The 57,671-nt window shown below is 36.7% G+C and carries 56 protein-coding genes (2 of these 56 cut by a window edge); 33 read left to right on the plus strand and 23 right to left on the minus strand.

Annotated elements, in window-relative coordinates; translation table 11 throughout:
* From RNZ47_RS14900 to RNZ47_RS14975, 16 genes are all read left to right on the plus strand, one after another.
* A protein-coding gene (locus RNZ47_RS14900) for an MliC family protein (protein WP_311942090.1) crosses the window boundary here: on the plus strand, positions 1-253 show its 3' end. 326 nt of this gene lie to the left of the window's left edge; 253 of the gene's 579 nt are visible here — the last part of the coding sequence; the start codon falls outside the window, past its left edge; its stop codon occupies positions 251-253.
* Positions 254-413: 160 nt separating this feature from the next.
* A complete protein-coding gene (locus tag RNZ47_RS14905; RefSeq protein ID WP_311942093.1) occupies positions 414-1,271 on the plus strand; it encodes a fumarylacetoacetate hydrolase family protein in 858 nt (285 codons plus the stop codon).
* A gap of 19 nt (positions 1,272-1,290) precedes the next feature.
* Positions 1,291-2,112 carry a glycoside hydrolase family 16 protein gene (locus tag RNZ47_RS14910; RefSeq protein WP_311942096.1) on the plus strand — a complete coding sequence of 274 codons (822 nt, stop codon included), beginning with the start codon at positions 1,291-1,293 and terminating at the stop codon, positions 2,110-2,112.
* A 105-nt stretch (positions 2,113-2,217) separates the two neighbouring features.
* Complete coding sequence (locus tag RNZ47_RS14915) at positions 2,218-5,148, plus strand: hypothetical protein (RefSeq protein WP_311942098.1); 2,931 nt, start codon at positions 2,218-2,220, stop codon at positions 5,146-5,148.
* Between the two features lie 25 nt (positions 5,149-5,173).
* A complete protein-coding gene (locus RNZ47_RS14920; RefSeq protein ID WP_311942100.1) occupies positions 5,174-6,631 on the plus strand; it encodes a sulfatase family protein in 1,458 nt (485 codons plus the stop codon).
* On the plus strand, positions 6,631-7,455 hold the full coding sequence (locus RNZ47_RS14925) for an amidohydrolase family protein (RefSeq protein WP_311942101.1): 825 nt from the start codon (positions 6,631-6,633) through the stop codon (positions 7,453-7,455). The genes RNZ47_RS14920 and RNZ47_RS14925 overlap by 1 nt, the downstream gene beginning before the upstream one ends.
* A 25-nt stretch (positions 7,456-7,480) precedes the next feature.
* Positions 7,481-9,844 (plus strand): glycoside hydrolase family 95 protein, encoded by a 2,364-nt coding sequence (locus RNZ47_RS14930; protein WP_311942104.1) that lies wholly within the window; start codon positions 7,481-7,483, stop codon positions 9,842-9,844.
* Between the two features lie 4 nt (positions 9,845-9,848).
* Positions 9,849-10,763: an alkaline phosphatase family protein gene (locus tag RNZ47_RS14935; protein WP_311942107.1), complete on the plus strand. Its 915-nt coding sequence runs from the start codon at positions 9,849-9,851 to the stop codon at positions 10,761-10,763.
* Between the two features lie 193 nt (positions 10,764-10,956).
* Positions 10,957-11,736 (plus strand): SDR family oxidoreductase, encoded by a 780-nt coding sequence (locus tag RNZ47_RS14940; RefSeq protein ID WP_311942110.1) that lies wholly within the window; start codon positions 10,957-10,959, stop codon positions 11,734-11,736.
* Between the two features lie 80 nt (positions 11,737-11,816).
* Entirely contained in the window at positions 11,817-13,145 is a 1,329-nt protein-coding gene (fucP, locus tag RNZ47_RS14945; RefSeq protein ID WP_311942112.1) for an L-fucose:H+ symporter permease, read from the plus strand.
* Between the two features lie 6 nt (positions 13,146-13,151).
* Complete coding sequence (locus RNZ47_RS14950; protein ID WP_311942117.1) at positions 13,152-13,490, plus strand: L-rhamnose mutarotase; 339 nt, start codon at positions 13,152-13,154, stop codon at positions 13,488-13,490.
* 21 nt (positions 13,491-13,511) lie between these two features.
* On the plus strand, positions 13,512-15,197 hold the full coding sequence (locus RNZ47_RS14955; protein ID WP_311942120.1) for a beta-N-acetylhexosaminidase: 1,686 nt from the start codon (positions 13,512-13,514) through the stop codon (positions 15,195-15,197).
* Between the two features lie 21 nt (positions 15,198-15,218).
* Positions 15,219-16,358, plus strand: coding sequence for an alpha-hydroxy acid oxidase (locus tag RNZ47_RS14960; protein ID WP_311942124.1), 1,140 nt, complete (start codon positions 15,219-15,221; stop codon positions 16,356-16,358).
* Positions 16,359-16,549: 191 nt separating this feature from the next.
* Positions 16,550-17,422 (plus strand): AraC family transcriptional regulator, encoded by an 873-nt coding sequence (locus RNZ47_RS14965; RefSeq protein ID WP_311942128.1) that lies wholly within the window; start codon positions 16,550-16,552, stop codon positions 17,420-17,422.
* 207 nt (positions 17,423-17,629) lie between these two features.
* Entirely contained in the window at positions 17,630-18,490 is an 861-nt protein-coding gene (gene purU, locus RNZ47_RS14970) for a formyltetrahydrofolate deformylase (RefSeq protein WP_311942131.1), read from the plus strand.
* 46 nt (positions 18,491-18,536) lie between these two features.
* Positions 18,537-19,178 carry a sugar-binding protein gene (locus RNZ47_RS14975; protein ID WP_311942133.1) on the plus strand — a complete coding sequence of 214 codons (642 nt, stop codon included), beginning with the start codon at positions 18,537-18,539 and terminating at the stop codon, positions 19,176-19,178.
* A 1-nt stretch (position 19,179) separates the two neighbouring features.
* Here RNZ47_RS14975 and RNZ47_RS14980 read toward each other — a convergent pair whose 3' ends face one another.
* Positions 19,180-20,223, minus strand: coding sequence for a LacI family DNA-binding transcriptional regulator (locus RNZ47_RS14980; protein WP_311942136.1), 1,044 nt, complete (start codon positions 20,221-20,223; stop codon positions 19,180-19,182).
* Between the two features lie 211 nt (positions 20,224-20,434).
* Between RNZ47_RS14980 and RNZ47_RS14985 the strand changes: the two genes are divergently transcribed.
* The 6 genes from RNZ47_RS14985 to acs all read left to right on the plus strand — a co-directional run bounded on the left by RNZ47_RS14985 (position 20,435) and on the right by acs (position 28,822).
* A complete protein-coding gene (locus RNZ47_RS14985) occupies positions 20,435-21,337 on the plus strand; it encodes a nucleotidyltransferase family protein (protein WP_311942140.1) in 903 nt (300 codons plus the stop codon).
* Entirely contained in the window at positions 21,338-22,405 is a 1,068-nt protein-coding gene (locus tag RNZ47_RS14990) for a phosphotransferase enzyme family protein (protein ID WP_311942143.1), read from the plus strand. It begins immediately after the preceding gene.
* Between the two features lie 21 nt (positions 22,406-22,426).
* The gene (locus RNZ47_RS14995) at positions 22,427-23,746 is read left to right on the plus strand and encodes a sugar MFS transporter (protein WP_311942146.1); all 1,320 of its coding nucleotides are present in this window, start codon (positions 22,427-22,429) and stop codon (positions 23,744-23,746) included.
* A gap of 28 nt (positions 23,747-23,774) precedes the next feature.
* A complete protein-coding gene (locus RNZ47_RS15000; RefSeq protein ID WP_311942149.1) occupies positions 23,775-24,752 on the plus strand; it encodes a Gfo/Idh/MocA family protein in 978 nt (325 codons plus the stop codon).
* 17 nt (positions 24,753-24,769) lie between these two features.
* A complete protein-coding gene (nagB, locus tag RNZ47_RS15005) occupies positions 24,770-26,698 on the plus strand; it encodes a glucosamine-6-phosphate deaminase (protein ID WP_311942152.1) in 1,929 nt (642 codons plus the stop codon).
* Positions 26,699-26,914: 216 nt separating this feature from the next.
* Complete coding sequence (gene acs, locus RNZ47_RS15010; RefSeq protein WP_311942156.1) at positions 26,915-28,822, plus strand: acetate--CoA ligase; 1,908 nt, start codon at positions 26,915-26,917, stop codon at positions 28,820-28,822.
* A 211-nt stretch (positions 28,823-29,033) separates the two neighbouring features.
* On the opposite strand, the gene RNZ47_RS15015 is transcribed toward acs, so the two are convergent.
* The 7 genes from RNZ47_RS15015 to RNZ47_RS15045 are packed head-to-tail and all read right to left on the minus strand — an operon-like array spanning position 29,034 to position 33,995.
* On the minus strand, positions 29,034-29,399 hold the full coding sequence (locus RNZ47_RS15015; protein WP_311942159.1) for a DUF2200 domain-containing protein: 366 nt from the start codon (positions 29,397-29,399) through the stop codon (positions 29,034-29,036).
* A 41-nt stretch (positions 29,400-29,440) separates the two neighbouring features.
* On the minus strand, positions 29,441-29,788 hold the full coding sequence (locus RNZ47_RS15020) for a VOC family protein (protein WP_311942162.1): 348 nt from the start codon (positions 29,786-29,788) through the stop codon (positions 29,441-29,443).
* A gap of 51 nt (positions 29,789-29,839) precedes the next feature.
* Positions 29,840-30,325 carry a DUF192 domain-containing protein gene (locus RNZ47_RS15025; protein ID WP_311942164.1) on the minus strand — a complete coding sequence of 162 codons (486 nt, stop codon included), beginning with the start codon at positions 30,323-30,325 and terminating at the stop codon, positions 29,840-29,842.
* A 1-nt stretch (position 30,326) separates the two neighbouring features.
* Positions 30,327-31,256 (minus strand): prolipoprotein diacylglyceryl transferase, encoded by a 930-nt coding sequence (lgt, locus tag RNZ47_RS15030; RefSeq protein ID WP_311942166.1) that lies wholly within the window; start codon positions 31,254-31,256, stop codon positions 30,327-30,329.
* A gap of 59 nt (positions 31,257-31,315) precedes the next feature.
* Positions 31,316-32,431, minus strand: coding sequence for a peptidylprolyl isomerase (locus tag RNZ47_RS15035; protein ID WP_311942171.1), 1,116 nt, complete (start codon positions 32,429-32,431; stop codon positions 31,316-31,318).
* A 3-nt stretch (positions 32,432-32,434) separates the two neighbouring features.
* Positions 32,435-32,983, minus strand: a complete 549-nt coding sequence (gene gldI / locus RNZ47_RS15040; protein ID WP_311942175.1) for a gliding motility-associated peptidyl-prolyl isomerase GldI — start codon at positions 32,981-32,983, stop codon at positions 32,435-32,437.
* A complete protein-coding gene (locus tag RNZ47_RS15045) occupies positions 32,976-33,995 on the minus strand; it encodes a DHH family phosphoesterase (protein WP_311942178.1) in 1,020 nt (339 codons plus the stop codon). Before RNZ47_RS15045 ends, gldI begins: the two co-directional genes overlap by 8 nt.
* 88 nt (positions 33,996-34,083) lie before the next feature.
* On the opposite strand from RNZ47_RS15045, the gene RNZ47_RS15050 reads away from it, so the two are divergent.
* Positions 34,084-34,503: a nucleoside-diphosphate kinase gene (locus RNZ47_RS15050; RefSeq protein WP_311942182.1), complete on the plus strand. Its 420-nt coding sequence runs from the start codon at positions 34,084-34,086 to the stop codon at positions 34,501-34,503.
* 300 nt (positions 34,504-34,803) lie between these two features.
* Here the strand turns inward: RNZ47_RS15050 and RNZ47_RS15055 are convergent, their stop codons facing one another.
* From RNZ47_RS15055 to recF, 6 genes are all read right to left on the minus strand, one after another.
* Entirely contained in the window at positions 34,804-34,995 is a 192-nt protein-coding gene (locus RNZ47_RS15055; RefSeq protein ID WP_311942186.1) for a cold-shock protein, read from the minus strand.
* 109 nt (positions 34,996-35,104) lie between these two features.
* A complete protein-coding gene (locus RNZ47_RS15060; protein ID WP_034044451.1) occupies positions 35,105-35,296 on the minus strand; it encodes a cold-shock protein in 192 nt (63 codons plus the stop codon).
* 97 nt (positions 35,297-35,393) lie between these two features.
* Complete coding sequence (locus RNZ47_RS15065) at positions 35,394-35,690, minus strand: DciA family protein (RefSeq protein WP_311942197.1); 297 nt, start codon at positions 35,688-35,690, stop codon at positions 35,394-35,396.
* Between the two features lie 397 nt (positions 35,691-36,087).
* On the minus strand, positions 36,088-36,459 hold the full coding sequence (locus RNZ47_RS15070) for a nuclear transport factor 2 family protein (protein ID WP_133759103.1): 372 nt from the start codon (positions 36,457-36,459) through the stop codon (positions 36,088-36,090).
* A gap of 186 nt (positions 36,460-36,645) precedes the next feature.
* Positions 36,646-37,017, minus strand: a complete 372-nt coding sequence (locus RNZ47_RS15075) for a nuclear transport factor 2 family protein (protein ID WP_133759103.1) — start codon at positions 37,015-37,017, stop codon at positions 36,646-36,648.
* A gap of 236 nt (positions 37,018-37,253) precedes the next feature.
* Positions 37,254-38,333 (minus strand): DNA replication/repair protein RecF, encoded by a 1,080-nt coding sequence (gene recF / locus RNZ47_RS15080; protein ID WP_311942203.1) that lies wholly within the window; start codon positions 38,331-38,333, stop codon positions 37,254-37,256.
* Between the two features lie 139 nt (positions 38,334-38,472).
* Between recF and RNZ47_RS15085 the strand changes: the two genes are divergently transcribed.
* The 9 genes from RNZ47_RS15085 to RNZ47_RS15125 all read left to right on the plus strand — a co-directional run bounded on the left by RNZ47_RS15085 (position 38,473) and on the right by RNZ47_RS15125 (position 45,691).
* Complete coding sequence (locus RNZ47_RS15085; protein ID WP_311942206.1) at positions 38,473-39,240, plus strand: tetratricopeptide repeat protein; 768 nt, start codon at positions 38,473-38,475, stop codon at positions 39,238-39,240.
* Positions 39,241-39,250: 10 nt separating this feature from the next.
* Positions 39,251-39,736, plus strand: a complete 486-nt coding sequence (gene ribH, locus RNZ47_RS15090) for a 6,7-dimethyl-8-ribityllumazine synthase (protein WP_311942209.1) — start codon at positions 39,251-39,253, stop codon at positions 39,734-39,736.
* A gap of 245 nt (positions 39,737-39,981) precedes the next feature.
* Positions 39,982-40,212 (plus strand): hypothetical protein, encoded by a 231-nt coding sequence (locus RNZ47_RS15095; protein WP_311942212.1) that lies wholly within the window; start codon positions 39,982-39,984, stop codon positions 40,210-40,212.
* Between the two features lie 19 nt (positions 40,213-40,231).
* Positions 40,232-40,513, plus strand: a complete 282-nt coding sequence (locus tag RNZ47_RS15100) for a riboflavin synthase subunit beta (RefSeq protein ID WP_311942215.1) — start codon at positions 40,232-40,234, stop codon at positions 40,511-40,513.
* A 7-nt stretch (positions 40,514-40,520) separates the two neighbouring features.
* Positions 40,521-42,371, plus strand: a complete 1,851-nt coding sequence (mutL, locus tag RNZ47_RS15105; protein ID WP_311942219.1) for a DNA mismatch repair endonuclease MutL — start codon at positions 40,521-40,523, stop codon at positions 42,369-42,371.
* A 107-nt stretch (positions 42,372-42,478) separates the two neighbouring features.
* Positions 42,479-43,321, plus strand: coding sequence for a rhomboid family intramembrane serine protease (locus RNZ47_RS15110; RefSeq protein WP_311942222.1), 843 nt, complete (start codon positions 42,479-42,481; stop codon positions 43,319-43,321).
* A gap of 1 nt (position 43,322) precedes the next feature.
* Positions 43,323-44,195 (plus strand): rhomboid family intramembrane serine protease, encoded by an 873-nt coding sequence (locus tag RNZ47_RS15115; RefSeq protein ID WP_311942224.1) that lies wholly within the window; start codon positions 43,323-43,325, stop codon positions 44,193-44,195.
* Between the two features lie 73 nt (positions 44,196-44,268).
* A complete protein-coding gene (locus RNZ47_RS15120) occupies positions 44,269-44,625 on the plus strand; it encodes a four helix bundle protein (RefSeq protein WP_311942226.1) in 357 nt (118 codons plus the stop codon).
* 43 nt (positions 44,626-44,668) lie between these two features.
* Entirely contained in the window at positions 44,669-45,691 is a 1,023-nt protein-coding gene (locus RNZ47_RS15125; RefSeq protein ID WP_311942229.1) for an endonuclease/exonuclease/phosphatase family protein, read from the plus strand.
* Between the two features lie 53 nt (positions 45,692-45,744).
* Here the strand turns inward: RNZ47_RS15125 and RNZ47_RS15130 are convergent, their stop codons facing one another.
* The 7 genes from RNZ47_RS15130 to RNZ47_RS15160 all read right to left on the minus strand — a co-directional run bounded on the left by RNZ47_RS15130 (position 45,745) and on the right by RNZ47_RS15160 (position 51,442).
* Entirely contained in the window at positions 45,745-46,053 is a 309-nt protein-coding gene (locus tag RNZ47_RS15130; RefSeq protein ID WP_311942232.1) for a DUF6122 family protein, read from the minus strand.
* A complete protein-coding gene (locus RNZ47_RS15135; protein ID WP_311942235.1) occupies positions 46,053-46,676 on the minus strand; it encodes a WbqC family protein in 624 nt (207 codons plus the stop codon). The genes RNZ47_RS15130 and RNZ47_RS15135 overlap by 1 nt, the downstream gene beginning before the upstream one ends.
* 54 nt (positions 46,677-46,730) lie before the next feature.
* Positions 46,731-48,308, minus strand: a complete 1,578-nt coding sequence (gene lepB / locus RNZ47_RS15140; protein WP_311942238.1) for a signal peptidase I — start codon at positions 48,306-48,308, stop codon at positions 46,731-46,733.
* Positions 48,309-48,411: 103 nt separating this feature from the next.
* Complete coding sequence (gene dapB / locus RNZ47_RS15145; protein WP_311942241.1) at positions 48,412-49,116, minus strand: 4-hydroxy-tetrahydrodipicolinate reductase; 705 nt, start codon at positions 49,114-49,116, stop codon at positions 48,412-48,414.
* A 36-nt stretch (positions 49,117-49,152) separates the two neighbouring features.
* Positions 49,153-49,773, minus strand: coding sequence for a DUF5683 domain-containing protein (locus RNZ47_RS15150; protein ID WP_311942244.1), 621 nt, complete (start codon positions 49,771-49,773; stop codon positions 49,153-49,155).
* Entirely contained in the window at positions 49,763-50,674 is a 912-nt protein-coding gene (locus RNZ47_RS15155; RefSeq protein WP_311942247.1) for a ParB/RepB/Spo0J family partition protein, read from the minus strand. Before RNZ47_RS15155 ends, RNZ47_RS15150 begins: the two co-directional genes overlap by 11 nt.
* Positions 50,675-50,677: 3 nt before the next feature.
* Positions 50,678-51,442, minus strand: a complete 765-nt coding sequence (locus RNZ47_RS15160; RefSeq protein WP_311942249.1) for a ParA family protein — start codon at positions 51,440-51,442, stop codon at positions 50,678-50,680.
* 179 nt (positions 51,443-51,621) lie between these two features.
* Here RNZ47_RS15160 and RNZ47_RS15165 point away from each other — a divergent pair, with 179 nt between their 5' ends.
* On the plus strand, positions 51,622-54,390 hold the full coding sequence (locus RNZ47_RS15165; RefSeq protein ID WP_311942254.1) for a M16 family metallopeptidase: 2,769 nt from the start codon (positions 51,622-51,624) through the stop codon (positions 54,388-54,390).
* A 158-nt stretch (positions 54,391-54,548) separates the two neighbouring features.
* On the opposite strand, the gene RNZ47_RS15170 is transcribed toward RNZ47_RS15165, so the two are convergent.
* Both RNZ47_RS15170 and scpA read right to left on the minus strand, forming a co-directional pair.
* Positions 54,549-55,748, minus strand: a complete 1,200-nt coding sequence (locus RNZ47_RS15170; protein WP_311942259.1) for a histidinol-phosphatase — start codon at positions 55,746-55,748, stop codon at positions 54,549-54,551.
* A 144-nt stretch (positions 55,749-55,892) separates the two neighbouring features.
* Positions 55,893-57,671, minus strand: partial view of a methylmalonyl-CoA mutase gene (scpA, locus tag RNZ47_RS15175; RefSeq protein WP_311942263.1) — the 3' portion only. 414 nt of this gene lie beyond the right edge of the window; only the last 1,779 of its 2,193 coding nucleotides appear in the window; its start codon lies off the right edge, out of view; it ends in the stop codon at positions 55,893-55,895.

Raw genomic sequence — 57,671 nt, forward strand, 5'->3', positions numbered from 1 at the left:
GAAAGTAATTTATAAATATGCCGATGATATAGTGGATTTAGAGGTAAAAAACGAAAAAGGCGATGTGCTGAACATGACCTTCAACAACTCAAAGGGTACCGTTGAAGCTTATTTAAATGGCGGTGAGCAAATAGAATTGCTTGCTGAAAAAGCAGCGTCTGGAATTTGGTTTAAAAACGATAACTACGAATTAAGGGGAAAAAGCAACAAGTACAACTTAACTAAAGACGGAAAAACAATTTTTAAAAATTAAAACAATCAGCAATTAAATCTTAAAAAACATTGACGGTTTGGGTGAAAACTCAAGCCGTTTTTGCTTTAAATTAAGTATATTGCTACTTGAAAAGCAGTCGCTTTATTTTTGCGCTAAACTCTTAGAATATTTACCTTAAAATAATCATAAAGACAACAAAATGAAATTAATACGATTTGGAACAGAAGGACATGAAAAACCAGGTGTGCAATTAGCAGATGGTACCAGAATAGACGTATCTGGTTTTGGACAAGATTACAACGAAGATTTTTTTGGAGGCGATGGCTTAAAACGTTTGGGAAATTGGTTAAAAACAAACCAAGCAAGTTGCCCTAAAGTAAGTAACGCTGAGCGTTTGGGAGTGCCATTAACTCGACCGTCAAAATTAGTTTGCGTTGGTTTAAATTATGCAAAACACGCCGCCGAAGCTGGAATGAAAGTCCCAAAAGAACCGGTCTTGTTTTTTAAATCCACTACCGCACTTTGTGGGCCAAATGATGATGTTATCATTCCTAAAAATTCCGAAAAAACCGATTGGGAAGTCGAGCTAGCCATTGTTATTGGCAAAAAGGCGTCGTATATTGAGGAGGCCGATGCGTTTGACCATATTGCTGGCTATGTATTGCATAACGATGTCTCGGAAAGGGCTTTTCAAATTGAAAAAGAAGGCCAATGGTGTAAAGGAAAAGGCTGCGATACTTTTGCTCCGCTCGGGCCCTTTATAGCCACAAAAGATGAAATTCCAAATCCTAATAATTTAAACTTATGGTTGATTGTAAATGGCGAACGTTTGCAGGACTCCTCAACCTCAGATTTTATTTTTAATGTACAAGAAGTCGTGTCGTACATCAGTCAATACATGACCTTGCTGCCCGGAGATATAATTTCAACCGGCACACCTTTTGGCGTTGGCTTAGGCTTTGATCCGCCAAGATATTTAAAACCGGGTGATGTTATGGAATTGGGTATTGACGGTTTGGGAACTTCAAGACAAGTGGCAAAAGCGTATCAAGGTTAATTTATTTGAAATAAAAAACATGTCAAAATACACGTTCATCTTTTGCGCCATTATCTTTGTGAGCTGCAAAAGTGCTTCATTTAAAATTGCCGATGGTTATAAGTATATCCAAAAAGATGCGATTGATGCGAAAGACTGGAAATTGGTTTGGAAAGATGATTTTGAGGCACCAACCTTAGACACTACAAAATGGACTAAAATTCCGAAAAACAACGCCGATTGGGGAAACTACATGACCAGCGATCCCCGATGTTTCGATTTTTCCGAAGGGAAAATATACTTAAAAGGCATTGTTAACACCGATACCGTTTCCGATCCGCGACCGTATTTAACCGGTGGCATTTACACCAAAGGCAAGTTTGCCTTTCAGTATGGAAAAATTGAAATCCACGCTAAACTTGAAAGTGCTCAAGGCGCGTGGCCAGCAATTTGGATGTTGGCCGAAGAAAATAAATACGGTAAATATCCCAGAAATGGCGAGATCGATATTATGGAGCATCTTAATTTTGAAGATATAATTTATCAAACCACGCACTCGTATTACACTTTAGAGTTGAAGCAGAGCAGTAATCCGCCTCATTCAAAAACCACAGAATTCGACAAAGAAGCGTTTAATACTTTTGGTTTGGAATGGTTTCCCGATAAATTGGTTTTTACGTTAAACGGCAAAAAAACATTTACCTACCCAAGAATAACAGGCGTCGATAAATCGCAATGGCCGTACGATCAGCCGTTTTATTTGTTAATCGATCAGCAATTGGAAGGGTCATGGGTAGGTAAAGCAAATCCCGATGATTTACCGGTACAAATGATTATAGATTGGGTAAAAGTGTATCAATAGAATATTGCAGATGACGTATGGGAGTTTGCTAACAAAAATAATTGTTGATTATTGAGCAATTATGTTGCACATAGGTGTTTTTTCTCCAGTTTTTAAAATGAAAATATGAATATTAAAAATTCAATCAAGATAAACTGTAAAAACCTTGGTATTATTGTGTTTGTTTCCATAGTATGCCTCTCAAACTTAGGTGCTCAAAACATGAGTGATTTACAAGTCTATGATGAATCTGTTTTTTCAAATGAAGATTGGCTAATCAACAATCAAAATTTCATTGCCAATATATGGAAATCTGAAGATGAAAAATCTATCGTGATGTCTAACGGAATTATTTCGAGAACCTTCAGAATCACTCCAAATGCAGGCACAACTAGCTTGAAAGTTTTAAGTAAACAAGAAGAGCATATTAGAGCAGTTAAACCTGAAGCCATTTTGTCAATAAATGGATTTACGGTAAACGTTGGCGGCCTAACGGGGCAGCCTAATTTAGCTTTTCTGTACCCAGATTGGTTAAGCGATTTAAAGGCAGACCCACTGTCGTTTAAATACACAGGTTTTAAAATGGGAACACCTGAAAAACGATTTGATTGGAAGCAAGTACGCCATACAGCGCCAAATGTTTCATGGCCGCCCAAAGGTGTTAAACTGGAAATGAATTATCAGCTAACTGATGTGCTACCGGAAGACTTAATTGCATTGGCCCAAGAAAGCAATATAGGGCGTAAAGCGATTTATCATGACGATTTTTCAACCATGGAAAGTGATTGGAGTATTCGTACGAGCAAAAATCACGAAAGAAGTTCGTTTTTCAATGAAGGAAAACCAGGTGAAATCTATACACCAAATAATACGGCTGTTTTCGCAGAATATAAACTTCCAAAAGGAACGGGATTGGTAGAAACATCCATAGATGCCGGAACCGATGTGAGTGGTTTTTGGGGGCCTGGAATTGCATTGGTTTGGAACGATAAAACCATCAAGTTTAACATGCGTCCGGGAAATGAATCTGGCTCGAAGAATACCGACGCTTGGAGATTTACGGTTTTTGATGGAAAGAAGGAAAACACAAGAGCAGGAGGTAAAGATAATGTAGATTTTGATGGCACATGGTTTTTGCGTTTACGAATAGAAGGCACAAAAGTTTATTGTGAGGCTAAGCCCAAAGCGGGAAAATGGAAAACCTATCAGATTATAGATTTTGAAAAAGAAGTTCCCGAACCTTTAGCGGTCAGGATAGGGAAATTGGGCAAAAACGCTTCAGGTGAAGATCATGATGTTCCGGGAGAATTGGTTCGTTTAACCATAAATGAGTTTTCAGCTTATGGAAAAATTGATGAAAATGAAGTTCAAAAAATAAAGTCTAAATTAAGTGATTTGCAAAACCTTGTGGTTTCTGTTAACTACGAGTTGTACGATGGTATTCCCGCATTGTCAAAATGGATTTCAATAAAAAATAACTCAAATCAACCCGTTAAAGTAGATCAAATTATCTCAGAATATTTAGGGATAGCAGACCACAATCCTTATGGTGGTTACCGTGGTCGTGAAGATTTAAAAGTGAAACCCAATATTCATTTTGAAACAGATTATGCATTTTCGGCCATGGCAGCAAACGTGGCAAACCATCAAACCGTTCATTGGGGAACAGATCAGGATTACGTTACCCAAATATCATGGATTCAGGATGTGCCTAATACCATGCGAATTTATCCAGATAATGGCTACCATGTAAATGTGGCTGCGGGAGAATCGTTCGAGTCTATTCGGTCTTTTATGATTCCATACGATTCGTATGACAAAGAGCGCAATGGATTGGCACAGCGAAAAATGTATCGCACAGTTGCGCCGTGGATTACAGAGAATCCTATGATGTTTCACATCACCCGTTCAAAATGGGAAGATTATACCAATGGAATTGATCAAGCTGCCGAAGTAGGTTACGAAATGGTAAACTTTTCATTTGGTAGCGGATTTAAACCCGAAGATGAAAGTGAAGAGAACTACACAAAAATGAAGAAGTATGCCGATTATGCCCACGGGAAAGGTATTAAAATTGGGACTTATTCGTTATTGGCATCTCGTAGTATTAGCGCAATGGATGATGTTGTGAATCCAAAAACAGGCAAACCGGGTGGTTTTGCAACCTTTGGAAATTCTCCTTGTTTAGAAAGTGAATGGGGGCAAGATTATTTCCGTAAAATGTATCGCATGTTTTCAGAAACCGGTTTTATGACTTTTACCCACGATGGTAATTATCCCGGAGATGTTTGTGCTTCTACCGAGCATCCCGGACATGACAATTTGGGTGATTCGCAGTACAAACAGTGGAAACGATTAACAGATTTTTACAAATGGTGTAAATCTCAAGGAATCTATTTACGCGTGCCAGACTACTATTATTTATCAGGATCTAATCAAAATGGGGTTGGTTATCGAGAAAATAATTGGTCGTTACCGCGTAGACATCAATTAATTCATACACGCCAGAATATTTTTGATGGAACTTGGGAAAGCACTCCGTCCATGCGTTGGAGCTTTATTCCTTTAGCGCAATATCATGGTGGAGGTGCGGCCGCTACCATAGAACCTTTAAATGAGCACTTAGATCATTATGAAATGATGTTGGTTAGTAACATTGGTATGGGAATCCAATCGGCATTGCGAGGCCCTCGTTTATATGATACGGAAACCACTAAAGCCATGGTGAAACGTGTGGTTGGGTGGTACAAAAAATATAGGGATATACTAGAAAGTGATATTATTCATCTGCGTCGTGCTGACGGAAGAGATATAGATTATATGATGCACGTAAACCCAAATTTGAAAGAAAAGGGGTTTTTAATGGTGTTCAATCCAACCGATCATGTGATTCGTAAAAAAATTAAGGTTCCGCTGTATTACACTGGATTATCAAATGAAGCAGTAGTGAGGGAACAGGAAGGAACACAAAAATCTTTCGAATTAGACAGGGAATACGAAATTGAAATAGAGGTTGAAGTAAAACCTAATTGGTACAATTGGTATGTTATTGAATAAATGGGATCATATAAAATCTAAAAAGATGATTAGGCAAGTGGCGCTTTTAAAAATATTGGTTTTACTGGTTTTCTTTGGCTGCAAGGAGAAGCAAGAACGGATAGGGCTTAGTTCAACTAAAAAACCCAACATCGTTTTCTTGTTTTCAGACGACCAGAGTTTTAAAGCCGTTCGCGCATTGGGAAACCAAGAAATTATAACACCCGCTATGGATGGGTTGGTAACTTCCGGCACCACATTTACGCATGCCTATAATATGGGAGGTTGGAATGGCGCAATTTGTGTGGCTTCCAGAGCTATGATTATTAGTGGGCGTTCTGTTTGGAGAGCGCAACAGGTTTCAGATAATTATTCTAAAAATCAAGATTTAGATAAAACTTGGCCCAGATTAATGCAAACGCAAGGTTATGAAACTTATATGACAGGAAAATGGCATGTTAACGCCAAACCAGATTCTATTTTTAACCATGTTGGGCATGTGCTTAGAGGTATGCCATTTGATACTCCCGAAGGTTACAACCGCCCGCAAAGTACAACCGATACTTTATGGAAACCCTGGAAAGAAGAGTTTGGAGGCTATTGGAAAGACGGAAAACACTGGAGCGAATTAGTAAAAGACGATGCCGTAGCTTTTATAGATGAAGCCGCTAAAAAAGAGCATCCGTTTTTTATGTACATTGCTTTTAATGCACCACACGACCCACGGCAATCACCAAAAAAGTACGTAGATATGTATCCGTTAGTTGGTATTTCTACGCCGCAAAGTTATATGCCTACATACCCTCATAAAGAAACTATAGGAGCTGGAAAAGACTTAAGAGACGAAAAACTGGCGCCGTTTCCAAGAACCGAATACGCCGTAAAAGTAAACAGACAAGAGTATTATGCCATCACCACACATTTAGACGACCAAATAAAAGATATTATGGAAACTCTTAAAAAGAAAGGACTAAAAGAAAACACATATATATTTTTTACTTCCGATCACGGTCTAGCTGTTGGGGAGCATGGTCTTATGGGAAAACAGAGTATGTACGACCATAGCATAAGGGTGCCTTTAATGGTAGTCGGCCCCAATATTCCTAAAGGAAAAAAGATAGATACCGATATTTATTTGCAGGATGTTATGGCAACGGCCTTAGATATTGCAGGAATTAAAAAACCAGAATATATTGAGTTTAATAGTTTTTTAGATTTGGCTAAAGGCGAGCAAACCCAAGGTAAATATAATGGTATTTATGGGGTTTACGAAAAAGGTTCACAGCGCATGATTAGAAAAAATAACTACAAATTAATTTTATATCCTAAATCACAACAAGTGTTGCTGTATAATCTTGAAAACGACCCTCTGGAATTAGAGAATATCGCATCAAAACCAGAGAATACAACTAAAATAAAATCGCTTTTTAAAGATTTAATTCAAATGCAAAAAGAAAAAGGAGATGAACTGGATTTAGAATCAATTTATAAAAATGTAATTTAATGAAAATAGACGCACATCAACACTTTTGGAAATTCGACCCTGTTCGGGATGCTTGGATTGACGATTCGATGCAAATCATTCGCAGAGATTTTCTGCCACAGGATTTAAAACCTATTTTAAACGAAAACAACATTGATGGTTGTATTGCGGTTCAAGCCGATCAAAGCGAAACCGAAACAGATTTTTTGTTAGATTGTGCTACTCAAAATACATTCGTTAAAGGCGTTGTGGGTTGGTTGGATTTAAGAACCGAAAATGTGGAGGAACGATTGGCGCATTATTCAAAAAACACGTTGTTTAAAGGTGTGCGCCATATTGTTCAAGCCGAAGCAAATGATTTTATGTTGGGTAAAGATTTTCAAAATGGCATTGGCAAATTGGCGCCATTCAATTTAACTTATGATATTTTAATATTTCCGCCCCAAATAGAAGATGCTATAGCTTTAGTGAATAAGTTTCCCAATCAAAAATTTGTTGTAGACCACATAGCGAAGCCTTATATTAAATCAGGTGAAATCGAGGAATGGAAAACTAAAATGACCGAATTGGCAAAAGCACAAAATGTGTTTTGTAAAGTTTCAGGAATGGTTACCGAAGCCGATTTAAAACACTGGAAAATTTCAGATTTCAACCCTTATTTAGATGTGGTGTTTAATGCCTTTGGGATAGATAGGATTTTGTATGGTTCCGATTGGCCGGTGTGCTTACTTGCTGCACAATATCAAGAACAATTGCATATCGTTCAAAATTATGTAAAAGACTTTTCTAAAGAAGAGCAATCCAAAGTATTTGGATTAAATGCTGTTAAATTCTATAATTTATAATGAAATAATTCTACCTAAAAAACACATGAGCTTTTTAAAACATTTCAAATTCGCGTTAATTTTATTATTAGTAGTAGCCTGTCAAAAAAAAGAGCAGAACCATAAAGATATGTTGTGGTACGAACAACCCGCAACCAAATGGATGGAAGCTTTACCTGTTGGAAATGGCCGTTTAGGCGCCATGGTTTTTGGTAATACAAACCAAGAGCGCATCCAACTCAATGAAGATTCCATGTGGCCCGGGGCTGCCGATTGGGAAGATTTTAAGGGAAACCCCAAAGATTTAGAGGAAATAAGGCGATTAATAAAAAATGGAAATATTCAAGAAGCCGATAAGTTAATCGTTGAAAAATTCTCTTTGAAATCCATTGTGCGCTCCCATCAAACCATGGGCGATTTGTTTATCGACTTTCATCAAAAAAAAGAGGTTGAAAATTATAGACGCGCTTTAAATTTAGATGATGCCCTGGCAACGGTAAGTTATACTTCTGAAGGCGATACTTATTCGCAAAAAGTATTTGCTTCTGCCGTTGATGATGCGCTGGTGATTGAACTCAGCACAACCGCAAGTGAGGGATTGAATTTAAACCTAAAGCTTAATAGACCAAAAGATAACGGGCATGAAACAGTAGCAATCTCAAACCCATCGAACCGTGAAATTAGTATGCTTGGAATGGTTACCCAATTTGCTGGGATGAAAAACTCTAAACCTTTTCCCATCGATTATGGCGTGCAATTTGAAACCAGACTTAAAGTTAAAAACGATTCGGGTTCTATTGCAGTTGAGAATGGTGAGCTGGTTTTAAAAAACGTTAATAAGGCAATACTTTATTTGGTTTGCAACACCTCATTTTATCACGAAAATTATAAAGAGAAAACCCTTGAAAATTTGGCATCAATAGAAAACAAATCGTTTGATGTATTGTTTAAAAGACATCAAAAAGACTATCAAAAACTATACAATCGTGTGGCATTTAATTTAGGCGGAACAGCATTGGATTCCATACCAACCGATAAACGATTAAAACGAATTAAAGCAGGGGAAGACGATCCGGATTTGGCCGCTAAACTATTTAAATTCGGCCGGTATTTGTTAATTGCGTCATCAAGGGAAAACACCAATCCTGCCAACTTGCAAGGCATTTGGAACGAGCATATTAAAGCACCTTGGAACGCCGATTATCATTTAAATATCAATCTGCAAATGAATTATTGGCCTGCTGAGGTTACTAATTTAAGTGAGCTGCATCAGCCCTTTTTTAATTTTTTAGATAAAGTTGTTGAACGCGGTAAAGTAACCGCCAAAAAGCAATATGGGATTCAACGTGGCGCTGTGGTGCATCATACAACCGATTTGTGGGCACCGGCTTTTATGCGGGCAGAACAGCCTTATTGGGGGTCTTGGATACATGGTGGCGGTTGGTCGTCACAACATTATTGGGAGCATTATTTGTACACACAGGATGCAGATTTTTTAGAGCAAAGAGCCTATCCTGTTTTAAAATCGATTTCGGAGTTTTATTTGGATTGGTTGGTGAAAGACCCAAAAACGAATTATTGGGTTTCAAGCCCAGAAACATCACCTGAAAACTCTTATTTTTTCGATAAAGAAAATTCGGGTGCCGTATCGTTTGGAAGCGCTATGGGGCATCAAATTATAGCCGAATCTTTTGATAATGTTTTAGAAGCTTCTAAAATATTAAATATTGAAAATGCTTTTGTTGAAGAAGTTCGATTAAAACGGGCAAGGTTATTTCCTGGCATTGTGATAGGCGACCATGGTAGAATTTTAGAATGGAACGAACCCTATGATGAACCCGAAAAAGGGCATAGGCACATGTCGCATTTATATGCTTTGCATCCGGGAAACAAAATTGTGGAGAGCAACGCTAAAGCCTTTGAAGCCGCCCAAAAAACAATAGATTACCGTTTGCAACATGGTGGTGCTGGCACGGGCTGGAGTCGAGCTTGGATGATTAACTTAAACGCAAGATTGCTGGATGCAAAATCCGCACAGGAAAATATTAAAAAATTCATGCAAATATCTGTCGCCGATAATTTATTTGATGAGCATCCGCCGTTTCAAATTGATGGAAACTTCGGGTTTACGGCGGGTGTTGCGGAACTGTTGATGCAATCGCACGAACCTTTTTTAAGAATTCTTCCCGCATTACCGGAAAATTGGAAAACAGGAAAAATTTCAGGTTTAAAAGCTCGAGGTAATATTGAAGTTGATATCGAGTGGAAAGACGGAAAACTTGTAAAAGTTGGATTGTTATCAAAAGAAAACCAAATAAAAAACATTACATATAATGGTGTTTCGGTCGACATTGAATTACCAAAAAGTGAAAAAATTTGGTTAAATGAAAAATTATCTACTTTAAAATAAAACCATGAAATCAATCTTAAAAATTCAAGCAACATTAATAGGGCTCATATTTATATTAGCATCTTGTCAATCTAAACCACAAGAAGAAAAACCCAAACCTCTTGTAAAACATGTCATATTAATTGGTTCGGATGGTTTTGGTGCTTATGCCTTTAAAAAAGCTAAGGTGCCTAACCTAAGAAAACTCATGGAAGCAGGGTCGTACTCATTAAACGCGAGAGCAGTGTTGCCATCGTCTAGTGCGGTAAATTGGGCATCTATGATTATGGGTTCGGGCCCAGAATTACACGGTTATACCGAATGGGGCAGTAAAACACCGGAATTGCCATCAAGAATTATAGGCAAAGGACAAATTTATCCCACCATTTTTAGTTTAATTGATGAGCAAATGCCCGAGGCTAAAAAAGGCGTGTCCTATACCTGGGGAGGCATTGGCTATCTTTTTGAAAAAAGTATGGTGGATTTGGATTTTAATGGAAAATCTGATGAAGAAACCAAAGACAGCGCTTTAGAGTTTATTGTAAACGAAAAACCGGCATTGACTTTTATTCATTTTACACACCCTGATAATGAAGGCCATGAGATTGGTCATGATACCCCAGAATATTACGAAGCCGTAGAAAAAATAGATGATTTAATTGGCGAGATTGTTAAGACTTTAGATGAACATAATCTATTAAACGACACCGCCATTATATTCACTTCGGACCATGGAGGTATTGGTATGGGGCATGGTGGGAAAACGCTTTTAGAGGTCGAAATCCCTTGGATTGTTTACGGTAAAGGTTTATCGGCAAAAGGCAAGCTTAATTCCAGTATTGTTACCTACGATACAGCTGCAACTATTGCTCATCTTTTAGGTTTTAAAGCCCCTGATTTTTGGAGAGGACAACCCATAATGGAAGTTTTTAATGAGTGAAATAATATGTAAAGTAAATCATAATAAATCAATAAAATTAGTGTTTATTTTGCCGGTTATTTTGATGATTAGGCAATAAAAGTATCAAATTAGGTTGTTTAAAGATTGGCTTTTTGGTCAATCAAAAATTAGATTTGTTACCTTGCGGAAACATAATTGTTAAAAACCGGATTACATCAATATAAATTCTAAAATGGATTTAAACTTAAAAAACAAAGTTGTTATTGTTACGGGCGGCTCAAAAGGCATTGGTTTGGGAATTACGGAAGCCTTAATTGCCGAAGGTGCTATTCCTGTAATAATTAGTAGAAATAAATCAAGTGTTGAGGCGGTTATAAAAAAAATTCATGCAGAGGGAAAGGAAGCCCATTATGCCATAGCAGAATTGAGCGATCCCGAACAATGTAAAAATGCTGTTGATGTTGCTGTGAAGAAATACGGACGTATTGATGCTGTTGTAAATAATGCCGGCGTAAACGATGGTGTAAGTCTTGAAAACGGTAGTTATGAAGATTTTATGAAATCGTTAAAATGTAATTTGGTACATTATTATCTTATTGCACACCATGCTTTACCAGAGTTGAAAAAAAGCAAGGGAAGTATAGTGAATATAGGCTCTAAAACCTCGTTTACCGGACAAGGCGGAACATCGGGTTATGCCGCAGCCAATGGTGGACGTAATGCTTTAACCCGAGAATGGGCAGTAGAGTTGTTGCCGTACAGCATTAGGGTTAACGCCATTATTGTAGCCGAATGTTACACACCTTTATATGATAAATGGATTAAAACATTTGATAATCCAGAGGAAAAATTAGAGAGTATTACCAAACATATTCCTTTGGAAAATAGAATGACAACAGCCGAAGAAATAGCAAATACAACGGTTTTTTTACTTTCGGATAAATCGAGTCATACCACCGGACAATTAATTTTTGTTGATGGCGGATATACACATTTAGATAGGGCATTATAAGTTGTTTAGCGAAAAAAATATAAAAGATTAAAATTGTTCAGTAATTTTTACCCGTTACAAACACAAATAAAAAATAAAAAATGAGCCAATCAAAACCTGTTGTAGTGTCTAAAAAGATGCTAATTCCTTTTATTTTAGTAACCTCTTTATTTGCCCTTTGGGGTTTTGCGAATGCCGTAACCGACCCTATGGTACAAGCGTTTAAAAAGGTATTGGAACTTTCAAATTCGCAAGCGGCCTGGGTGCAAATGGCATTTTATGGCGGTTATTTTTGTATGGCATTACCAGCAGCCATGTTTATGCGAAAGTATTCTTATAAAGTAGGGATTTTAATTGGTTTGGCCTTATACGCCACCGGGGCATTACTGTTTTATCCAGCGGCACAATCAGAGAGTTTCATGTTTTTCTGTTTAGGATTGTATATTTTAACTTTTGGATTAGCTTTTTTAGAAACCGCGGCAAACCCATACATATTGGCAATGGGCGCAAAAGAAACCGCAACACAGCGTTTAAATTTAGCGCAAGCTTTTAATCCTGTGGGATTAATTGCCGGTTTATTTGTTGCACAGCAATTCATTTTAAAAAACTTACAATCCGATGATATTACAGATTTTAGCGCTTTAGATGAAGCTTCAAAAGTGTTGATAAAAACGTCCGATTTATTGGTTATACGTAATCCGTATGTTATTTTAGGCTTGGTGCTTATTGGCGTTTTTGTATTGTTTGTAGTTAGCAAAATGCCGCAATCTAAAGACGAAGGCGGTATGCCCAGTATTGGCGATACCTTCGCAACTTTGGCAAAAAACAAGAAATACGTACTTGGTGTACTTGCGCAAATTTTATATGTAGGTGCTCAAATTATGTGTTGGACCTACATTTACCAATACGCCGAAGCCATTGGAATGGATAGCGTTACGGCAGGCTACTATCAAATGGCGGCGTTCGTAATATTTACCATTGGACGAGCCGTTGGCACATATATGCTCAGGTTTATGAGTTCGGGAAAACTGTTAATGTATTTCGCTTTATTAGCCATCGTTTTTGTTTTGGGCACCATTTTCATAAAAGGTATTTTTGGTTTATACAGTTTAGTCGGCGTATCTTTTTGCATGTCGTTAATGTTCCCAACTATTTACGGTATTGCCTTGGGCGATTTAACCGAAGAACAATCCAAAGTAGGTTCAGCGGGATTAATTATGGCCATTGTTGGTGGCGCTTTAATGCCTAAATTACAAGGTATGATTATTGATGCCGGCGGAAACGGTGTTGCAGATACTCAAATTATCGGGGTTTCAGAAGTTAATTTCTCATTCATTTTACCATTGCTGTGCTTTGTTTATATCGCGTGGTACGGTTTAAGGGTTTTTAAGAAACATGAGGCTACAGACGATGTATTACATTCAGCATAGTATAAAATGAAAAACCTAAAACGCCATTGTTTTGCTTTAGATTTGATTGATGATGATGAACTGATCGCAGAATATAAAAAATACCACGAAAAAATTTGGCCAGAAATTACGGCAAGTATCAAAAATTCGGGTATTGAAGTGTTAGAGATTTACTGCGTTGCCAACCGTTTGTTTATGATTATGGAAGTGAACGCTTCTTTTTCATTCGAAAAGAAATCTAAAATGGATGCCAACAACCCAAAAGTACAAGAATGGGAAGCTTTAATGTGGACCTACCAACAAGCCTTACCAATTGCAAAAGCGGGCGAAAAATGGCTTTTAATGGAAAAAATATATCAACTATAAATAACAATTAAATTACATACAATGAGGATTTCAATTATTGCACTTATTTGCTTATTAAGCTTTTCCTGTACCAATAAATACAAGGATGTGGCAAACACCGAAGCAGATTATCAAGTTATACCAAAACCGTTAAAACTAGACATATTATCAGGTAAGTTTTTGGTAGATGGAAATACTAAAATCGTAGGAAGTGAAGCATTGAAGAATGAAGGTGAATTTTTAGCAGGCATGTTAAGTGCTGCAACGGGAGCAACCGTTAATTTTTCAACTGAAGGTTCGGGAAACATTACTCTTAAATTAGATGATTCCATCGAAAACGATGAAGGTTACACCTTAAATGTAGCGTTCGATAACATCGAAATAGCCGGTAAAAACACAAAAGGCGTATTTTATGGTATTCAAACCTTAAGGCAACTCATGCCGTCAAGCATCGAATTGGCAAATGGCAGCCTAAAAGAATTAACCATTCCTGCTGTGTCAATTACCGATAATCCAAGATACCAATACAGAGGTATGCACTTAGATGTGGCACGCCATTTTTACCCCGTAGATTTTATAAAAAAGTATATCGACTTAATCGCAATGCATAAAATGAATACGTTTCATTGGCATTTAACCGAAGACCAAGGTTGGCGTATTGAAATTAAAAAATATCCAAAACTCACTGAAATAGGAGCGTGGAGAAATGGTACCATAGTTGGCCACCACCCGGGAACGGCAAACGATCAGGAAAAATACGGTGGTTTTTACACCCAAGACGATGTTAAGGATATTGTAGCTTATGCCACAAAAAAACACGTTACTGTAATCCCGGAAATCGAGTTGCCCGGGCATAGTAGCGCAGCCATTGCCGCTTATCCGTATTTAAGTTGTTTCCCAGATGAGCCAACCAAGGTTACCAATGATATGGGCTCGGAAAAAGGAAAAGAGATTCAAGCGGCCGGAACCCCAAAAATCGTACAAGAAACCTGGGGTGTTTTTCCAGATGTATATTGTGCCGGGAAAGAAGAAACCTTTGCTTTTTTACAAGATGTATTAGATGAGGTAATTCCGTTATTCCCTTCAACTTATATCCATATTGGAGGCGACGAGTGCCCAAAAGCAAATTGGGAAAGATGTCCGAATTGCCAAAAAAGAATCAAAAACGAAGGCTTAAAAGACGAGCACGAATTGCAAAGCTACTTTATCACGCGCATTGAAAAATATTTGAATTCTAAAGGAAAAAAAATAATTGGTTGGGATGAGATTTTAGAAGGCGGTTTAGCGCCAAACGCAACCGTTATGTCGTGGCGAGGAACACAAGGTGGCATTGAAGCGGCAAAACAAAAGCACGACGTTATCATGACGCCGGGGCACTCCTGTTATTTCGACCATTACCAAACTGAAGATAAGGACAACGAACCTTTGGCCATTGGTGGAAAAACCACGGTTGCCGATGTGTATGCATACGAGCCTACCCCAAAAGAGTTAAGTGAAGACGAGCACCAGTATATTTTAGGCGCACAAGGAAATGTATGGTCAGAGTACATGAAGACTACCGATTACGTGGAATATATGATTTTACCACGTATGTCTGCGCTTTCCGAAGTCGTTTGGTCATCAAAAGAGAACAGGGATTGGGAAGATTTCAGTGCACGATTAAATACTTTTAAAGACAGGTACGATGCTTTAGAATTAAACTATGCCAAACACACCTTCGAAAAATAATAAAATTAACATGTAACTGTTGTGAGTTTCAATACCAAATACCCATCTATTGAAGATTTAAGAACACGTGCCAAACAAAGGATTCCAAAATTCGCTTTTGATTATTTGGACGGCGGTTGTAATGAGGATATAAATCTCTATAAAAATACTGCTGAGATACGCGAGGTAGAGTTGTTGCCAGAGTATCTCAGTAAGCACACAGCATCGAGCATGAAAACCACGTTGTTCGGTCACGAATACGATGCGCCATTTGGTATCGCTCCTGTTGGTTTACAGGGTTTAATGTGGCCAAATGCGCCGGAAATATTGGCAAAGGCCGCTTTCAAGCATAATATACCGTTTGTTTTAAGCACGGTAACAACCAGTAGCATTGAGCGTATTTCTGAATTGACCGAAGGCAAAGCTTGGTTTCAATTATATCACCCAGCTAAAAATGAGCTAAGGGACGATATTTTAAAAAGATGCGAAACCTCCGGCTACGATACTTTGGTTATTTTATGCGATGTGCCAACCTTTGGTTTTAGACCACGAGACATACGAAATGGCTTAGCTATGCCACCAAAAATGTCTATTAACAATATGTTGCAAATTTTAGGGAAACCAAATTGGGCGTTTCAAACCCTAAAACATGGGCAACCAAATTTTGAAACCTTAAAGCCATATATGCCTAAAAACCTTGATTTAAAACAGTTGGGAAAATTTATGGACGACACATTTTCGGGTAGGTTAAACGAAGAAAAAATAAAACCAATTAGAGATATGTGGAAAGGCAAATTGGTATTAAAAGGTGTGGCCAACGAGCTTGATGCCGAACGCGCCATAAACCTTGGATTGGACGGTATTATTGTGTCCAACCATGGTGGCAGGCAATTGGATGCGGGAGAATCTACCATAAAACCATTAACAAGAATTGCCGAAAAATACGGCAATCAAATAGAAGTGATGATGGATAGCGGCATTCGTTCCGGACCGGACGTGGCAAGAAGTTTAGCTTCCGGCGCTAAGTTCACCTTTATGGGAAGATCGTTTATGTATGGCGTAGCTGCTTTAGGAAACAAAGGCGGCGATCATACCATATCGCTTTTAAAAACCCAATTGCAACAGGTTATGGAGCAAATTTGTTGTGAAAAAGTGGAAGATTTTAAAAATCATTTAATTTAATTTACAAGATTTTAAGTTGGTTTCTTAACTAACTGGTTCAATCCGTGATTATTAATCGAGTATAAGTGTAAATAACCATTTACGCGATTAATATTTTTTTATCTTTTGTTGATACTTTCTTTGCTATAATCCAACGGTTTTTATATTTTCACATCAAATATTTATGTGTTTATTTAAGAAATCGAGGGTTAATGAAATTACATTTATTAGACAGAAGTACTAAATTGAGCAACGCCTCTTTTTCGATTAGTAATAATTGCTACCCTAATTTTTTGAAAATTTGGCATTACCACCCAGAATTTGAGCTTGTTACCATTTTAAAAAGCACCGGAACCCGCTTTATTGGTGATAATATTGAGCAGTTTAATGTTGGGGAAATTGTTTTGATTGGTAAAAATTTACCGCACATGTGGCTAAATGATAAAGAATATTTTAAAGAAGATTCTAAATTGGAGGCACAAGCCATTGCCATTCATTTTAATGAAAATTTTGCAGGTGAAATATTTTTCAATATGCCGGAAATGAACGCCATTAAAAAGTTATTTGAAAATGCGCAATACGGGGTTAGGTTTTCGGGAGATTTAAGTTTGGCGATTAAACGGATTAAAAATTTAGAGGACTTAAAAGGTTTCGATAAAACCATTTCCTTTTTAAAAATCTTGAATTTACTGGCAAATCATCAAGATTACAAATTGTTATCGAGCATGGGGTTTGTAAATTCATTCAAAAAAACAGGACGAACTAATTTAGCCGAGGTTTACGAATACATTATTAAAAATTTTAAAGAGCGCATCACTTTAGAAGATGTAGCCAGCATAGCCTGTATGAATCCCACCGCATTTAGCAGGGTTTTTAAACGCGTAAATCGGAAAACCTTTAGCGAATACTTAAACGAAGTTCGTATTGGGTACGCCTGTAAGTTGTTGATGGAAGAAAAGTACAGTATTTCTGAAATATGTTTTGAATCTGGTTTCAATAATATTTCTAACTTCAACCGGCAATTTAAAAAAACGAAAAACTATTCGCCCACCGAGTATATAAAAGCGCATTTAAGCGGACGCTAAAGCTATGGGATATTTGACTTAAAATCCGGCTTTTGTCAAATTTTACCATTAAAAATTTACATTTAATGAGGTTTCTTCAAAAATGAATTTTTGCACCTCATTTTTAGTCCTTTAATCTATTCAATTTATTATTATTGTATTCAATTTTACAAGCGAATTGTAACGTGTTTACCCGTTTTTAATTCAAAAAGACTAAGCTTAAAATTTATGAAAGCTGCAAAAGTTATTATTTTAATCAACTGCCAAGATCGACCAAACATTATAGCAACCGTTACTTCTTTTGTGGCGAATAACGGCGGGAATATTGTTTATATCGATCAACATGTAGATCGCGTTCAGGATACGTTTTTTATGCGATTGGAAGGCGAATTTGAAAGCGTTAGTTTTTCAATGGAAAATTTTAAAACACAATTTAAAGATGTTTTAGCTGAAAAATTTAATATGAAATGGCGCATATATGCATCGGATGCAAAACTGAAAATGGCGGTATTTGTATCTAAATACGACCACTGTTTGTATGATTTGTTAGGGCGTTACAATTCTGGAGAACTCGGTTTGGAAATTCCTTTTATTGTTAGTAATCACATGGATTTGAAACCCATTGCCGATAACTTTAAAATTCCATTTTACCATATTCCCGTTACCAAAGACACCAAAGCCGAAGCCGAAGAAAAACAACTGCAATTGCTCGAAAAATACAACATCGATTTTATTGTATTGGCAAGATATATGCAAATTGTTTCGGATAAATTAATCGATAAATATCCGAGTAAAATCATAAATATACACCATTCATTCCTGCCTGCTTTCGTGGGCGCAAAACCGTATCATTCAGCTTATAAACGCGGGGTGAAAATTATTGGGGCAACCAGCCATTATGTAACCGAAGAATTGGATGCAGGTCCCATAATAGAGCAGGATGTGGCACACGTTTCGCACGACCACAACGTACAGGATTTAATTGCAAAAGGACGCGATTTGGAAAAAATCGTATTGTCTACCGCCGTTAAATTGCATGCCAAAAGAAAAGTAATGGTTTACAATAATAAAACGATTATTTTTTCATAGTGGTGATGCATTAAAAAAGTCATATTTATAAACTTAAAATAACCGAATGATTTTGAAGACCTATCGAGTAAATTCTATTAAAGGAAATACATTACGGCTCACGGGAAAAGGCCTTGACAAAGCTTGGGAACAAGCCGAAGTATTAACTGATTTTATTTCGCCTTGGGATAAAAAGGGTGTTGATAAAATTGAATTTAGGGCCCTTTATAATACCGAACATTTATTCTTTTGCTTTAAGGTTTTTGATGCTGAAATTTATGTTGATTCAACCGATGATACGCATCTCAGTATAAACAACTCCGATCGTGTGGAACTTTTTTTTAGAGCTGATGAAAACTTGAATCCCTACTATTGTTTGGAGATTGACCCAACCCCCAGAATTATGGATTTTATAGCTAAACCCAATAAGGATTTTGATTTTTATTGGAATTGGCCATCAGAGGATATTAATGTGAAATCCAATAAAGAAGAAAACTTTTTCACGGTTGAAGGTGCAATAAGTTTGGCTTCATTAAAGCGATTTAATTTAGTGAAAGACGGAAAAATTGAAACGGGAATCTATCGTGCCAAATACCACAAACAAGCAGATGGCAACTACGAACCAACTTGGATAACTTGGGTAAACCCGCAAACGGAAGAACCCAATTTTCACACGCCGTCGTCTTTTGGCATTTTACAATTTATGTGAATTAATTGTGGGTATACCCATCAAAGTTTTCGGAGTTAATAATGTCAATGGGTAATAATTTCTGCCTGGGAATTTTTTTGTCGAACAGAAAATATTCAGCAAGTTGTGTGATACAAAGATACGCTTGGTGTTTGGGGTTTTGGTTGATTAAAAAATCAATGGCATTGTTTTTTAAGTACTTTATGTTTTCATCCAATAAATCGTAACCAATAATTTTTATTTCTAAATCAGGGAAATCTTTAACAATATTGGCAACGCTGTACACTTTGGATGTGGTTACAAAAATGCCTGAAATGTCATTGGGCTTTTTCAATAAATCGTGTAATTTCTTGTCTAAATCGGTTTGCTGTAAACTACATGTTTTTAAGTTGAACTTGCTGTTTGGCAAACGCTCCAAATAATTTTTAAACCCCTTTTCCTTTAGCTGCATGTGAATGGAGTTGTTAAAAACTTCATCGAGGTGAATAATTAAAATGGTTCTGTTTTTTGGCACGATCATTTCCATAAGTCGCGCAGCAATACGGCCGCTTTGTATTAAATCCTGTCCAACATAATTGGTAATGCCGTTTAATTCTAAAGGGTCGTTAATCGTGCTCACAATAATATTGTTGGCATTGTATATTTTAATAACCTCAATCGATTCTTTATGAAAAACAGGGGTTATTAAAACCGCATCGGGCAATTGTTTTAAAACCGTTTTGTTGACCTCCAAAAAGGATCGGGTATCGGTATGATCAAAATAATAAGAATCAATGGTAATCCCAAACGAATTATACTCGTTAATAGCATCGTTTACGCCATTTGTACAAGGTTGCCAGTAGGGGTCGATTTTCGGGTCGGGTTGAATAACGCAAATATGGTAGTTCTTGGTATTCTTTAAACTTCTGGCAATAAGGTTTGGTTGGTAATCAATTTCTTCTAACAACTTGGTAACCTTTTCCAAAGCCGCCGGCGAAACTTTACCGCGTTTATGGATTACTCTATCTACAGTGCCTTTAGATACTCCAGCTAATTCGGCAATATCTTTTATGGTGTATTTTTTCATCTATCACAAATATATATAAAATATAGATTAAAATATCAATGTGTTCGAACACATTTTTTATATATTTCCTTTTTTATTGGCAAATTAATCTGTAAGTTTGTTTCCTTTAGGCAATGTTTTGCAAGGGTTAAAGGCGTGAAAAACAGAATATAACGCGTGTTAAATTGTTTCCGTTCAACAAAAATCAGGCTTAAAAACATAAATATATAAGATGGAAAAACCAACACTTGTAATTTTAGCCGCGGGTATGGGGAGCCGCTACGGCGGTTTAAAACAGATGGATACGTTTACACCCGAAGGCGATACCATTATCGATTTTTCAATTTACGACGCGCTTCAAGCGGGATTTGGAAAATTTGTTTTTATTATTAGAAAACGTTTCGAAAAAGACTTTAAGGACATCTTCAACAAAAAATTGGAAGGGAAAGCCGAAGTAGTTTATGTTTACCAAGAACTTGACAGTGTTCCTGAAAAATATATTAACCCAGAGCGCGTAAAGCCATGGGGCACCGGACATGCACTTTTAATGGCAAAAGATGCTGTTAATGAAAACTTTGCCATTATAAATGGCGACGATTTTTACGGAAAGGAAGCTTTTGAGGTGATGGCAAAATCCTTAATGACAAAGGATAAAGAATCTTACCAGTTTAATACCATGGCTTACTTGTTGAAAAATACGATTTCAGAGCATGGTTATGTGTCAAGAGGCGAGTGCGAAGTAAATGAAAACGGGTTTTTAACTGATGTAACCGAACGTACCCACATTGAAAAAATTGATGGCAAGTTAATGCGAAAAGATGAAGATGGGAATTTTATTCCTATTGACGAAAACACAATTGTTTCCATGAATTTTTGGGGATTTACGCCTAAATGTTTTAACTTCGGAAATCAATTGTTTGAAGAATTTTTAGAGGCCAATAAAACTAATTTAAAAGCAGAATTTTATATACCGTCTATTGTAAATGAGATACTTAAATCCGGAAAAGCCACTGTTGAAGTTTTAAAATCAGATGCCAAATGGTTTGGGGTAACTTATAAAGAAGACAAGGAAATTGTTGAAAAAGCGATAAAAGACTTAAAGGAACAAGGTGTTTATCCAACTAAACTTTGGTAGATGTTAACAGAAAAATTAAAATTTATTTTCGGTCAATTTGAACACCAAGGCGAGTTCGAATCCTATCAAGAATTAGCTTCAGGGCATATAAACGATACCTATTTAATTAAAACAAAAAAGAAACCCCATTTTGTGCTACAACGCATCAATCATGGGGTTTTTAAAGATGTTCCTGGGTTAATTGAAAATAAGGTAGCGGTTAGTAAGCATATTCAAGAAAAACTAAAAAACCTGTCCGTAAAAAAGCAAAAGCGCCGCGTATTGGCGTTTGCACAAACCAAATCGGGTGAATCTTATTACCGAGATGAAGAAGGCAATTATTGGAATTTAATGTATTTTATTGATAAAAGCGTGACCTATGAAATAGTTGATAACGATGATATTGCCTATCAAGGCGGTCGGTTATTGGGTCAGTTTTTAACACTTACCAGCGATTTCGATGCTTCAAAACTCACCGAAGTTATTCCTAAGTTTCACGATATGTCTTTTCGCTATTCGCAATTTGAAGACGCTCTTAAAATAGCTTCAAAAGAAAGATTGGAAAAAGCTAAAGATTATATTAAGCAGGTTGAAGATTTAAAAGAAGAAATGCATATTCTTCAAAAATTAAAGGAATCCGGAGCTATAAAACTACGCGTAACCCATAACGATACAAAAATATCAAACGCGCTTTTTAACAAGAAAAACAAAGGTTTGTGCCTTATCGATACCGATACGGTAATGCCCGGAATTGTGCATTATGATTTTGGAGATGCCATAAGAACCATTTGTAATACAGCTGCCGAAGATGAAACCGACCTGGATTTGGTAGAATTTAATGTTGATTATTACAAAGCTTATACCAAAGGATTTCTGAAAAAAATGAAATCTTCACTTACACCAACGGAGCTTAAATATTTGCCTTTAGCGGCAAAAACCATGATTTTCATTATGGCTTTAAGGTTTTTAACCGATTATTTAAACAACGATATATATTACAAAACAAAATACCCAGAGCATAATTTAGATCGCGCCAAAAATCAATTTAAGCTCATACAAAGTTTTACGGAAAAAATTAATCAACTATAATACTTAAATCAACCAATAATTATGGAGCAAAACACAAAACCAAACAACACTTTAGTACCTATTATAATAATAGCGGGACTTTTCTTTATTTTTGGGTTCGTAACCTGGATTAACGGTGCTTTAATTCCATTTATGAAAACCATAAACGAATTAACCGAAGCGCAATCTTACTTAGTGGCCTCGGCATCGTACATATCGTTCGTGGTTATGGCCTTACCCGCATCCTATATTTTAACTAAAATTGGGTACAGAAAAGGGATGTCTCTTGGTTTAATTATTATGGGAATTGGTGCCTTGGTATTTATTCCGGCAGCAGAAGCCCGTACATATTGGGTGTTTTTGGTAGCTATTTTTATTCAAGGCATGGGAATGACTATTTTACAAACAGCAGCAAATCCATACATTACTATTTTAGGACCTATTGAAAGTGGTGCAAAACGTATTGCTATTATGGGTATTGCCAATAAAGTAGCGGGAGCCTTGGGGTCTTTAATATTTGGTGCTATTTTATTGTCTGGAATAGACGAAGTAAAAGAAAAGTTAGGAACCGTATCTGTAGAAGAAAAAGGACAATTATTGGATACTATGGCCGATAGTGTTTTTACACCGTATGTTGTTATGGCTGTGGTGTTATTTATTTTGGGCGTGTTGATTAGAAAAGCACCGTTACCACATGTTGAAGCCGATGAAGCAGATGAAACCGCAGTAGGAAAAAGCACTAAAACAAGTATCTTTCAATTTCCACATTTATGGTTGGGTGTTCTAGCATTGTTTGTTTATGTAGGTGCAGAAGTAATTGCCGGAGATACCATTATCGCTTATGGTATATCCTTAGGTTTTACTGGAGAAGAAGCTAAATTCTTTACCACTTATACATTAATGGCTATGGTAGCCACCTATGCCTTAGGGGTGTTTTTAATTCCAAAATATGTGAAGCAAAAAACAGCGTTAATAGCAAGTGCTATTTTGGGTATCATATTTAGTTTCTGTATTTTAAATACCACTGGAATTACATCGGTATTATTTGTAGCCGCTTTAGGTGTTGCAAACGCATTAGTATGGCCTGCTATTTGGCCATTAACATTAGATGGTTTAGGAAAGTTTACAAAAACGGCTTCGGCCTTATTAATCATGGCAATTTCTGGTGGAGCTATAATTCCACCCTTATACGGTAGAATAGTTGATGCCAATAAACACGAATTAATTACTAGCGGTATTGCAGAAGCAGATGCCGCCGCAACAGCAGCAACAGACAGTTATTGGGTGTTAATTCCTTGTTATGCCATTATATTGTTTTTTGCTATTTGGGGACATAAAATTAAAAGTTGGACGTCTAAATAATATACTTTTAGATTGATTTTTGGGGAGCATGAGTAGAGTTTATAAATGGGGAATTATTGGTTGCGGAAGCGTTACCGAGCTTAAAAGTGGACCAGCATACCAAAAGGTAGAGGGTTTCGAACTACAGGCCGTAATGCGCAGAAATGTCGATAAGGCCAAGGATTATGCCAGTAGGCACAACGTTCCCAAGTTTTATGCAAATGCAGATGAATTGATTAACGACCCCGAAATTGATGCTATATATATTGCAACACCGCCAGACTCGCATTGCTATTACGCATTAAAGGTCGCTAAGGCAGAAAAAATTTGCTGTATTGAAAAACCAATGGCACCAACCTATGACGAGTGTTTATTGATAAATAAGGCTTTTGAAGCAAAAAAAACACCCTTATTTGTAGCTTATTACAGGCGATCGCTTCCTAGGTTTAAACAAGTTAAATCGTGGATTGAGAACAATAGAATAGGAAAGATAAGGCATATAAATTGGCATTTAAGCAAACCGGCAAACGATATTGATTTAGCCAAAACATACAATTGGCGTACCGATATAAAAATTGCAAAAGGGGGCTATTTTGATGATTTAGCATCCCATGGCATAGATTTATTTATGCACTTGTTGGGCGATATTACCAATGCACAAGGTATTGCCACAAATCAGCAAGGTTTGTACACTGCCATGGATGCCATTACGGGAAGTTGGATGCACCAATCTGGTATCACCGGTTCTGGCAGTTGGAATTTTGGAACGGAAAAAAGAGAAGATGATGTTCAAATTTATGGCGAAAAAGGAAAAATTAGTTTTTCGGTTTTTGGTGAAGTGCCTGTAGAATTAGAGCACGGAGACCATAAAGAAAGTCTGTTTATTGAGAACCCTGAAAACATTCAATTGTTTCACGTTCAAAATATAAAAAACCATTTATCGGAAAATAAAACACATCCATCAACTGGAAAAACAGGAGCTCATACCACTTGGGTATTAGAAAATATATTAAAAAACAATAATTAAAACTTAAAACCAGAACAATGTTAGAAAGTAGTATAGACAAAGCAACAGGTTTCGAAAAAAGATTTGAAAATATTGGTACTGTAGTTTATGAAAATTCAGCTACGGCATCAAAAGCAGTTGCTACAGAAATAGCAAACCTTATTCGGGTAAAACAATCGCAAAAACAACCCTGTATTCTAGGTTTAGCCACAGGGTCTTCACCAAAAGGGCTATATGCAGAATTGGTGCGTTTACACAAAGAAGAAGGTTTGAGTTTTAAAAACGTGGTATCATTCAATTTAGATGAATACTATCCTATGGAACCCGATTCGGTAAATAGTTATGTGCGTTTTATGAAAGAACAATTGTTCGACCATATAGATATATTGCCAGAAAACTGTTATATCCCAGATGGCACATTGCCCAAAGAAGAGATTAGGAGTTATTGCGATGAGTACGAAGCTAAAATAGAGGCGTTTGGCGGCATAGATTTGCAAATATTGGGTATTGGTGGAAACGGTCATATCGGGTTTAACGAATCCGGATCCCTGCAAAACTCCAAAACACGTTTGGTGGCTTTAGACCATATTACAAGAGTTGCCGCAAGTGGCGATTTTAAAGGTTTAGAGAATACACCAAGAACAGCCATTACCATAGGTGTTAAAAAAATCATGGAAGCCAAACGCGTGATTCTTTTAGCCTGGGGAGAACGAAAATCAAATATCATTAAAGCTTCAACTGAAGAAGAAGTTTCCAGTCGTGTTCCGGCATCTTATTTGCAAGAACACAACAACGCCACCTTTGTTTTAGATAAAGCAGCATCATCAAAACTAACAAGAATCAATACACCGTGGTTAGTTGAAAAAATTGTTTGGACCGACAGACTTATCAGAAAAGCCGTATTAAGTTTAGCACTTCATTTAAAGAAACCTATTTTAATGCTAACGGATGCAGATTATATTGAAAACGGTATGAGTGATTTGTTGGCCGATGCAGGACCAGCTTATGATATCAACATAAAAATATTCAATAAATTACAAAACACCATTACAGGTTGGCCAGGTGGAAAACCAGGTGCAGACGATAGCAAACGACCAGAACGTGCAGAACCAGCTAAAAAACGTGTTATCATTTTTAGTCCACATCCAGACGATGATATCATTAGTATGGGAGGTACCTTTAAAAGGTTGCACGAACAAGGTCACGAGGTGCACGTAGGTTATCAAACATCGGGTAATATTGCGGTTGCCGATGATGAAGCATTGCGTTTTGCAAGTTTTGTTTGCGATTACAATGAGAGATTTGGAATTGAAAGTACCGAAGCCGAAGATATTTATAAAAGAGCCGTTACTTTTCTGAAAAATAAAAAATCAAGTGAAATCGATACCGAAGAAGTTAGATATATAAAGGGATTAATTAGAAAAGGAGAAGCGCGAGCAACTTGTCATTTTGTAGGTATTCCAGATGAGCAAATCCATTTTATGGAATTACCGTTTTACGAAACAGGTACCATTGAAAAAAATCCGTTAGGTGAGGAAGATATTAAAATAACCATGGACCTAATCGAGAAAGTTAAACCACATCAAGTATATGCCGCAGGCGATTTGGCCGATCCACACGGGACACATAAAGTATGTTTGGATGCCGTTTTTGCAGCCGTTAAAAACCTAAAACCTAAAAAATTCATGAAAGATTGTTGGGTATGGTTGTACCGAGGTGCATGGCAAGAATGGGGTATCGATGAGATAGAAATGGCTGTACCAATGGGACCAGACCAGGTTCTTGAGAAAAGAAAAGGTATATTTAAGCACCAATCGCAAAAAGATGGCGTGGTATTCCAAGGGTCGGATAGTAGAGAGTTTTGGCAACGTGCCGAAGACCGAAACAGTGAAACAGCTGGTCTGTACGACGAGTTAGGTTTGGCACACTACGCGGCAATGGAAGCCTTTGTAAGATGGGAGTATTAATTGAAAAATAATTCCTCGAGGCTTGCCTCGGGGTTTCCATTAAAATTGTCATTCCCGTGAAAACGGGAATCTAAATATAGATTTTTGTTTTTTACAATTTCAGTTAATAATCAAACCTGCTAAATTACCTCTATGGGTCAGCCTCGAGGAGCGTTGGTTTCAAAAAAATCTTTATTGTATATTTGAACTAAACACTAATAAAATCATTAAATAAACATGAGTAATTACCATATAAAACACTTAGAAGAATACTATCAAGTTTATAGGAAATCTGTTCGCGAGCCCGAAAATTTCTGGGAAGAAGTAGCCGAAGAGCATTTTATGTGGCAAAAAAAATGGGACAATGTATTAAGCTGGGATTTTAACAAACCTGAAGTAAAGTGGTTTGAAGGCGCAGAACTTAATATTACCGAAAACTGCATCGATAGACATTTGGCAACACGAGGCGAAAAAACCGCTATTTTGTTTGAACCAAACGACCCTAAAGAACCAGCGGAACATATTACCTATAAACAATTGCACGAACGCGTTAACAAGTTTGCCAATGTGCTAAAAAGCCAAGGCATTACCAAAGGTGATAGGGTTTGTATTTATTTACCCATGATTCCCGAGTTGGCCATATCCATTTTGGCTTGTGCCAGAATTGGCGCTATACATTCGGTAGTATTTGCTGGGTTTTCCGCTACAGCGTTATCAACAAGAATTAATGATAGCGACTGTAAAATGGTGGTAACTAGCGATGGTTCTTATCGCGGTGCAAAAACCATTGATTTAAAAGGTATTGTAGACGAAGCCTTGGAAAGTTGCCCGGGCGTAAAAACCGTATTGGTTGCAAAACGAATTCACTCCGATATTCAAATGAAAGCGGGTCGCGATAAATGGTTACAACCTTTGTTGGACGAAGCTTCCAACGCCTGCGAAATTGAAGTGATGAAAGCCGAAGATCCCTTGTTTATTTTATACACCTCTGGCTCTACAGGCAAGCCTAAAGGCATGGTGCACACCACGGCAGGCTATATGGTTTATACGGCCTATACGTTTAAAAACGTGTTTCAATATAGAGAAAATGATGTGTATTGGTGTACGGCAGACATTGGTTGGATAACAGGGCATAGTTACATTGTTTACGGCCCATTGGCAAATGGCGCAACCACCTTAATGTTTGAAGGTGTACCAAGTTATCCGGATTTTGGTCGCTTTTGGGATATTGTTGAAAAACACAAAGTGAATCAATTTTATACGGCACCAACAGCTATACGTGCTTTGGCTAAACAAGGTACCGAGGTTATAGAAAAACACGATTTATCATCTATTAAGGTGTTAGGGTCAGTGGGAGAGCCCATAAACGAAGAAGCGTGGCATTGGTACAATGATAACATCGGAAAAAAGAAAAGTCCCATAGTGGATACCTGGTGGCAAACTGAAACAGGTGGTATTATGATTACACCAATTCCGTTTGTTACACCAACCAAACCCACTTATGCCACATTGCCATTTATTGGAATTCAACCTGCTTTAATGGATGAAGAAGGCAATGAATTAAAAGCGAATCAGGTTGATGGACGACTGTGTATCAAGTTTCCGTGGCCAGCAATGGCACGTACTATCTGGGGCAATCATCAGCGTTATAAAGATACCTATTTTTCAGCTTACGAAAATAAATATTTTACAGGCGATGGCGCTCTGCGAGACGAAGTAGGCTATTACAGAATTACGGGTAGAGTAGATGATGTTATTATAGTATCTGGACACAACTTAGGTACCGCACCAATTGAAGATGCCGTAAACGAGCATCCCGCAGTAGCAGAATCGGCCATAGTTGGTTTCCCGCACGATGTTAAAGGAAACGCTTTATACGGCTATGTTATTTTAAAAGATGTAGGCGAAAGTCGAGACCAAGATAACTTACGTAAAGAAATCAATCAAATTATAACCGAGCATATCGGGCCTATTGCTAAACTTGATAAAATTCAGTTTACTAGCGGTTTGCCAAAAACACGATCGGGGAAAATTATGCGACGAATCCTAAGAAAAATAGCTTGTAAAGACACTAGTAATTTGGGCGATACGTCTACATTGTTAAACCCCGAAGTGGTAAAAGATATTATGGATAATGTGTTGTAGTTTAGTATGACGGATTATACAATGATTTTTTTATTGACTTATAAAGATAAGGTTGTCTAAAAAGTCTAATTCTATGTCATATTGAGCTTGTCGAAATGTTTTAACTTATTGATAATCAATATAGGTTTCGACAAGCTTAACCTGACAAATAAATTCAAAAGACTTTTTATTCAGTTTTTTTATATTGAAATGCGTTGAAGAAAAGATTCTTTTATTCGGTTCTTAAAATTTTTTCCATCTTTTTTCCTCTTGCCAATTCGTCAATTAACTTGTCTAAATACCGGGTTTGTTTGGTTAATTGGTTTTCAATTTCTTCAATTCGATAACCACAGATAACGCCTTTTATAAGGTGTGCATTAGGGTTTAATTTGGCTTTGTTAAAAAAGGTTTCAAAAGTGACCTCTTCATCAATGAGTTCTTGAATTTTTTTATCATCAAAACCCGTAAGCCATTCAATTACTTGATACAGTTCTTCTTTTGTCCTGCCTTTTTTTTCAATTTTGGTGATATAGTGTGGGTAAACCGATGCAAATTTCATTTTTGCGATACGTTCATTGTGTTCCGGTGTTGTTTTCATGTTGTTATTTTTCTAAAAAATAAAACTTTCATAAAGCCAAATTATACATCTTCAACAAAAAATATGGCGTTATTATTTAAATCGTAAAAACCAAATTCATTGGTGTTCCAATCGGTTTTAAGTCGTAATTTATCTTTGTTTAATGTGCCTCGATTTACAAACTCTTCAAAATAAGGCTTAATGTTATCTACAAATATTTTAATGACCGAACCACCAAGCAATGGGTCGTCGGCCGTATCGGCATGCCACTGTAAATGCATATAGAGTTTATCTCGTTTTAAAACGGCATACATGCTGTCTTTGTGTACCAGTTCAAAACCTACATGCTCTAAGTACCAAGCAACATCTCTATCAATATTCTGCGAAGGTAAAACAGGAACAATTTGCATATTTTTTAAGCCTTAATCTCCTATAAATATACATATTTTTAAAAGATTGGGTTAGTCTACAAAACTCATGCTATCTCCAACGGATAGCTTCCAAGTGTCAACCAAACCCGCATTAATCTCTAAAACATATTTTGCCGGTGCGTTTGATGGCAACGAACTTTCGTCAAAAGGTTTCGCGTTTTTTTGAAAACTTACAATGGTGTTGTTCCCGTCGATAAAAATTAAATCCAACGGAATTTTGGTGTTCTTCATGTAAAAGGAACGCTCTGTAACATCATCAAAAACAAACAACATGCCTTGGTTGCCTTCCATGGAATTGCGGTACATTAAACCGGTTTGAATGTCGTAATCGGTATCGGCAATTTCAATATCAATAAGCACTTTTGTAGAGTCCGTCGTGGTTTTAAATAGGGTGAGTTCGCCTTCTTTAGTAAACGTAACTTCGGTTTGCTTTATAACTTTTTTGTCTTTTTTACAAGACGATATACTTATTGTAATTAGCAGAAAGACAACTAATTTTAAATACTTAAATGACATGTTATTTAGTAGCTGTTTTTGGTTTGTAAATAAACATAAAATACAGCCCGATGAGTATAAACGGGATACTTAGCCATTGCCCTGTATTTAAGCCAAACCAGTTGATGTATTCATCGCCTTGTGGCTCTTTAAAGCGTTCGATAAAAAAACGAATCGTCCAAAGTAAAATTAAAAACAGTCCGAAAAGAAAACCCGTTTGTTCTTTTTTAGCGGTTTTCGAATAGAAATACCATAATATTAAAAACACAAAAACATAGCAAAATGCTTCGTATAACTGCGCGGGATGTCTGTAAGGGACCGCTTCCAACAATTCAGCAAATTGTGGATTATTGGTTACCGCTTCATAGGCTTTTTGCACATCTTTTATACCGGTGAGCTGTGTGATTTGACCCTTGTAATATTGATCTTGAATAAACCGAACACCCAAACTGGAATCGGTTACTTTTCCGATAATTTCGGAATTAATAAAATTTCCAATTCTGATAAAAACCGCACCGGATGCTACAGATATTACCACTCGGTCTAAAATCCAAAGCAGAGATTTATAGTTGTATTTTTTACGATACAAATACATACCTATAATTATACCAACAGCGGCGCCATGGCTTGCAAGGCCTTGAAAACCAGTAAACTCAAAGCCGCCTTTAAATTTAAAAGGCAGAAAAATACTGAAAAAATCTTCGGTTATCAATTCCGATTGATAAAACAAAACGTGCCCTAAACGCGCACCGAGCATGGTTGCTAAAACGGTGTAAATAAATAAGGGATCCAAATAGGTAAGCGACACCTTTTCCTTGGTAAAAATACGCTTCATAATATACCAACCGGCCACAAATGCAAAAACCCACATAAGGCTGTAAAAATGAAGTTTAAAATTGCCAACTATATCTATTCCCGTTACGGGGTTCCAATCAAATTTTAAAAAATACATAGGTTTTGTTTTTCGGCGTAAAGATAAGATTTGCTATACGGTTTGAAACTCATTTGTTGTTATTTAACAATTTCCAAGATTTCAACTTCAAAAATGATATTGGATTTTGGCGGAATACCTCGGTTTCCCGATTCGCCATAAGCTAAATGATACGGAATAAATAAGGTCGCTTTATCGCCCACGTTTAATTGCTGCAAGCCTTCCTTAAAGCCCGAAATCATTCTTGCATCCGGACTTAAATCGGCAGTAATGGGTTCGTATTTATCGGCAAGTTTGCGTTTTTCGTTAACCACATCCAATGCCTCTGCGATTTTTAAACTGCTGGTTTCAAGCAGCTTTCCGTTTTCAAAATATACGGCATAATGTGTTAAAACCTTGTTGGTTTCGTTGAGCTTTTCTCCCTGCCCTTTTTCGGTAATGAAGTATTGCAGGCCCGAAGGTAAGGTAATGGCTTCGGTTTTCTGTTTGTTAAACTTTTCGTTGGTAGCTTTTAAAATGGCTTCGGCTTTTGCTGCTTTCTCTTTTTCCAAACGGTCTACTTCGGCAAAATGATTGACGAAAATCTTTGGAGCGTCAAATTTTTTGGCGTCTTTCCCTTTTCTAATTATGTTCAACTCTTCAATAACCACATTTTTGATTGGTTTGTCTCTGGAGTCCACTTTTACATTCGAAATCGTGTCGAGCACATCCAATCCCAATACCAACTCGCCAAAAACACTATGGACATTATCTAAGTTTGGTTTAGGCACTTCGGTTATAAAAAACTGACTGCCGTTTGAATTTGGACCCGAATTGGCCATGGATAAAATTCCGAGTTTATCGTGTTTTAAATCCGGATGAAACTCATCGTTAAATTTATAACCCGGGTTTCCTCTGCCGTTGCCTAAAGGGTCGCCACCTTGAATCATAAAGTTATTTTTAACACGATGAAAAATGAGACCATTATAATATTTTTTTCCTTTGTAAATACTATCAACCATAGTGTTTGTGCCTTCTGCCAACGATACAAAATTGGCCACCGTTACGGGTACTTTTTGGTGGTCTAATTTGGCCACCATAACACCTTTTGTGGTAATAAATTCAGCATACATACCATCTTCAAGATCTGGGTATTGTGCTTTGCAGGATGTTAAGCTTATTAAAAAAGCTAAACCTAGAAATTTAATAATTCGCATGATTTAATTGGATTGATTTTGGGAAATAGAATTAACGGTAACTTCGCAAATTATAGGCGTATTGCTACCTATTTTATTTTGGTCGCCATAGTAACCAAAAGCTTTTTGCGAAGGAAATATAAAGGTAACGGTTTCTCCAGATTTCATAAGCTTTAAGCCTTCACGCAGGCCAGTAAACAATTCTTCCTGATCCATGGCGTAGGTTTGTGTTTTAACGTCAGCTTTTGAATAAATAAGCCCACCATTTAAGTCCTTAATATTGTAATTGTAGTTTATAATATCACCAAATTTTGGTGTGCTTAAGCTGTCTGTTTCTGTTTTTATGTTGTAGTAATACCAAAAACCACTTTCTGAAGCGATATAATCATTGTCCTTTTTAAGCGCCATAATTTTTTCGATACTTGCTTGCTCTTTGGCGTTTAATTTTTTATTTCGATTAACGGAAGCATCAATAAAAGAGCCTGTTTTAACCGAAATGGGTTTACGGGCTTCGGGCGTTTTGCAGCTACATAAAAACAGTAGCGAAAGTAGTATGGTTGTATATTTAATCATCGTTTAGGGCTTTTTTATAACGAGGCAATATACTAATAAATTTTTCTACGGTATCCTTTAAACTCAATTCACTACGGCCACCAGCGGCATTTGTATGACCACCACCGTTAAAATGTGCACGAGAAAACTCGTTTACGGAAAAGCTCCCTTTCGAGCGTAACGATATCTTTATGATGCCTTCTTTTTTGTCTTCAATAAAAATAGCGGCAAAAACAATGTTGTCTAACGATAAGCCGTAATTCACAACACCTTCGGTATCTCCTTTTTTATAATTAAACTGATTTAATTCGTCTTGAGACAGCGTAATATAAGCCGTTCGCGCTTCCGGAATCACTTTTAAATTACTTAACGCACAACCTAAAAGTTGTAATCTTTCGTAACTATTGGTATCATAAATGTTGTTGTGAATCTCGGCATTATTCGCCCCTTTATCAATGAGATTTGCAATGATTCGATGCGTTTCACTGGTGGTGGAAGGAAACCTAAACGACCCCGTATCGGTCATAATCCCAACATAAATACAGGTGGCAATATTTGCATCAATCGCATTGGTGTCTCCCAACATATCTATAAAATGATAAATCATCTCACAGGTAGAACTCATGTGTACATCCGAGAAAATAAAAGCAGCATAATCATCAGGTGATTGATGGTGGTCAATCATAATTTTCATGGCTTTACTTTCGGTTAAAACCGTTTCCATATTCCCAGTTCTATGGAATGCGTTAAAATCCAAAGTAAAAATAATATCAGCCGCATTAATCAATGTTTCACAAGCTTCGGTTTCAGCATCGTGTTTTAAAATATGGTCGCTTCCGGGTATCCATTTTAAAAAATCCGGGTAATCGTTGGGCACCACAGCCGTTACGTTATGATTGTTTTTTTTAAGGTAATGATATAAAGCCAATGTAGAGCCAATAGCATCTCCGTCGGGATTTTTATGTGGTACTATTACTATGTTTTTTGGCGTAGCCAGTAGGTGTTTTACGCTTTTAATGTCTGCTTTCGTCATAGGTAGCGAATATACAATTTTTTAAAATTTGACAGACTTGTTTTTAATTAGAAATACATTACTTTTGCACAAAATTTAAAATAATCAAATGGCAACAAATAGAACATTTACTATGCTTAAGCCAGATGCTGTTGAAAAAGGACACATTGGCGCAATATTAGAAAAAATTTCAGCTTCAGGATTTAGAATTGTAGCAATGAAATTAACACAGATGACCAAGGCCGATGCTGAGACCTTTTACGGAATACATAACGAACGTCCGTTTTTTGGTGAATTGGTTGAATATATGACACGTGGCCCAATTGTAGCGGCAATTTTAGAAAAAGACCATGCTGTTGAAGATTTTAGAACCTTGATAGGTGCTACAAATCCTGCTGATGCCGCCGATGGAACCATACGTAAAATGTTTGCCGATTCTATAAGCGAAAATGCCGTACACGGTAGCGATAGTAATGAGAATGCTGCTATTGAAAGCGCTTTTCATTTCTCGGGAAGAGAGATGTTTTAAATCATTGTTGTCCGTTAAAAGACATAAGACTGCTTCGCTTTTAGAACCAAGAACCGAGACTAGATTCTAACTAACTGGCAAAAGGTAGTAACTTAAATGATAAAATATCTTCTTTATCTCATTTAAATTGTTTCTAAAAAGCAAGGCATCATTTTAAAAACCTTGTAGGTATGAAATTAAAAATCCCGCAACCAAGTTGCGGGATTTTTTGTTTTAAAAAGTATAGTTTCCCGTTTTTACGGGAACGACAAATTTATTAGAACATCTGAGATAAAAAATCTCAGATTGTCTTTTTTTAAACTAAACTACTTTTACGTTTACGGCATTTAACCCTTTTCGGCCTTCCTCTAAATCAAATTCTACCAAGTCGCCTTCGCGAATTTCATCGATTAATCCAGAAATGTGGACAAAATGCTCTGTGTTTGAACCTTCTTCAATTATAAATCCGAATCCTTTAGAATCGTTGAAGAATTTTACTGTTCCTTTACTCATTGTTTTTTAAATATTAAATTAATTACCAATAAGTATGCAAACATAATGCCATAAAAAAAGCCTATCATTTAAATGATAGGCCTTTGTTGTAATTGTTAAAAGTATATTCTTAGATTACTTTTACGTTTACGGCGTTTAATCCTTTTCTACCTTCTTGTAGATCGAATTCTACTGCATCACCTTCACGAATTTCATCGATAAGTCCTGAAATGTGTACGAAATGTTCTTTGTTGTTGTCATCTTCAGTGATGAATCCAAATCCTTTTGAATCGTTGAAGAATTTTACGGTACCTTTACTCATTGTATTTGTATTAAAATAATTAAGCTACAAAGGTAATACAAAATATAACAAGTTGTTTGTTTTATTTTAAAAAATTATTTAAAATTTAAAAGGATAATTATCTTAAAACCAGTTTTTTAATAATGTTTTTGCCCAATTCCTCATTAAGCATATCAATTATTTTTTGTTTACCATAGCTTAATTCCTCCCTTAAAACGCTGGAGCTTAGTTGTACAAAAAGGGTGTCGCGCTCCAAATTTACGGTTGTGGTATAGTTGTTTACGCCGTTGCCCATAAGTTTAACCCAAGCATCGGCAACATTAACTTTGTTCAGCCCTTTTTCAAGTCTGTTGGTTTCCACAAATTCCTTTAAGGCGTCTTGTATGCTAATATGTTCGTTGTTGCGTTTTGCCATAAAACGGTGTTTTTATATTATAATTTTTTGGGCGTTACCTTTGCCTTTCCACTGCGCTCAAGGCGGCAGGTCGGGCTTTCCGCTATATCTTTTTAAACGTCATTGCGAGGACGAAGGACGTGGCAATCGGCCAAATTTTAGTTTGCCACCATGTTCTTTCTCAATCAAGCTTAAAAAGGATGCCGCTGCAATCCCTAACGCGCTTGTTTGCTATCTTTTTTACAAGTTAAACTTGTTTTGTTTTTGTAATGGTTCGTTTAACGGTTTTGTATATGAAAAGTAACGTGTAAAATTTCTGTTACTGTTCAGATTGACGTTGTGTTTTTTATTTGCCGAAATTTTAGGCTCGGCACTTGCCTAGTTATTTTTTATATACTGTGTTGTACGCAGGCTTTTTTTATAATTGCTCGACTAGTTTCCTAGCAGTAACCGTATCATATATAATTTTTAGTTTACTAATCTTGTTTTGATTATCGAATTCAATAATGTCTACTACATCAAATTCCACTTTTTGATTATTCTTTAAAGTCCATTTATAGGTGAAGTAAAGAGCTAAATTATTTGATTCATTATCTTCAAAAATTCCTTTTAAATGAAGTTCAGAATTTGAAGTATCGTTATTTAATTCACGATAAAATTCATCTGCTTTTTTTATTCCGTATAGTGGTGAATCAACCATTCCATTTTGATTGAATAAAGCAACTACTTGTCCAACATTTCCATTTTCAAGGTGAGTTATATATTGCCTTGCTATTTCTTTTTTATTCATTATTTTATCAATTTTCAAATTTCAGAGTTCGTTTCTCAGCTTGCGTACAACGGTTTTGTATATGAAAAGTAACGTGTAAAATTTCTGTTACTGTTCAGATTGACGTTGTGTTTTTTATTTGCCGAAATTTTAGGCTCGGCACTTGCCTAGTTATTTTTTATATACTGTGTTGTACGCAGGCTTTTTTTATAATTGCTCGACTAGTTTCCTAGCAGTAACCGTATCATATATAATTTTTAGTTTACTAATCTTGTTTTGATTATCGAATTCAATAATGTCTACTACATCAAATTCCACTTTTTGATTATTCTTTAAAGTCCATTTATAGGTGAAGTAAAGAGCTAAATTATTTGATTCATTATCTTCAAAAATTCCTTTTAAATGAAGTTCAGAATTTGAAGTATCGTTATTTAATTCACGATAAAATTCATCTGCTTTTTTTATTCCGTATAGTGGTGAATCAACCATTCCATTTTGATTGAATAAAGCAACTACTTGTCCAACATTTCCATTTTCAAGGTGAGTTATATATTGCCTTGCTATTTCTTTTTTATTCATTATTTTATCAATTTTCAAATTTCAGAGTTCGTTTCTCAGCTTGCGTACAATGCAAAGATAAAGTTCCGTTTTAATGAACTTTATCGGTTGTTAAACGAAGTACGGCAATTTTTTTTACAAAGTCAAGTAATAATCCAAATCGATATTACAAATTTGTAGCTTAGTAATTAATGGAGCCTACTAGGAATTTCTATCGTCACCTGTCGTCTGTCACCTGTCATCTGTCTTTTTCAATGTCACAACCTAAAAATCTCATAACTTTGATGCACCTGTTTTACGGCATTTTCGGTACGTTCGGCATGGGTGTCGCTAATAAAAAGTTGTCCGAAATTTTCATCGTCAACCAATTTAATAATTTGTGCGACACGCTGTTCGTCCAGTTTATCAAAAATATCATCCAACAGCAAAATAGGGTTCACGCCACTTTGTTCTTTTATAAAATCGAACTGCGCCAATTTTAATGCAATTAAAAACGATTTTTGCTGCCCTTGGCTCCCGAATTTTTTAATGGGATGGCCATCAATATTAAACAACAAATCGTCTTTGTGCACGCCAACACTGGTGTATTGCAAGGCTTTGTCTTTGTTAATGGCATTTTTTAAAAGCGTGTTTAAATTGTTTTCAAACAAATCGCTGTGGTAAACCAAATCTACGGCTTCGTTACCATTGCTTATCGCCTTGTAACGTGCCTTAAAAATAGGGATAAAGGTTTTTAAAAAAGCATGTCTTTTTTCAAAAACATGGGTTCCAAACTCGGTTAGCTGTTCGTTGTAAATGTCTAAAGTGTCTTTGTTAAAAGTATGGTTTAGCGCAAAATATTTTAACAAAGCATTGCGCTGATCCAAAATTTTGCCGTACTTGATTAAATGCGACAAATAGGTTTTATCGCTTTGCGAAATTACCGTGTCAATAAATTTTCGCCTCGTGCTACTGCCTTCTGTAATTAAATCCCTATCGGCGGGCGAAATAATCACCAAAGGCAAAAAGCCAATATGCTCGCTAAATTTATCGTAGGCTTTTCCGTTGCGTTTTATCACTTTTTTTTGTCCGCGTTTTAAGCTAATGGCAACTTTTTCGGTTTTCCCCTCTTTTTCGTAATCGCCGTTAATCACAAAAAAAGCTTCGTCGTGTTTAATGTTTTGGGTGGCCACCGGATTAAAATAACTTTTTCCGAAGGACAAATGGTAAATGGCATCTAAAACGTTGGTTTTTCCAATGCCGTTATTGCCAACAATACAGTTGATTTTGGCATTGAAGGCAAACGATTTGCTGTCAAAATTTTTATAATTAAGTAACGAAAGTGATTTTAAAATCATACAAAAAGTAACCTATAAAATGTTAAGAAGTTGCGGTGCTTTAAAAGGAAGTGCAAATTATTGAAAAATATCAAATAAATACCCTTTTAGTTATGAAGAAATATTATATTTTTGCGGCGCATTAAAATAGAACGAATACATGGCGACTTACAAGAAAAAATATAAAGCGAAGAATAAAGCAGAAAAAGAGCAAAACATAGGAGAAGGCTCAACTACGGCCGAAGTTTTTAACACACTTGACGAAACAGCATCGAAAACCGAAGCCTTTGTTGCGAAGAATCAAAAATACATTTTTATCATCATCGGGCTTGTGGCTGCGGTGGTTCTAGGCTCTTTGGCCTATAAAGAATATGTTGCAAAACCAAAGCAATTAAATGCGATGAACGATATGTTCCAGGCTCAAAAATACTTTGACCAAGCGGTAAACGGTGTCGCAAAAGACTCGTTGTTCAATTTGGCGTTACATGGCGGCGAAGGTAAATTTGGTATGTTGGATATTATTTCTGAATACAGCGGTACGCCATCGGCTAATTTGGCGAGCTATTACGCGGGAACGGCTTATTTAAAGTTGAAGGATTATAAAAATGCCGTGGAGCATTTAAGCAACTTTAAAAGTGATGACGAGATTTTAGCGGCTTTGGCCAAAGGAAATATTGGTGATGCTTTTGTGCAATTGGAGCAAAAGGAAGATGCTTTAAACTATTACGAGCAGGCTGCCAAATTGCGCAACAACCAATACACCACGCCTATGTATTTGCATAAAGCTGGAATTATTGCTTTGGAATTAGGAAAAGCCGATAAGGCCTTGGCGCATTTTAAAACCATTAAAAACGATTATCCTACCTCTACCGAAGCAGCAAATGTTGATGTGTTTATAGGAAAAGCGCAGGTGTTGGCAAATAAATAATATACATATAATGGCAACGGAAAATAAAAATTTATCCGATTACGATAAGGCAACAATCCCAAACGCGAGTAAATTTCGGTTTGGGATTGTTGTTTCTGAGTGGAACGATACCATTACCGAAGGCTTGTATAAAGGGGCACACGACACCCTAATTGAAAATGGCGTTTTGCCTAACAATATTGTACGTTGGAATGTACCCGGAAGTTTCGAGCTTATTTACGGTGCCAAAAAAATGCAAGAGCAAATGGTAAATGCCGTAATAGCCATTGGTAGTGTTATTCAAGGTGAAACCAAGCATTTCGATTTTGTTTGCGAAGCCGTTTCACAAGGCATAAAAGATTTAAACGTAAGGCGCGAAACCCCAGTTATTTTCTGTGTGCTTACCGATAATAACATGCAACAGGCTATTGAACGCTCAGGTGGAAAACACGGTAACAAAGGCACCGAAGCTGCTGTGGCGGCTATAAAAATGGCGCAACTACGTAAAAATAGTTAAGCTATTTTTAAAATTCCAATATCTAAAAATCAATTTCCAAAAAGCATCCGCATAAAATTTATTGCTCGATTTGTGATTTAGGTTTTTTTTTGAAATCTAAGTTTTGGAATCTAGCCTTTTGGGATTTGGGATTTATTTTTTTGGAATTTGGAATCTACGCAGAGCGTTTTGTTAACAATTTTTGGCATTTCAACTTCACTTTTCTGCCTATTTTTAAGTACTTTTGAGGTATATATCACTTTATTTTGTTTAAGCAACGAAAACATAAAACCTTTAATTATCAACCTCGGTTCTCCAAAGAAAACAAAGCCGATTCTGATGTAGAGGAGCCTTCAACAAAAGACTTTGTTTCCAAATGGAAACGAGAACGAAGCACAAAAACCAAAATGGGTTTGAGCATGTCCATACGAACGCTCATCTTGGTTTTGGTATTATTATTGATTTGTATGTATATATTGGATTCTAAATTCAAGTAACTTCAAAACTTTAGAGATTATGGGACTTTTAAAATTGCGCAAAAACAAAAAATACAACTATACACCGCGTTATTATGATGACAAAGGTGAAGGCAATCCGTATGAAATCAAACATAAATTTGATGAGTACAGAACAACGGTTGGTAGTAATTCCGGACTTAAAACAAAATTCAACAATGCTTTAGAAGATTATAAAAAACCAGATAGAGCAGCTAACAGACGTATTTTAATTATTGTAGCTATTCTTGTTTTGGTTTTCCTTTTTATCATCGATTTCGATTTATCTATTTTCTTTTCTTAATAAATATATGTCAGACATCATTCAGCTTTTACCAGACCATGTTGCTAACCAAATAGCTGCTGGAGAAGTTGTACAACGACCGGCCTCGGTAGTTAAAGAGCTATTGGAAAACGCTATTGACGCAGGCGCTGCAACCATTAAACTTATTGTAAAAGACGCTGGCAAAACCCTTATTCAAGTTATTGACGATGGCAAGGGCATGAGCACCACCGATGCGCGTTTGAGTTTCGAGCGTCATGCCACATCAAAAATTAGGACTGCCGACGATTTATTCCAACTGCACACCAAGGGGTTTCGTGGCGAGGCTTTAGCAAGTATTGCCGCCATTGCCCATGTGGAGCTAAAAACCAAACAAGATGAAGACGATGTTGGCAACGCCATTGTTATTGAAGGTAGCAATGTGGTGTCCCAAGAGGTTGTGGTTACCCCAAAAGGCACATCAATTTCTGTAAAAAATCTGTTTTTCAATATTCCGGCACGACGCAATTTTTTAAAGTCGAATACCGTTGAATTACGTCATATTATTGACGAGTTCCATCGGGTGGCCTTAGCGCATCCCAACATAAGTTTTGCTATGTATAACAACGGAAGTGAAACCTTTAACTTACCCATTAGCAATTACAGACAGCGCATTGTAAATATTTTCGGGACTAAAACCAATGAAAAATTAGTGCCCGTTGATGAAGACACCGAAGTTCTTAAAATTTCGGGGTTTGTTGGTAAACCCGAATACGCTAAAAAAACCAGGGGCGAGCAGTATTTTTTTGTAAACGACCGATTTATAAAAAGCGCCTATTTAAATCATGCTATAGCTTCGGCGTTTGATGGTTTGTTAAAAAACGGTACACATCCCAGTTATTTTTTAAACTTAAAAGTCGACCCACAAACTATCGATATCAATATACATCCCACAAAAACAGAGATAAAATTTGATGACGAACACACCCTGTATGCCTTATTGCGGTCGGCGGTAAAACACAGTTTGGGGCAGTTTAATATCGCACCTGTTTTAGATTTTGATAGGGACTCCAACCTCGATACGCCCTATAATTACATCAAAAAAAACACAAACTCGCCAACCATTGAGGTCGATAGAAGCTTTAATCCGTTTCAAGAAGAAACACAATCTAAAGCCCGAGCCGTAGCTTACAAAAAAGAACCGGTTGCCAGTTGGGAGAATCTTTATGTGGGATTGGAGTCGAAAGGCACAAAAACGCAGCAGGATTTTAGCGAGGTTCATTTTGAAAGTGAAGAATCTACCGGGTCTATGTTCAGTGAAGATAAGCAAGTCGATAACATCCAAACCACGTATCAGCTTCATAATAAATACATTGTGAGTACCATTAAATCGGGGATGTTGGTTATCGATCAGCATCGAGCGCATCAACGTATTTTATATGAAGATTTCCTAAAAAACATGACCATTAAAGAAGCCGTAAGTCAGCAATTGTTATTTCCGCTTCAGCTTCATTTTTCAGTACAGGATATTGAGATTATAAATCAGCTAAAAGAAGATTTAGAACATACAGGTTTTATATTTTCCGGCGTTAGTAAAGAGTCGGTTCAAATTATTGGTGTTCCCGTAAGTGTGCCGGAAAGCGAAGTGTCCATTATTTTAGAGCAGCTTATTAGCGACGTGGAAAACGAGGTACCCGATACCCATTTTAGTGCCACCGATTTACTGGCAAAGTCCATGGCCAAAAGTTTAGCTATTAAAACCGGGCAATCATTACAAAAAGACGAACAGGAACATTTGGTAAACCGTTTGTTTGCCTGTAAAGAACCTAATGTGTCGCCCACTAACCGAACAACATTTGTAACCATGAGTGTTGACGAGTTGGATAAAAAATTTATATAAATTAAGACAGAAGACAGAAGATTGTTGAGTTTTTATTGAAATGTCACACTGAGCGCAGTCGAAGTGCTGTTGAAACGTCTTAAAATTATTAAAAGAAGATTAAAATTATGATGAGAATTTCAGATACCGTTAAGCATTTATTAATCATTAATGTATTGATGTTTATTGGTACTTTATTTATTGGGAATGGAATTTTGTTTTACGATTTGTTCGCGATGCATTTCCCTGCCAATGAAGCTTTTCAACCCTGGCAAATCATAACACACATGTTTATGCACGGTGGTGCGGATTTAAACAATTTAAGTTTGATGCATATTTTATTTAATATGTTCGCTTTGTGGATGTTCGGCACACCGGTAGAGCAAGTATTAGGAAGCAAAAGATTCTTGTTTATTTATATTTCTGCGGGATTGGGTGCTGTGGCATTGCAAGTAGGCTATTATTATTTCGATTATTATTCTGCGTTAAGTGGCATTGCGGATTTGAATATGAGTAGTGATATGATTCGTAAAATTGTTTCCATTGATGCCACTGAAGGGCAGTATATAAAAGGCGAAATATTAAGTAGGGAGATGATGCCGATTTTATCTGAATATAATTTTAACGCAAACTTAATTAATAACGATGCCTTCAAATCGTTGTTCGATATGAATGTTATTGCAAGAAACACTATGGTTGGCGCCTCTGGTTGTATTATGGGCATACTCGCCGCATTTGGAATGATGAATCCCAATGCCGAACTCATGCTTATCTTTTTACCCATTCCTATTAAAGCGAAATTCTTTATTCCCGGTATTATTATTTTAGATTTGATTTCGGGTATTACAGGGCAATCGTTTTTTAGCCCAAGTAATACTGCACATTTTGCCCACGTAGGTGGCGCATTAACAGGCTTTTTAATTATGTGGTATTGGAAAAAAACACAGTTTAACAGAAACCGTTGGAATTAAAATGACATCATTCTCTCAAGACATAAAAAACAAACTATCTAATTTAAATGCATTAGATAAAATTATAGCTGTTAATCTTGTTGTATATGCTATTGGTTTTATACTTACAAAGTCGTTGTCACTACCAAATGAAACTAGTTTAAAATGGATAGAACTACCAAGTGATTTTTTCGATTTTGTTCTAAAACCATGGGCAATTATTACTTATGGATTTACACATTACGACTTTTGGCATATTCTATTTAACATGCTTTGGCTCTATTTTATAGGGCGGATGTTTTTAAATTTATTCAGTACAAAAATGGCCCTTAATATTTATTTTCTTGGGGTTATTTCGGGCGGCTTATTATTTATGCTCGGTTATACTTTGTTGCCCCATGTTTTTGGGAATACCTCAAGTTTAGTTGGTGCATCGGCTGCAGTTCGGGCATTGTTGATATTTATTTGTGCCTACATGCCCAATCAAGAGGTGCGCTTTTTCACCTTTAATTTAAAGCTTTGGTACATTGGTGCTGCCATAGTTGCTTTAGATGTTTTGGGACTGTTTGGTCTAAACGCAGGTGGTAATTTAGCACATTTGGGCGGCGCGTTATTGGGTTATTATTACGCCAAACAATTGCTTAAAGGCAAAGATATAGGTAAAGGTTTCGAAAAATTAATGGATGGTTTTGTAAGCCTATTTAAACCCTCAAAAAAATCGCCTTTAAAAACGGTTCATAAAAATAAATCTAAAGTTGGTGGTTATACTAAAGGTGAATTTAATAAGTTTAATAATCAGAAAAAAATCGATGTTATTTTAGATAAAATCAGTAAAAGTGGTTACGATAGTTTAACGGCCGAGGAGAAGGAGTTTCTTTTCAAGGCAGGAAAGTAGGTTTTTGAGAGATGACTGATGACCGTTGACAGAAGATTAAAGACGGTAACGACAAAACTTTAAAAAATTAAAAATGAGTAAATTTAAGTTTGAAAAACTATTGATATGGCAAAAAGCAATGGACTTGGGTGAAGATGTAAATCTGCTTATTGAAAATTTTCCTAAAAAAGAAATATATAATTTATCATCTCAATTATTAAGAGCTATAGATTCTGTTGCTTTAAATATTTCTGAAGGTTCTATTGGCCAATCTAATCCTGAGCAAAATAAGTTTATTGGATACTCTATTCGCTCATTGGCTGAAGTAGTTACTTGTTTGCATAAAGCAAATAGAAGAAATTATATAACTCAAAATCAGTTTGAAAAGTATTATAACGAATCTTTTTATCTAATGAATATGATGTTAGCTTTTAGAAAGAATTTAAAATAACATCTGTCATCTGTCATCTGTCATTTGTCATCAAGCATAAACTATGAAAAAACTAAGTTTTATAAATAAAATCATTTACTTTATAAATGCGGTTTTTGCTATATTACTTTTGCTTTCGTACGTTTTACCCTTTACGCCACCCAAAACCTTTTCGGTATTATCAGTACTTAGTTTGGGCGTTGCCTTCCTCATTTTATGCAATGCTTTGTTTTTTTTGTACTGGCTCATAAGACTTAAAAAGCAATTTATTTTATCGTTTGTGGTGCTTTTAATCGGGTATGTGTTTTTTGGCTCGTTGTATAAGTTTTCGTCTTCAAAACAGATTGACAACCCCAATAATTTTAGTGTGATGAATTATAACGTGAGGTTGTTTAATTTGTACAAATGGATTCCAGAGGACAGCATTGAAACTAAAATGACCGATTTTATTAAAGCCCAATCCCCTGAAATTTTAAGCATTCAAGAATACCATCCGCATAAAAACATCGATTTGTCTTTTTTCAACTATAAGTTTGAAAAGCTTTCTGGTAAAAAAACAAAGTACGGACAGGCCATTTTTTCGCAATACCCCATTGTAAACTCCGGTTCCATTGAGTTCCCAGATACGGGGAATAACGCCATATTTGCCGATGTTGTAAAGGGCGTGGATACCATAAGAATTTATAATATTCACCTAGAATCTTTGCGCATTAATACCAAGGCTGAAAGTCTTAAAAAAGAAAATTCCGAACGTCTTTTTAATAGAGTTGGTAGCACCTTTAAAATGCAACAGTTTCAATCGGAATTATTTTTAAAGCATAAAGCAGAGTGCCCTTATAAAATGATTGTTTGCGGCGATTTTAATAATACGGCATTTTCGTATGTGTACAGAAAAATAAAAGGCGGTTTAAATGATGCCTTTATTGAATCGGGCAATGGGTTTGGGCGCACTTACCATTTTAAATTCTTCCCCGTAAGAATCGATTTTATTTTAACGGACGATACTTTTAAGGTAAATGGATTTAAAGCTTATAAGGAACATTATTCCGATCATTACCCTATTATGGCGACTTTGAGTTTAGAATAGTTACGTCATTGCGAAGGAGGGACGACTGTGGCAATCTGCTTATTAGAAAACTATTACATAAAACTACAATCCACCACATCGGCAAAAATATGAATGACCAATCCCAAAGCCACTAATCTGGATTTTTTGGGAATTAAAAGAAAGAGATAAAACAAAATGGCAAAATAGGAGTGCAACGGATGAAACCCAATACTGCATCGGTTCGGGTCGAAAATTGGGGTTGCCAATAAATGATCCAAATCTATGAGCATACCAGCAATCATCACTAAAAACGCATATTTCCATTGGGATTTATAGAAAATTAAAGCCACAAAAAGTGGAATTAAAAAATGACAACCATAATGTGCAAAGGTCTGTATCATTATAGTGGTGCTAAAGTTTGAGATTCTAAATAATTTAAGGTGTTTGGGCCTTCGTTAAACAACAGGTCCAAAATACTCAAATTAGGTATAAAACCGTGCTTGTTGCTAAACACTTGCATGTATGTTTCAAAGGGTTGAGGCCGTTCTTTTTTAGCATGAACTAAATATCTAAAATCACTTTTATCTTCAACTGTTTTTTGAAAAGTTTTGGTTTTCGAAGAATTTAATTCCAACTGTAAACAATCGCAAATTACCTCAAAACAGGTCATATTAAAATCTAAAATATACTCTGCTTTTTTATGGAATAAAGGCTGAAGCTCATCTTCGTAATATTCAAAAAAAGGCGATGTTCGGTACGCTGAAAGTAAGGATTTCCAATGGAGACTTTGCCAATTTTCATCATTAAAAATTTTGACATCACGGTATTTCTGACGGTTTTTTTGCGAATGGATTACGGGTATATGCAATGCCAGTTTCCCGTTGGCACCGTAGATATAAGTGCGGTTTCTAAAGGTTTGTTTCACAAAATTATCATCCATTTCAAACACGACATGTTTTGCTTTTACCATAGCAACAAAATGCGCGATGTTTGGTAAGTATGTGGGATGAATTAAAGTGTTCATTCGTTTAGTTGTAAGTTGAGTTGTAAACGCCTAAAGGCCTAACATCTCTACAAATTAACTATTGGCCTTCTTGCGTTTACGCCACTTATTAAAACCAATGTATCCAAAAAGAAGCACTAAAAACGGAATAAAATAAGAGGTAGCTTTTCCGCTTCCGTGAACGGTTGTAAAGAAACGTTCCCAACGTGGGTTTTTAATACCGTCCCAACTCATCCAAATAAATACGGGTTTGCCCAAAACATGGTCGAATGGCACAAAGCCCCAACGTCTGGCATCAATGGAGTTATGGCGGTTATCGCCCATCATCCAATAATAATCCTGTTTAAAGGTATAGCTGTTGGCTACTTCGCCATTTATTATAATCTGGCTGCCTTTTACTTGTAATGTGTTGCCTTCGTATTCGGTAATAACCCGTTTGTAAAGCGGTAAAACATCTAAATTAATATCAATGGTTTTTCCCGCTTCGGGGATATAAAGTGGTCCAAAAAAATCGATGTTCCAATTGTAGTTGGGGTCGTGCGGAAACACATTTGGGTCTCTTTCTCCTTTTTCTGCTTTTATTGGTGTTATGCTGGTAACGTTTGGATGATTTTTAAATTTAGCTAAAGCCTCGTCGGAAATAGCAGGGAAATAATAGGTGTTTTGCTGGTTTACAATGCCAAATTGATCTGTAATATCGTAGCGTTCTTTAACATAATTAGGATTGAACTGATTGGTTTTTGGTTGCACATAGTAACTAAATTGTAAATGCGCTCTATCGGGCAACTCGTTTTTCTTCCCGTTTATATATACATAGCCATCACGAATTTCCAAAGAATCGCCTGCGACACCAACACAGCGCTTTACTAAATTGGTTTTTTTATCGATGGGTTTATAATAGTTTCTGTCTGGCGTAAAATCATTCATATCCCTCAGCGTATCGGCTGGTTGATTGAATACTACAATTTCATTTCTTTCGATGGTTTCAAACCCAGGCAATCGCATATAGGGTAACTGCAATTTGTTTATCCATGAAGGATTTTCTTTGTCGTCATCAAATAAATACGATTTTTTGTTTAAAATAGGAATGGTATCGTGCACCATGGGTGCACCAACCGTGGTCATTGGTATTCTGGCACCATAATGAAACTTGCTAACAAACAGAAAGTCGCCCACTAACAATGATTTTTCTAAAGATGACGACGGAATAGTAAAGGGTTGAATAAAATAGGTGTGCACAATGGTTGCCGCAACAATAGCAAATAAAATGGAGCTTGTCCATTCGCCTGAACCCGATTTTGGTTGTAAACTACGGTCTTTTACATAATCTACGTTGGCTACGTAATTTAAATAGAAGTTGTAAAACCCAAGCGTTACAATGGCTAAAAAGGTGTCTAGATATGTGTTTTTACCAAAACTTCTTGCCGTTTCTACCCAAACTACCATGAGCATAATAAGGTTAACTATGGGTAAGAATAATAAAATAACCCACCACCACGGGCGATTGATGATTTTCATTAAAACCACACCGTTGTACACAGGAACAAAAGCTTCCCAGGCTTGTCTACCCGCTTTAATGTATAGTTTCCATGTGCCTAAACCATGAATGACCTGAATAATCAAAATGAATATAAACCATTGTGTTAGCGTCATAATCGTAATTTTTTAATTGTCACCTCGAACTTGGTCGGGAGGTTATTTGTATTTAGTTTAGTTAGTTGCAAAGTATAATATGCTGTTACACTTCGGGAAAAGATTAACCTATATTTAACACGTCGTTCATCGTGAATATACCGGTTTTTCCCACAATCCATTCTGCGGCAATCACTGCACCTAAAGCAAAGCCTTGGCGGTTGTGTGCTACGTGTTCTATGGAAATGGTATCGACTTCACTTTCATAGTTTACAGTATGCGTTCCCGGTACATTTTCAATGCGTTTTGCCGTTATAGTAATGGTGTTTTCTCCATCTTCATCGAGTGTCCAATGATCAAACCCATCATGTTTTTCAATAATTCCTTCAGCTAAAGTAATGGCTGTTCCGCTGGGTGCATCCAATTTTTGGGTGTGATGGATTTCTTCCATGGTAACATTATATTGTTTTAAAGCATTCATCATTTTAGCGAGTGTTTTATTCAATTCAAAAAAGATATTTACCCCCAAACTGTAATTTGAAGCGTAAATAAACGCACCATCTCTTTCCTTACATAAATTAACGGCATCGTTGTATTTATGTAACCAGCCCGTTGTGCCAGAAATAACGGGCACATTGTTGTTTATGCAATTGGAAATATTGTTGAAAGCCACATCTGGGATACTAAAATCTATGGCCACATCGGCTTTTGTAATGTCGTAGTCTTTATCGTCTTTGTCAACCGTTAAAACAATATTATGCCCGCGTTTTATGGCAATTTGCTCTATGGTTTTCCCCATTCTTCCATATCCAAGTAAAGCTATATTCATAGTATTCAAAAGGTTTTTGCTTAATGCCCTTTTGGGCTAAAATTTAAAATTTAAGGTTAACCCGAGATTCCCCGTGGCATCCATTTCGTTTATTTTATAATGAGGTACCAACGATAGATTTTCATCCACATTATACTGCAGTAAATGCGCATCAACATTGGCATCAATAATATTTAAAGCGTACAAACCAACAGTTACCAAAAGCGAAATTTCTTTATTTCGTCTAAACAGTTTTTGGGCACGCCGTAAACCATCATCGGTAACTCTTGGCGTTGACAATTGGTTGCCATTGGCATCAAAATAAAACTCGTCATTTGTAAACCCTGCTAATCTGCTTTTGTAAGCATCGCGGTATCGGTTGTATTCTTTGTTATTGGTGGTATAAAAATAAATTCCGGTTCCTAAAGCCGCATAAACTAAAGGAATTTTCCAATATTTTTTGTTGTAAGCTTGCCCCAAACCCGGTAAAATGGCTGAATAAAATGCCGCCTTTGCTGGCGATAATGGGTTGATGGGATTTCTGATTTTTATAATGGAATCTACTACAACGTCATCAGGAAGTTCCTCGGGTCTTTCCGCGTCATCTTTATTTTGAGCTAATAATGAAAAGCAATTTATAAGTAAAAAAAATATTGTTATTAAAACTTTATTTAGCACCTTGAACCAGTTTTTTAATACGATTAAAATCTTCTTCAGAATGGAAAGGAATGGTTATTTTTCCTTTCCCGTTTTTTGAGACTTTAACGTCAATTTTGTGTCCAAAGTATTCCGAAAATGCAGATATGCCTTTTTTTATGAATTTTGGTACCTCTTCATCACCCTCATTTTTTGAAGGTGTTTTCACCTCTTCATTCGTATTAAAATTACGAACCAGACCTTCGGTTTCCCTAACCGATAATTTATCCGACAATATTTTTTCGTAAATATCGAGTTGCATCGATTGGTCTTCAATAGTAATTAAAGCACGCCCGTGTCCCATTGAAATAAATCCGTCGCGCATACCCGTTTGAATAATGGGATCGAGTTTTAACAAACGCAAATAGTTGGCAATGGTGGAGCGTTTTTTACCCACGCGCTCGCTCATTTGCTCTTGGGTTAAATTAATCTCGTCGATTAAACGTTGGTAGGATAGTGCAATCTCAATCGGGTCTAAATCTTGGCGCTGAATATTTTCAACCAGTGCCATTTCCAAAGATTCTTGATCGTTTGCAATTCTAACGTAAGCGGGAATGGTTTCCAATCCCAATAATTTTGAAGCCCTAAAACGACGTTCACCAGAAACAAGTTGAAATTTGTTTAGGCCTAATTTTCTAACCGTTATGGGTTGAATGATGCCTAATTCTTTAACCGAAGATGCTAATTCCCGTAAGGATTCTTCGCTAAAATTGGTACGCGGTTGAAACGGATTGACTTCAATAAAATCTAAATCCAGCTCAACAATATTGCCTATAACTTTGTCGGCATTTTTATCTTGAACAGATTGAATATCGTTACTCGGGTCGTTTAAAAGCGCCGATAAACCTCTGCCTAAAGCCTGTTTTTTAGTTGCTTTAGCCATAATTTAGGAATTTTTGTTGATAATTTCTTTTGCTAAGCTTAAGTAATTGGTCGCGCCTTTGCTACTGGCGTCATAATTAATTATGCTTTCGCCATAACTCGGGGCTTCACTTAAACGCACATTACGCTGAATAATGGTTTGAAACACCATATTGTTAAAGTGTTTTTGTACTTCTTCAACCACTTGATTGGATAGGCGTAAACGCGAATCGTACATGGTTAGCAATAAGCCTTCAATATCCAACTCGGGGTTGTGTATTTTTTGTACACTTTTAATGGTGTTTAATAGTTTGCCTAAACCTTCCAAAGCAAAATATTCGCATTGAATGGGGATAATTACGGCATCAGCCGCCGTTAAGGCATTTAATGTTAACAAGCCCAATGAAGGCGCACAATCGATTAAAATAAAATCGTAATCGTTTTTAATGTCTTCAAGCGCTTTTTTAAGCATGTATTCGCGAGCATCTTTATCAACTAGTTCTATTTCAATAGCTACTAAGTCAATGTGTGCCGGAATAATATCCAAGTTTGGTGTTTCGGTTTTAACTATGGCTTCCCGTGCCGAATTGGAATGTTCTAAAAGTTGGTAGGTTCCTACTTCAACGGTTTCTACGTCTATTCCTATTCCAGAAGTTGCATTTGCTTGAGGGTCAGCATCTATTAGTAAAACTTTTTTTTCCAGAACGCCTAAAGAAGCCGCTAAATTTATTGAGGTTGTTGTTTTTCCAACACCTCCCTTTTGGTTAGCAATTGCAATGATTTTACCCATTTATTGATTTGGTTTTATTAAGCGTAAAAATACAATTATTTATGAGTATAGGAAATTGAAGTTGTTAACATTCGATTACGAACATATTGTTGTACGAAATCTCTATTTTTTTGTTAAATTTTTAACAATATAAGCCAATTACTTATCTTATATTTACAGAGAACATCAAAAACTTTATCATGAAAAGAATTAATTATCTATTAAAAATTACACTATGCTTTGTGTTATTGACGTCGTTTTCAATAGCTGTTGAAGCTCAAATTAAAAAAACGGCAAGTGTTGAAGGCATTACAGAGTATAAATTGGACAATGGTTTGAAAGTGCTGTTGTTTCCGGATAATTCTGCACAAACCATTACCGTGAATATCACCTATTTGGTGGGGTCGCGACACGAGGGTTATGGCGAAAAAGGAATGGCGCACTTATTAGAGCATATGGTTTTTAAAGGCACGCCCAACCATCCGGATATTCCTAAAGAGTTAACCGAAAGGGGGTCCCGGCCAAACGGCACCACTTGGTTCGATAGAACCAATTATTACGAAACATTTAATGCCAATGATGAAAACCTAGACTGGGCTTTGGATTTGGAAGCCGATAGAATGGTAAATTCATACATAGCCAAAAAGGATTTGGAATCTGAATTTTCGGTGGTTAGAAACGAATTTGAAAGTGGCGAAAACTCACCCACCAGAGTGTTGATGCAAAAAGTTACGAGTGCCGCCTATTTATGGCATAATTACGGGAAATCTACTATCGGGAACAAATCGGATATTGAGCGTGTGCCTATTGAAAATTTACAGGCTTTTTATAAAAAATATTACCGTCCGGATAATGCGGTACTTATGGTGACGGGTAAATTTGAAACCGACAAGACTTTAGCCTTAATTGAGAAAAAGTTTGCAGGGATTAAAAACCCAAACACGCCTTTAAGGGATATCCCAACTATTGAGCCTGCCCAAGATGGAGAAAAGCGCGTTACATTAAGTCGTGTTGGCGATTTGCAAATTGTATCGGCGTTATATCACACACCAGCGGGATCGCACGAAGATTATGCGGCCATGTCGGTTGTGGAGCAGGTGCTTACCGATCAGCCTTCAGGTAGATTGTACAAAGCTTTGGTAGACGGAAAAAAGGCATCTAGTCTTTGGTCGTTTTCACCATTTACAAAAGAACCATCATTTTTATATATAAATGTTGATGTGCCTTCCGATAAATCATTAACCGAAGCAGAAACCACGTTATTGTCGGTGTTGGATGGTTTAAAGGATAATCCGATTACCGAAGAAGAGGTTAATCGTGCCAAATCCAATTTGTTAAAACGAATAGATCAGATAAGTAGAAATTCAGCCTTTTTAGGCACTTATATGAGTGAATTTATTGGAGCTGGCGATTGGAGATTGTCATTCATCCATCGCGATAGGGTTGAAGGGATGACGGCCGAAAAAGTAAATGCGGCTGCACAACGTTATTTAATAAACACCAACAGGACCGTAGGTAATTTTATTCCAACAAAAACACCTATTCGTGTGGAAATCGAGCACACCCAAGGACTTGAGGAATTGGTTACAAACTACAAAGGAAAAGAAGGTTACGGCGCTGGAGAGGCCTTTGATGTGTCTTACGAAAACATTCAAAACCGATTGGACTCAGGCACTCTAAATACAACGCCAATTGAATACGGCTTTATTAAAAAGGACAACCGTGGTAAAACGGTAACCTTGTCGTTCACTTTCAGAAATGGTAATGTTAACGATTTTATGAATAAAGGAAAAATTGCCAGTTACACCGCCAGAATGCTTAATAAAGGCACACAAAATAACTCCAGACAAGATATTGAAGATAAATTGAGCGCTTTAAAATCGTCTGTTGGTTTTGGAGGATCAAACGGTCGTGTAAATGTGTATGTGAGTTCTACCGAAGAAAACCTTATGGAAACCTTGGCTTTAATGACGGATATGCTGAAGAACCCTAAGTTTGACCTAGCCGAATTGGACAAACTTAAAACCCAAGAATTAGCTAGTATTGAGCAGAATAAAACAGAACCTCAATTTTTAGCAAGTAAAAGGTTAGGCGCATTAAATCAGAATTACAAAAAAGGGCATCCACTTTACGTCACATCTATAGAGGAAGATATTGAAGCCGTTAATGAGGTTACAGTTGATGCTATTCAAGATTATTACAATGAGTTTTATGGTATTTCGGATAGTGCAACCTTAGTTGCTATTGGAAATGTAGATGAACAAGCTTTAAAGAATTATTTTGAAAAAGAGTTTTCAGATTTTAAAACCAATAAAGCATACAAACCCATATCGGATAAACATATACCGAATAATGCGGCAAACGAAAGAATTAAAACACCAGATAAAAAGAATGCTATAAGTATTGGTGTTTTGGCTTTTGAAGGTAGTCAAGTTGATGAAGATTATGCGGCCTTACAAATTGCGGGCTCCATATTTGGGGGCGGATTCTTAAACTCTAGAATTGCCGATCGTTTGCGTCAAAAAGATGGTGTGAGTTATGGTGCTGGCGGACGCGTAAGTGTTGATGGCGACGAAAAAGACAAGAAGTCTTCAATTATGGTTTATGCCATTTATGCTCCTGAAAATGCATCAAAAGTGCAAAAGGGTTTTAGTGAAGAAATAGCGCGTTTTATAGCCGATGGCATTACAGAAGACGAACTTAAAGTTGCCGTTACCAGTTGGGTACAAGGGCAAAATGTGTCCAGAGCGAAAGACAACGAATTATCATCTACAATCAATAACAATTTATATTACGATAGAGATATGATGTTTTATAAAGATATTGAAGACCGCGTAACTAATTTAACCGTTGAAGATGTAAATAAAGTGATTAAAAAATACTTTAAAACATTTGATAATTGGACGGTAGTCAATGCCGGGGATTTTGAGAAATCACCAGAAATTAAAACCGATAAAAAAGTAGATTAATATTCAAACTACAATAATTAAAAGAGCCTGTTTAAAAAGTCTAATTCTATGTCATATTGAGCTTGTCGAAATATTTTAACTTCTTGATAATCAAGATTGTTTTCAACAAGCTCAACCTGACAAATTAAATTCAAAAGACTTATTAGACAGGTTCTTTTTTATTCGGTAAAAATATAAGGTTGGGTCCAAGCTTTTTCAAACAATAAATCTTCAATAGGGTTTTGGTGTAATTTTGAAGATGTTATTTTACATCGCACATAAAGCATGTCGTTTGATAATTCAAAACTGGCTTTATCGCTTCCAAATGAAGCAAATACTTCAGGCTCGCCTTGTCCTTTTTTGCATCCAATAAAATCGATTTTGTAAGTTGTGTTTTCATCTGTTTTAACGGCGACAGAAAGGGTGTTGTTCTCAAAAGTCAAGTCGTTTAACGTTACGCCGGTACTCGCATAAAACTGTCCGGTTTCCATAGCGCTTATTAACGATTTGGCACTAAGCGTATCCGCTTGTACCATAATCCAGCCTCTTCCGGCATTACTCCATTTGCTGCCTTTTCTGTGGTAATGGTGCGAATCGTCGGTAGCAAGCCCATACATTATGGGTTTGTTGTTTTCCAAATAGGCGATGTTGATATAATCCCACATCAATTCTGTCGCTATATACTCGTCATTTCCAGAATTGTTAACTGCCGGATGCCCGTTGTACACCTCAAAAAATTGCTCGTTTTTTAAAGCTATCATATCTTCAAGACCAATGGCGTAGCCAAAATTGGGGTGGTTGATATGCGCTATTATCGGGGTGCCGAATTCTTTCTTGTGTTTGGCGAATTCATCCAAGTTGTTTTGCATCACTTCCAAAACGCTATTCCCGCCTTGTGGGTCTATTTTTCTTTTAACATTGGTAGCATTAATGTGTATGGGCTTGCCGTTATAGGCATCGGTTATTTCTTCAGATTGTATGATTAAAAATTTTCCGTTTTCTTCAAATTTTGGTCGGTATTCCTCGTAGGTTTTTAGTTTAACTTGGGTTCTGTTTAACGAATCCACTTTATAGGTAACCCAATCGGAACCATAGGTTTTTAAGTAATTTTTAAATGCGTTTTGATAGATGGAATCCTTTGAAATGGTTTTCCATTTTTCGCCTTCAGCCAATATATTATGATCGGTTAAAGCCACAAATTGGTAGCCGTTACTTTTGTACCAATCCATAATAACCTCGGGAAATTCGTCGCCATCGCTCCAATACGAATGGGTGTGGAGATTGCCTTTGTACCATTGTTTTTCAATTGAAGGCTTGTTTTCGTTGCAACTAAAAAATAAAATAAAGATTGTTAGTATTGATACTTTTAAAGTGTCCATTTTTTTGAGCGTTTGAGAAATATAACTAATGTTTAGTCTATGCTAATCGATGGTTCGTTTAATGCTTCGACTTTACTAAGCATTGGTATTTTATATCAGCCGCTAAAAAACTTAAGTTGTTTTTCCTATAAGGATCAACATCCACTAATCAATCAAAATCTCCAAAATCTTAATCGCGGCATCGCTAATTTTTGTGCCTGGGCCAAAAACAGCTACAGCACCCGCGTCAAATAAATATTGGTAATCTTGTTTGGGTATGACGCCACCAACAATCACCATAATATCGTCGCGACCGTAAGCTTTTAAAGCTTCAATAACTTGCGGTACCAATGTTTTGTGTCCCGCAGCAAGCGAGGAAACCCCTAAAATATGCACATCGTTTTCCACGGCTTGTTTGGCAGCTTCCTGTGGTGTTTGAAATAAGGGGCCAATATCGACATCAAAACCCACATCGGCATATCCGGTGGCTACTACCTTGGCACCTCGGTCGTGACCGTCCTGTCCCATTTTTGCAATCATTATGCGAGGTCGTCGCCCATCTTGTTCGGCAAAAATATCGGCCAATTCTTTTGCTTTATTAAAGCTATTATCGTTTTTTATTTCTTTACTATACACACCGGAAAAGGATTTTATTTGCGCCTTATAACGTCCGAAAATAACTTCCAAAGCATCACTGATTTCGCCTAAAGTCGCGCGTTCGCGAGCTGCTTGAACAGCTAAAGCTAGCAAATTGTGATCCTCACGAAAGTGGGGGTCTTTTGAATTTATTTCTTGATTATCTTTAGTATTTGAATCTATCGAATTTAAGGAAAATTTTGCTGCTTCGGTTAATTTCGATAAAGCCCTTTTTACTTTATCGTTATTTCTTTCGGCTTTTAGCTTATTTAAACTGTCTATTTGTTGATTACGAACCGTTTGGTTGTCGACTTCTAAAGTTTGTATGGGCGCTTCTTCCTTGAGCCTGTATTTGTTAACGCCAACAATGATATCTTGTCCAGAGTCAATCCGCGCTTGTTTGCGTGCCGCGGCTTGTTCAATTCTTATTTTAGGAATGCCCGCTTCAATGGCTTTGGTCATGCCGCCCAAGGCTTCCACTTCTTCAATTAAAGCCCAGGCTTTTTGGGCGATGTCATGTGTTAATTTTTCAACATAAAAACTACCCGCCCAAGGGTCGACTGTTTTGGTGATTTTAGTTTCTTCTTGTAGAAATATTTGTGTATTTCTGGCAATTCGAGCCGAAAAATCGGTTGGTAAGGCAATGGCTTCGTCCAAGGCATTGGTGTGTAAACTTTGTGTGCCGCCAAAAGCCGCCGCAGCCGCTTCAATGGTGGTTCGAGCTACGTTATTAAACGGGTCTTGCTCGGTTAAACTCCAACCCGAAGTTTGGCAATGGGTGCGTAGGGCAAGCGATTTTTCATTCTTCGGATGGAATTGTTTTACCAATTTCGCCCACAGCATACGAGCCGCACGCATTTTGGCAATTTCCATAAAATGATTCATGCCAATCGCCCAAAAGAAAGATAGGCGCGGGGCAAAGGTATCGATGTCCATGCCGGCGTCCAATCCTTTTCTAATGTATTCCAATCCATCGGCCAAGGTGTAAGCGAGTTCGATATCGCAGGTCGCACCAGCCTCTTGCATGTGGTAACCCGAGATGCTGATACTGTTGAATTTTGGCATGTTTTTACTGGTAAATTCAAAAATATCAGAAATGATTTTCATGGAAGGTGTTGGCGGATAAATATAGGTATTGCGCACCATAAATTCCTTTAAAATATCATTTTGAATGGTGCCTGCCAATTGTTCCGGCTTCACGCCTTGTTCTTCGGCGGCAACAATGTAAAATGCCATAATGGGTAAAACGGCACCGTTCATTGTCATTGAAACCGACATTTTATCGAGTGGAATTTGGTTGAAAAGTAC

Source organism: Hwangdonia seohaensis (assembly GCF_031932625.1).
Taxonomy (GTDB): domain Bacteria; phylum Bacteroidota; class Bacteroidia; order Flavobacteriales; family Flavobacteriaceae; genus Hwangdonia; species Hwangdonia seohaensis.

Coding starts and splice junctions, on each gene's coding strand:
- gldI (WP_311942175.1), bottom strand. CDS start 32,983: ATGATTAAATATACAACCATACTACTTTCGCTACTGTTTTTATGTAGC.
- RNZ47_RS14940 (WP_311942110.1), top strand. CDS start 10,957: ATGGATTTAAACTTAAAAAACAAAGTTGTTATTGTTACGGGCGGCTCA.
- RNZ47_RS15160 (WP_311942249.1), bottom strand. CDS start 51,442: ATGGGTAAAATCATTGCAATTGCTAACCAAAAGGGAGGTGTTGGAAAA.
- RNZ47_RS15125 (WP_311942229.1), top strand. CDS start 44,669: ATGAAAAAACTAAGTTTTATAAATAAAATCATTTACTTTATAAATGCG.
- RNZ47_RS15130 (WP_311942232.1), bottom strand. CDS start 46,053: ATGATACAGACCTTTGCACATTATGGTTGTCATTTTTTAATTCCACTT.
- recF (WP_311942203.1), bottom strand. CDS start 38,333: ATGATTTTAAAATCACTTTCGTTACTTAATTATAAAAATTTTGACAGC.
- fucP (WP_311942112.1), top strand. CDS start 11,817: ATGAGCCAATCAAAACCTGTTGTAGTGTCTAAAAAGATGCTAATTCCT.
- RNZ47_RS15035 (WP_311942171.1), bottom strand. CDS start 32,431: ATGCGAATTATTAAATTTCTAGGTTTAGCTTTTTTAATAAGCTTAACA.
- RNZ47_RS14980 (WP_311942136.1), bottom strand. CDS start 20,223: ATGAAAAAATACACCATAAAAGATATTGCCGAATTAGCTGGAGTATCT.
- RNZ47_RS15100 (WP_311942215.1), top strand. CDS start 40,232: ATGGGACTTTTAAAATTGCGCAAAAACAAAAAATACAACTATACACCG.
- RNZ47_RS15070 (WP_133759103.1), bottom strand. CDS start 36,459: ATGAATAAAAAAGAAATAGCAAGGCAATATATAACTCACCTTGAAAAT.
- RNZ47_RS15085 (WP_311942206.1), top strand. CDS start 38,473: ATGGCGACTTACAAGAAAAAATATAAAGCGAAGAATAAAGCAGAAAAA.
- RNZ47_RS15170 (WP_311942259.1), bottom strand. CDS start 55,748: ATGGACACTTTAAAAGTATCAATACTAACAATCTTTATTTTATTTTTT.
- RNZ47_RS14955 (WP_311942120.1), top strand. CDS start 13,512: ATGAGGATTTCAATTATTGCACTTATTTGCTTATTAAGCTTTTCCTGT.
- RNZ47_RS15155 (WP_311942247.1), bottom strand. CDS start 50,674: ATGGCTAAAGCAACTAAAAAACAGGCTTTAGGCAGAGGTTTATCGGCG.
- lgt (WP_311942166.1), bottom strand. CDS start 31,256: ATGTATTTTTTAAAATTTGATTGGAACCCCGTAACGGGAATAGATATA.
- ribH (WP_311942209.1), top strand. CDS start 39,251: ATGGCAACGGAAAATAAAAATTTATCCGATTACGATAAGGCAACAATC.
- RNZ47_RS15075 (WP_133759103.1), bottom strand. CDS start 37,017: ATGAATAAAAAAGAAATAGCAAGGCAATATATAACTCACCTTGAAAAT.
- mutL (WP_311942219.1), top strand. CDS start 40,521: ATGTCAGACATCATTCAGCTTTTACCAGACCATGTTGCTAACCAAATA.
- RNZ47_RS15110 (WP_311942222.1), top strand. CDS start 42,479: ATGATGAGAATTTCAGATACCGTTAAGCATTTATTAATCATTAATGTA.
- RNZ47_RS15000 (WP_311942149.1), top strand. CDS start 23,775: ATGAGTAGAGTTTATAAATGGGGAATTATTGGTTGCGGAAGCGTTACC.
- RNZ47_RS15115 (WP_311942224.1), top strand. CDS start 43,323: ATGACATCATTCTCTCAAGACATAAAAAACAAACTATCTAATTTAAAT.
- purU (WP_311942131.1), top strand. CDS start 17,630: ATGAAAGCTGCAAAAGTTATTATTTTAATCAACTGCCAAGATCGACCA.
- RNZ47_RS15060 (WP_034044451.1), bottom strand. CDS start 35,296: ATGAGTAAAGGTACCGTAAAATTCTTCAACGATTCAAAAGGATTTGGA.
- dapB (WP_311942241.1), bottom strand. CDS start 49,116: ATGAATATAGCTTTACTTGGATATGGAAGAATGGGGAAAACCATAGAG.
- RNZ47_RS14985 (WP_311942140.1), top strand. CDS start 20,435: ATGGAAAAACCAACACTTGTAATTTTAGCCGCGGGTATGGGGAGCCGC.
- lepB (WP_311942238.1), bottom strand. CDS start 48,308: ATGACGCTAACACAATGGTTTATATTCATTTTGATTATTCAGGTCATT.
- RNZ47_RS15135 (WP_311942235.1), bottom strand. CDS start 46,676: ATGAACACTTTAATTCATCCCACATACTTACCAAACATCGCGCATTTT.
- RNZ47_RS14925 (WP_311942101.1), top strand. CDS start 6,631: ATGAAAATAGACGCACATCAACACTTTTGGAAATTCGACCCTGTTCGG.
- RNZ47_RS15050 (WP_311942182.1), top strand. CDS start 34,084: ATGGCAACAAATAGAACATTTACTATGCTTAAGCCAGATGCTGTTGAA.
- RNZ47_RS14965 (WP_311942128.1), top strand. CDS start 16,550: ATGAAATTACATTTATTAGACAGAAGTACTAAATTGAGCAACGCCTCT.
- nagB (WP_311942152.1), top strand. CDS start 24,770: ATGTTAGAAAGTAGTATAGACAAAGCAACAGGTTTCGAAAAAAGATTT.
- RNZ47_RS15165 (WP_311942254.1), top strand. CDS start 51,622: ATGAAAAGAATTAATTATCTATTAAAAATTACACTATGCTTTGTGTTA.
- RNZ47_RS15065 (WP_311942197.1), bottom strand. CDS start 35,690: ATGGCAAAACGCAACAACGAACATATTAGCATACAAGACGCCTTAAAG.
- RNZ47_RS15020 (WP_311942162.1), bottom strand. CDS start 29,788: ATGCAAATTGTTCCTGTTTTACCTTCGCAGAATATTGATAGAGATGTT.
- RNZ47_RS15015 (WP_311942159.1), bottom strand. CDS start 29,399: ATGAAAACAACACCGGAACACAATGAACGTATCGCAAAAATGAAATTT.
- RNZ47_RS15055 (WP_311942186.1), bottom strand. CDS start 34,995: ATGAGTAAAGGAACAGTAAAATTCTTCAACGATTCTAAAGGATTCGGA.
- acs (WP_311942156.1), top strand. CDS start 26,915: ATGAGTAATTACCATATAAAACACTTAGAAGAATACTATCAAGTTTAT.
- RNZ47_RS14935 (WP_311942107.1), top strand. CDS start 9,849: ATGAAATCAATCTTAAAAATTCAAGCAACATTAATAGGGCTCATATTT.
- RNZ47_RS14990 (WP_311942143.1), top strand. CDS start 21,338: ATGTTAACAGAAAAATTAAAATTTATTTTCGGTCAATTTGAACACCAA.
- RNZ47_RS14905 (WP_311942093.1), top strand. CDS start 414: ATGAAATTAATACGATTTGGAACAGAAGGACATGAAAAACCAGGTGTG.
- RNZ47_RS15025 (WP_311942164.1), bottom strand. CDS start 30,325: ATGTCATTTAAGTATTTAAAATTAGTTGTCTTTCTGCTAATTACAATA.
- RNZ47_RS14975 (WP_311942133.1), top strand. CDS start 18,537: ATGATTTTGAAGACCTATCGAGTAAATTCTATTAAAGGAAATACATTA.
- RNZ47_RS14950 (WP_311942117.1), top strand. CDS start 13,152: ATGAAAAACCTAAAACGCCATTGTTTTGCTTTAGATTTGATTGATGAT.
- RNZ47_RS14995 (WP_311942146.1), top strand. CDS start 22,427: ATGGAGCAAAACACAAAACCAAACAACACTTTAGTACCTATTATAATA.
- RNZ47_RS14910 (WP_311942096.1), top strand. CDS start 1,291: ATGTCAAAATACACGTTCATCTTTTGCGCCATTATCTTTGTGAGCTGC.
- RNZ47_RS15045 (WP_311942178.1), bottom strand. CDS start 33,995: ATGACGAAAGCAGACATTAAAAGCGTAAAACACCTACTGGCTACGCCA.
- RNZ47_RS15120 (WP_311942226.1), top strand. CDS start 44,269: ATGAGTAAATTTAAGTTTGAAAAACTATTGATATGGCAAAAAGCAATG.
- RNZ47_RS14915 (WP_311942098.1), top strand. CDS start 2,218: ATGAATATTAAAAATTCAATCAAGATAAACTGTAAAAACCTTGGTATT.
- RNZ47_RS14930 (WP_311942104.1), top strand. CDS start 7,481: ATGAGCTTTTTAAAACATTTCAAATTCGCGTTAATTTTATTATTAGTA.
- RNZ47_RS14920 (WP_311942100.1), top strand. CDS start 5,174: ATGATTAGGCAAGTGGCGCTTTTAAAAATATTGGTTTTACTGGTTTTC.